Annotated in this window: 60 protein-coding genes (1 of these 60 only partly in view); 27 read left to right on the forward strand and 33 right to left on the reverse strand. The window is 70.1% G+C overall.

Annotation, left to right across the window (positions count from 1 at the left end; all coding sequences use genetic code 11):
• The first annotated feature begins 313 nt into the window (after positions 1–313).
• Positions 314–1198, forward strand: coding sequence for a GNAT family N-acetyltransferase (locus tag AB0C62_RS15280; RefSeq protein WP_362973207.1), 885 nt, complete (start codon positions 314–316; stop codon positions 1196–1198).
• Between the two features lie 75 nt (positions 1199–1273).
• Positions 1274–1654, forward strand: a complete 381-nt coding sequence (locus AB0C62_RS15285) for a VOC family protein (RefSeq protein ID WP_362973209.1) — start codon at positions 1274–1276, stop codon at positions 1652–1654.
• A 261-nt stretch (positions 1655–1915) separates the two neighbouring features.
• Here AB0C62_RS15285 and AB0C62_RS15290 read toward each other — a convergent pair whose 3' ends face one another.
• A complete protein-coding gene (locus AB0C62_RS15290) occupies positions 1916–2512 on the reverse strand; it encodes an MBL fold metallo-hydrolase (protein WP_362973211.1) in 597 nt (198 codons plus the stop codon).
• An 81-nt stretch (positions 2513–2593) separates the two neighbouring features.
• Positions 2594–3364, reverse strand: a complete 771-nt coding sequence (gene map, locus AB0C62_RS15295) for a type I methionyl aminopeptidase (protein ID WP_362973213.1) — start codon at positions 3362–3364, stop codon at positions 2594–2596.
• A 65-nt stretch (positions 3365–3429) separates the two neighbouring features.
• Here map and AB0C62_RS15300 point away from each other — a divergent pair, with 65 nt between their 5' ends.
• Positions 3430–3729 (forward strand): helix-turn-helix transcriptional regulator, encoded by a 300-nt coding sequence (locus AB0C62_RS15300; protein ID WP_362973215.1) that lies wholly within the window; start codon positions 3430–3432, stop codon positions 3727–3729.
• Positions 3730–3906: 177 nt separating this feature from the next.
• On the opposite strand, the gene ltaE is transcribed toward AB0C62_RS15300, so the two are convergent.
• Both ltaE and AB0C62_RS15310 read right to left on the reverse strand, forming a co-directional pair.
• Positions 3907–5028: a low-specificity L-threonine aldolase gene (ltaE, locus tag AB0C62_RS15305; RefSeq protein ID WP_362973217.1), complete on the reverse strand. Its 1122-nt coding sequence runs from the start codon at positions 5026–5028 to the stop codon at positions 3907–3909.
• A gap of 117 nt (positions 5029–5145) precedes the next feature.
• Entirely contained in the window at positions 5146–6024 is an 879-nt protein-coding gene (locus AB0C62_RS15310) for an SDR family oxidoreductase (RefSeq protein WP_362973219.1), read from the reverse strand.
• 341 nt (positions 6025–6365) lie between these two features.
• Between AB0C62_RS15310 and AB0C62_RS15315 the strand changes: the two genes are divergently transcribed.
• Entirely contained in the window at positions 6366–6869 is a 504-nt protein-coding gene (locus AB0C62_RS15315; protein ID WP_362973221.1) for a hypothetical protein, read from the forward strand.
• Positions 6870–6941: 72 nt separating this feature from the next.
• On the opposite strand, the gene AB0C62_RS15320 is transcribed toward AB0C62_RS15315, so the two are convergent.
• Entirely contained in the window at positions 6942–8114 is a 1173-nt protein-coding gene (locus AB0C62_RS15320; RefSeq protein WP_362973223.1) for an epoxide hydrolase family protein, read from the reverse strand.
• Positions 8115–8196: 82 nt separating this feature from the next.
• On the opposite strand from AB0C62_RS15320, the gene AB0C62_RS15325 reads away from it, so the two are divergent.
• A complete protein-coding gene (locus AB0C62_RS15325; RefSeq protein WP_362973225.1) occupies positions 8197–8775 on the forward strand; it encodes a CGNR zinc finger domain-containing protein in 579 nt (192 codons plus the stop codon).
• Between the two features lie 52 nt (positions 8776–8827).
• Here AB0C62_RS15325 and AB0C62_RS15330 read toward each other — a convergent pair whose 3' ends face one another.
• Positions 8828–9406 carry a CGNR zinc finger domain-containing protein gene (locus AB0C62_RS15330; protein ID WP_362973227.1) on the reverse strand — a complete coding sequence of 193 codons (579 nt, stop codon included), beginning with the start codon at positions 9404–9406 and terminating at the stop codon, positions 8828–8830.
• Between the two features lie 83 nt (positions 9407–9489).
• On the opposite strand from AB0C62_RS15330, the gene AB0C62_RS15335 reads away from it, so the two are divergent.
• Positions 9490–10383, forward strand: coding sequence for an alpha/beta hydrolase (locus AB0C62_RS15335; RefSeq protein ID WP_362973229.1), 894 nt, complete (start codon positions 9490–9492; stop codon positions 10381–10383).
• Positions 10384–10470: 87 nt separating this feature from the next.
• On the opposite strand, the gene AB0C62_RS15340 is transcribed toward AB0C62_RS15335, so the two are convergent.
• Together AB0C62_RS15340 and AB0C62_RS15345 are read right to left on the reverse strand one after the other, a co-directional pair.
• Positions 10471–10761, reverse strand: a complete 291-nt coding sequence (locus AB0C62_RS15340) for a cupin domain-containing protein (RefSeq protein WP_362973231.1) — start codon at positions 10759–10761, stop codon at positions 10471–10473.
• A 170-nt stretch (positions 10762–10931) separates the two neighbouring features.
• Positions 10932–11588 carry an NAD(P)-binding domain-containing protein gene (locus AB0C62_RS15345; protein WP_362973233.1) on the reverse strand — a complete coding sequence of 219 codons (657 nt, stop codon included), beginning with the start codon at positions 11586–11588 and terminating at the stop codon, positions 10932–10934.
• A 72-nt stretch (positions 11589–11660) separates the two neighbouring features.
• Here AB0C62_RS15345 and AB0C62_RS15350 point away from each other — a divergent pair, with 72 nt between their 5' ends.
• Positions 11661–12056 (forward strand): helix-turn-helix domain-containing protein, encoded by a 396-nt coding sequence (locus AB0C62_RS15350; RefSeq protein WP_362973235.1) that lies wholly within the window; start codon positions 11661–11663, stop codon positions 12054–12056.
• A gap of 309 nt (positions 12057–12365) precedes the next feature.
• Here AB0C62_RS15350 and AB0C62_RS15355 read toward each other — a convergent pair whose 3' ends face one another.
• A complete protein-coding gene (locus AB0C62_RS15355; protein ID WP_362973237.1) occupies positions 12366–12674 on the reverse strand; it encodes a hypothetical protein in 309 nt (102 codons plus the stop codon).
• A 250-nt stretch (positions 12675–12924) separates the two neighbouring features.
• Between AB0C62_RS15355 and AB0C62_RS15360 the strand changes: the two genes are divergently transcribed.
• Positions 12925–13539: a dihydrofolate reductase family protein gene (locus AB0C62_RS15360; protein WP_362973239.1), complete on the forward strand. Its 615-nt coding sequence runs from the start codon at positions 12925–12927 to the stop codon at positions 13537–13539.
• Positions 13540–13587: 48 nt separating this feature from the next.
• On the opposite strand, the gene AB0C62_RS15365 is transcribed toward AB0C62_RS15360, so the two are convergent.
• From AB0C62_RS15365 to AB0C62_RS15385, 5 genes are all read right to left on the reverse strand, one after another.
• Positions 13588–14577 carry a CehA/McbA family metallohydrolase gene (locus tag AB0C62_RS15365; RefSeq protein WP_362973551.1) on the reverse strand — a complete coding sequence of 330 codons (990 nt, stop codon included), beginning with the start codon at positions 14575–14577 and terminating at the stop codon, positions 13588–13590.
• A gap of 14 nt (positions 14578–14591) precedes the next feature.
• The gene (locus AB0C62_RS15370) at positions 14592–14738 is read right to left on the reverse strand and encodes a hypothetical protein (RefSeq protein WP_362973241.1); all 147 of its coding nucleotides are present in this window, start codon (positions 14736–14738) and stop codon (positions 14592–14594) included.
• Between the two features lie 176 nt (positions 14739–14914).
• Positions 14915–15433, reverse strand: a complete 519-nt coding sequence (locus tag AB0C62_RS15375; RefSeq protein ID WP_362973243.1) for a hypothetical protein — start codon at positions 15431–15433, stop codon at positions 14915–14917.
• 188 nt (positions 15434–15621) lie between these two features.
• Positions 15622–16638, reverse strand: a complete 1017-nt coding sequence (locus AB0C62_RS15380) for a DUF6745 domain-containing protein (protein WP_362973245.1) — start codon at positions 16636–16638, stop codon at positions 15622–15624.
• A 117-nt stretch (positions 16639–16755) separates the two neighbouring features.
• Positions 16756–17082: a hypothetical protein gene (locus tag AB0C62_RS15385; RefSeq protein WP_362973247.1), complete on the reverse strand. Its 327-nt coding sequence runs from the start codon at positions 17080–17082 to the stop codon at positions 16756–16758.
• Positions 17083–17383: 301 nt separating this feature from the next.
• Here AB0C62_RS15385 and AB0C62_RS15390 point away from each other — a divergent pair, with 301 nt between their 5' ends.
• From AB0C62_RS15390 to AB0C62_RS15410, 5 genes are all read left to right on the forward strand, one after another.
• Positions 17384–18349, forward strand: coding sequence for an STM4015 family protein (locus AB0C62_RS15390; RefSeq protein ID WP_362973249.1), 966 nt, complete (start codon positions 17384–17386; stop codon positions 18347–18349).
• Between the two features lie 34 nt (positions 18350–18383).
• Complete coding sequence (locus AB0C62_RS15395) at positions 18384–19541, forward strand: STM4014 family protein (RefSeq protein WP_362973251.1); 1158 nt, start codon at positions 18384–18386, stop codon at positions 19539–19541.
• A gap of 64 nt (positions 19542–19605) precedes the next feature.
• Positions 19606–20412: an STM4013/SEN3800 family hydrolase gene (locus AB0C62_RS15400; RefSeq protein WP_362973553.1), complete on the forward strand. Its 807-nt coding sequence runs from the start codon at positions 19606–19608 to the stop codon at positions 20410–20412.
• Positions 20409–21764: an STM4012 family radical SAM protein gene (locus tag AB0C62_RS15405; RefSeq protein WP_362973253.1), complete on the forward strand. Its 1356-nt coding sequence runs from the start codon at positions 20409–20411 to the stop codon at positions 21762–21764. Before AB0C62_RS15400 ends, AB0C62_RS15405 begins: the two co-directional genes overlap by 4 nt.
• A gap of 7 nt (positions 21765–21771) precedes the next feature.
• The gene (locus tag AB0C62_RS15410; protein ID WP_362973255.1) at positions 21772–22662 is read left to right on the forward strand and encodes an STM4011 family radical SAM protein; all 891 of its coding nucleotides are present in this window, start codon (positions 21772–21774) and stop codon (positions 22660–22662) included.
• A gap of 77 nt (positions 22663–22739) precedes the next feature.
• Here AB0C62_RS15410 and AB0C62_RS15415 read toward each other — a convergent pair whose 3' ends face one another.
• Together AB0C62_RS15415 and AB0C62_RS15420 are read right to left on the reverse strand one after the other, a co-directional pair.
• Positions 22740–23927, reverse strand: coding sequence for a serine hydrolase domain-containing protein (locus tag AB0C62_RS15415; protein WP_362973257.1), 1188 nt, complete (start codon positions 23925–23927; stop codon positions 22740–22742).
• A gap of 127 nt (positions 23928–24054) precedes the next feature.
• The gene (locus AB0C62_RS15420; RefSeq protein WP_362973555.1) at positions 24055–25572 is read right to left on the reverse strand and encodes an alpha-L-arabinofuranosidase B; all 1518 of its coding nucleotides are present in this window, start codon (positions 25570–25572) and stop codon (positions 24055–24057) included.
• Between the two features lie 959 nt (positions 25573–26531).
• Here AB0C62_RS15420 and AB0C62_RS15425 point away from each other — a divergent pair.
• Positions 26532–27791: a TDT family transporter gene (locus AB0C62_RS15425; RefSeq protein ID WP_362973259.1), complete on the forward strand. Its 1260-nt coding sequence runs from the start codon at positions 26532–26534 to the stop codon at positions 27789–27791.
• A 232-nt stretch (positions 27792–28023) separates the two neighbouring features.
• A complete protein-coding gene (locus tag AB0C62_RS15430; RefSeq protein ID WP_362973261.1) occupies positions 28024–28437 on the forward strand; it encodes a hypothetical protein in 414 nt (137 codons plus the stop codon).
• Here AB0C62_RS15430 and AB0C62_RS15435 read toward each other — a convergent pair.
• From AB0C62_RS15435 to AB0C62_RS15450, 4 genes are all read right to left on the reverse strand, one after another.
• Complete coding sequence (locus tag AB0C62_RS15435; RefSeq protein ID WP_362973263.1) at positions 28386–28889, reverse strand: DUF6884 domain-containing protein; 504 nt, start codon at positions 28887–28889, stop codon at positions 28386–28388. The two genes, AB0C62_RS15430 and AB0C62_RS15435, sit on opposite strands and share 52 nt — an antisense overlap.
• Positions 28890–28945: 56 nt before the next feature.
• Positions 28946–29314, reverse strand: a complete 369-nt coding sequence (locus tag AB0C62_RS15440) for a nuclear transport factor 2 family protein (RefSeq protein ID WP_362973557.1) — start codon at positions 29312–29314, stop codon at positions 28946–28948.
• Positions 29315–29426: 112 nt separating this feature from the next.
• Positions 29427–30140 (reverse strand): SDR family oxidoreductase, encoded by a 714-nt coding sequence (locus tag AB0C62_RS15445; protein WP_362973265.1) that lies wholly within the window; start codon positions 30138–30140, stop codon positions 29427–29429.
• Positions 30141–30386: 246 nt separating this feature from the next.
• The gene (locus AB0C62_RS15450; protein ID WP_362973267.1) at positions 30387–31310 is read right to left on the reverse strand and encodes a LysR family transcriptional regulator; all 924 of its coding nucleotides are present in this window, start codon (positions 31308–31310) and stop codon (positions 30387–30389) included.
• 199 nt (positions 31311–31509) lie between these two features.
• On the opposite strand from AB0C62_RS15450, the gene AB0C62_RS15455 reads away from it, so the two are divergent.
• Complete coding sequence (locus AB0C62_RS15455; protein WP_362973269.1) at positions 31510–31812, forward strand: muconolactone Delta-isomerase family protein; 303 nt, start codon at positions 31510–31512, stop codon at positions 31810–31812.
• A gap of 374 nt (positions 31813–32186) precedes the next feature.
• Complete coding sequence (locus AB0C62_RS15460; protein WP_362973559.1) at positions 32187–33353, forward strand: YbfB/YjiJ family MFS transporter; 1167 nt, start codon at positions 32187–32189, stop codon at positions 33351–33353.
• 80 nt (positions 33354–33433) lie between these two features.
• Here the strand turns inward: AB0C62_RS15460 and AB0C62_RS15465 are convergent, their stop codons facing one another.
• Entirely contained in the window at positions 33434–34054 is a 621-nt protein-coding gene (locus AB0C62_RS15465; protein WP_362973271.1) for a TetR/AcrR family transcriptional regulator, read from the reverse strand.
• Between the two features lie 57 nt (positions 34055–34111).
• Here AB0C62_RS15465 and AB0C62_RS15470 point away from each other — a divergent pair, with 57 nt between their 5' ends.
• On the forward strand, positions 34112–34849 hold the full coding sequence (locus AB0C62_RS15470) for a transporter substrate-binding domain-containing protein (protein WP_362973273.1): 738 nt from the start codon (positions 34112–34114) through the stop codon (positions 34847–34849).
• A gap of 39 nt (positions 34850–34888) precedes the next feature.
• Here the strand turns inward: AB0C62_RS15470 and AB0C62_RS15475 are convergent, their stop codons facing one another.
• Entirely contained in the window at positions 34889–35611 is a 723-nt protein-coding gene (locus AB0C62_RS15475) for a TetR/AcrR family transcriptional regulator (protein ID WP_362973275.1), read from the reverse strand.
• A 117-nt stretch (positions 35612–35728) separates the two neighbouring features.
• Here AB0C62_RS15475 and AB0C62_RS15480 point away from each other — a divergent pair, with 117 nt between their 5' ends.
• The 4 genes from AB0C62_RS15480 to AB0C62_RS15495 all read left to right on the forward strand — a co-directional run bounded on the left by AB0C62_RS15480 (position 35729) and on the right by AB0C62_RS15495 (position 39365).
• Positions 35729–36946, forward strand: a complete 1218-nt coding sequence (locus AB0C62_RS15480; protein ID WP_362973277.1) for a saccharopine dehydrogenase C-terminal domain-containing protein — start codon at positions 35729–35731, stop codon at positions 36944–36946.
• 294 nt (positions 36947–37240) lie between these two features.
• A complete protein-coding gene (locus AB0C62_RS15485) occupies positions 37241–37987 on the forward strand; it encodes a DUF1838 family protein (RefSeq protein WP_362973279.1) in 747 nt (248 codons plus the stop codon).
• 128 nt (positions 37988–38115) lie between these two features.
• Positions 38116–38670 (forward strand): dihydrofolate reductase family protein, encoded by a 555-nt coding sequence (locus tag AB0C62_RS15490; protein WP_362973281.1) that lies wholly within the window; start codon positions 38116–38118, stop codon positions 38668–38670.
• 95 nt (positions 38671–38765) lie between these two features.
• The gene (locus AB0C62_RS15495; RefSeq protein WP_362973283.1) at positions 38766–39365 is read left to right on the forward strand and encodes a VOC family protein; all 600 of its coding nucleotides are present in this window, start codon (positions 38766–38768) and stop codon (positions 39363–39365) included.
• Positions 39366–39494: 129 nt separating this feature from the next.
• Here AB0C62_RS15495 and AB0C62_RS15500 read toward each other — a convergent pair whose 3' ends face one another.
• From AB0C62_RS15500 to AB0C62_RS15515, 4 genes are all read right to left on the reverse strand, one after another.
• Positions 39495–41072 carry an N-acetylmuramoyl-L-alanine amidase gene (locus AB0C62_RS15500; protein ID WP_362973285.1) on the reverse strand — a complete coding sequence of 526 codons (1578 nt, stop codon included), beginning with the start codon at positions 41070–41072 and terminating at the stop codon, positions 39495–39497.
• Between the two features lie 375 nt (positions 41073–41447).
• Positions 41448–42197 (reverse strand): D-Ala-D-Ala carboxypeptidase family metallohydrolase, encoded by a 750-nt coding sequence (locus AB0C62_RS15505; protein WP_362973287.1) that lies wholly within the window; start codon positions 42195–42197, stop codon positions 41448–41450.
• A 43-nt stretch (positions 42198–42240) separates the two neighbouring features.
• On the reverse strand, positions 42241–42666 hold the full coding sequence (locus AB0C62_RS15510; protein ID WP_362973289.1) for a hypothetical protein: 426 nt from the start codon (positions 42664–42666) through the stop codon (positions 42241–42243).
• Between the two features lie 69 nt (positions 42667–42735).
• Entirely contained in the window at positions 42736–43134 is a 399-nt protein-coding gene (locus tag AB0C62_RS15515; protein ID WP_362973291.1) for a hypothetical protein, read from the reverse strand.
• Between the two features lie 170 nt (positions 43135–43304).
• Here AB0C62_RS15515 and AB0C62_RS15520 point away from each other — a divergent pair, with 170 nt between their 5' ends.
• Positions 43305–44342, forward strand: coding sequence for an ArsR family transcriptional regulator (locus AB0C62_RS15520; RefSeq protein WP_362973561.1), 1038 nt, complete (start codon positions 43305–43307; stop codon positions 44340–44342).
• A gap of 108 nt (positions 44343–44450) precedes the next feature.
• The gene (locus tag AB0C62_RS15525) at positions 44451–45791 is read left to right on the forward strand and encodes a DUF1254 domain-containing protein (RefSeq protein ID WP_362973293.1); all 1341 of its coding nucleotides are present in this window, start codon (positions 44451–44453) and stop codon (positions 45789–45791) included.
• Positions 45792–45894: 103 nt separating this feature from the next.
• Here AB0C62_RS15525 and AB0C62_RS15530 read toward each other — a convergent pair whose 3' ends face one another.
• The 4 genes from AB0C62_RS15530 to AB0C62_RS15545 form a co-directional block, all read right to left on the reverse strand.
• Entirely contained in the window at positions 45895–46497 is a 603-nt protein-coding gene (locus AB0C62_RS15530; protein WP_362973295.1) for a GNAT family protein, read from the reverse strand.
• The gene (locus AB0C62_RS15535; RefSeq protein ID WP_362973297.1) at positions 46494–47576 is read right to left on the reverse strand and encodes a ThiF family adenylyltransferase; all 1083 of its coding nucleotides are present in this window, start codon (positions 47574–47576) and stop codon (positions 46494–46496) included. Before AB0C62_RS15535 ends, AB0C62_RS15530 begins: the two co-directional genes overlap by 4 nt.
• A gap of 239 nt (positions 47577–47815) precedes the next feature.
• On the reverse strand, positions 47816–48145 hold the full coding sequence (locus tag AB0C62_RS15540; protein WP_362973299.1) for an N-acetyltransferase: 330 nt from the start codon (positions 48143–48145) through the stop codon (positions 47816–47818).
• A gap of 210 nt (positions 48146–48355) precedes the next feature.
• On the reverse strand, positions 48356–49264 hold the full coding sequence (locus AB0C62_RS15545) for a helix-turn-helix transcriptional regulator (RefSeq protein WP_362973301.1): 909 nt from the start codon (positions 49262–49264) through the stop codon (positions 48356–48358).
• A gap of 232 nt (positions 49265–49496) precedes the next feature.
• On the opposite strand from AB0C62_RS15545, the gene AB0C62_RS15550 reads away from it, so the two are divergent.
• The 3 genes from AB0C62_RS15550 to AB0C62_RS15560 are packed head-to-tail and all read left to right on the forward strand — an operon-like array spanning position 49497 to position 51187.
• Positions 49497–49820 carry a carboxymuconolactone decarboxylase family protein gene (locus tag AB0C62_RS15550; protein WP_362973303.1) on the forward strand — a complete coding sequence of 108 codons (324 nt, stop codon included), beginning with the start codon at positions 49497–49499 and terminating at the stop codon, positions 49818–49820.
• 57 nt (positions 49821–49877) lie between these two features.
• Entirely contained in the window at positions 49878–50717 is an 840-nt protein-coding gene (locus AB0C62_RS15555) for an SDR family NAD(P)-dependent oxidoreductase (RefSeq protein WP_362973305.1), read from the forward strand.
• 59 nt (positions 50718–50776) lie between these two features.
• Positions 50777–51187 carry a cupin domain-containing protein gene (locus AB0C62_RS15560; protein ID WP_362973307.1) on the forward strand — a complete coding sequence of 137 codons (411 nt, stop codon included), beginning with the start codon at positions 50777–50779 and terminating at the stop codon, positions 51185–51187.
• A 29-nt stretch (positions 51188–51216) separates the two neighbouring features.
• Here AB0C62_RS15560 and AB0C62_RS15565 read toward each other — a convergent pair whose 3' ends face one another.
• The 3 genes from AB0C62_RS15565 to AB0C62_RS15575 all read right to left on the reverse strand — a co-directional run.
• Positions 51217–51777: a TetR family transcriptional regulator gene (locus AB0C62_RS15565; protein ID WP_362973309.1), complete on the reverse strand. Its 561-nt coding sequence runs from the start codon at positions 51775–51777 to the stop codon at positions 51217–51219.
• Positions 51774–53267, reverse strand: a complete 1494-nt coding sequence (locus AB0C62_RS15570; protein ID WP_362973311.1) for an MFS transporter — start codon at positions 53265–53267, stop codon at positions 51774–51776. Before AB0C62_RS15570 ends, AB0C62_RS15565 begins: the two co-directional genes overlap by 4 nt.
• 167 nt (positions 53268–53434) lie before the next feature.
• Positions 53435–53721: the 3' portion of an ABC transporter permease gene (locus AB0C62_RS15575; RefSeq protein WP_362973313.1), read on the reverse strand. Its footprint extends 772 nt past the window's final position; 287 of the gene's 1059 nt are visible here — the last part of the coding sequence; its start codon lies off the right edge, out of view; its stop codon occupies positions 53435–53437.

Genomic DNA, 53721 nt, shown 5'->3' on the forward strand with positions numbered 1-53721 from the left:
GGACCTGAATCCGCGACGCTCCGCGTCGCCACCATCAGATTCGCTTCACCACCGGCCTGAAGGCCGATGCACTGCGAATGGATTCCGGTAGCGGGCTCATAAGGGCGGTGGGTGCCCGGATCCTGGGTGCGTCTGGTCCGGCGAGAGCCGGACCAGACGTCCCGCCCGGCGTCCTCTCGTCGGTGCCCGGGCGCGCAGCGGGGGCCGCGGAACGGTCTCGTCGCATGGCGTGAAGACGGGGCTCCCGTGATGGTGAGAATGCGTCTCCGAGCAAGGGCTTCCCCCGAGTCGGACAGCTCCGAGATCATGAAGCATGCTCCCGGATGACTGGCAACTCAGCGTAGAAATAGATGACTTCCTCGCACGAGCCGGCGCCTTCCTGCGCTCGCGTGCGGACATGCACAACACAGCGCTCACGGACATCGAGAAGCTGCGAACCCACGGGCCGGACGCCCGCGGTACCGAGTTCGCCCCGGTCTTCGGGCGACTGATGTCAGGAGGGGAGGTCCGCGCCGTCTTCTACTACACCCCGCGCGGCCGCCTGGGCCTCACGCCACTCTCTGTCCAGCAGGCTGACAGCCTTGCCGCGCATCTGGCCGTCCTCGGACACTCCCCTGCCACCGTCATCGCGGACCACGACACCGCCACCGCTTTCGCCGAGGCATGGCAACGGCACACGGGTGCCGTCCCGACGCCCTTCTGGCGGACACACCTCTACCGTCTCGGCTCACCCACTCCCCCGCAGCCACTCCCGGAGGGCCGGGGCCGTGTCGCGGGGCCGGTGGACCACGAACAAGTCGTGCGCTGGTGCCGGGATTTCTGCGTCGCCGTCGAGGAGCAAGCCTCCCTTGACGCCATTGACGCCGGCTCCTGGGGCGACACTCGTTTCGCGGACAAGCACTTCACGTTCTGGGAGACGCCGAACGGCACGCCCGTTTCCCTGGCCGGCGCGACCTCGATGATCGGCGGGATGGTCCGGGTCGACCCCGTCTCCACCCCGGCCCACTTCCGAGGCCGCGGTTACGCGGGCGCGGTGACGGTCGAGGTGAGCAGCGCGGCGTTGGCAGCCGGAGCGACGGACGTCGTGCTGTTCGCGGACCCCCGCAATCCGACCAGCAACGCGCTTTACCAGCGCATCGGTTACGTCCATCTCGCCGACTTCACGGGGTACAGGTTTTCCTCCCGGGGAAAGGGCTGAAATCCCTTCGCCCGTGCTCGTCCCGTCCGGTACGGTCGCGGGATTGTCTTCGCTGCTGAGAGTGGGTTTTCTTCCATGGCATGTCGTATCAGTGAGCTCGTGCTCGGTTGCCGCGACCCTGAGGTGCTGGCGCGGTTCTGGTGCGAGGTCCTGGACTTCGTCGTCCTCGACCGCGAGGAGGACGGCTCGATGGAGATCGGTCCCCGCGAGGGGTTCGGCGGTGCGCAGCCGACGCTCTTCCTCAGTCGCAGGGACGAGCCCGAGAAGGGGAAGTCCCGGCTGCACATCGACGTTAATGCCACCGACCGCGATCAGGACGCCGAGCTCGAACGCCTCCTCAAGCTAGGCGCTCGCCCGGCCGACATCGGCCAGACCGGCGAAGAGCAGTGGCACGTCCTCGCCGACCCCGAGGGCAACGAGTTCTGCCTCCTCAAGGCCCGCCTCAATCCGCTCTGACGCCGGACCACGGCTCGATCACGCCCAGTCGGAACGCAGTTGACGACGTCGATGAGAGCCGGCTGCCGCAGATCATGGACGGGCTTCGGCCGGGCATCGCCCGGATGGCCGGCCCTCGCGTCTTCGACCTCAGGTGGATGAACGGTGATCCGTTCATCCACCTGGGCGGCCACTCCAACGATCGCTCGTCCCTCGCCGTGGCACCTACGGACGCTTCGGCCGGGCGCCCTAGAGCAGCGCCCTCTTGGCTCTGCGTACCCCTCAGAGTGATTCGCCCGGCCTCAGATAGCGGTAGCCGTTGGAGGTCTCCTCCGCGAGCCAGCCGTTGATGCTGCTGAGGCCTCGGTCGTTGATCTGGGCGTCGTGGATCGCGAACGATCTCCGAGGATTGACCGCTTTGACGAAGTCGATCACCTCGGCCGTCTTCACCCACGATCCCTGCGCCGGGACGAGGAGCGTCTCGACCGGCCGATCCGGCACGTGCAACGAGTCACCGGGGTGGTAGATCGCCTCGTCGAGGATGTAGCCGAGGTTCGCGCAGTCCGGCTGCCCGGCGTAGACGAACGCGTGGCGTCCGCCGACCGCCCGCACGGGGAGGTCCGCGACGGTGAAGTCTTCACCCGCGGTCACTCCCACAACGTCCAGCCCCGCGATGTTCGCGTCGGCAGGGGCGTAGACCGGGACACCCAGGCCGGCCAGGCGCAGGACGTCGATGTGATCGGCGTGCTCGTGCGTCACCAGCACGGCTTCCGCGCCGGCCAAGGCGGCCGGCTCGCTCCACACACCCGGATCGATGACCACGACCCGGCCCTCGTGTTCCAGCCGTACACAAGCGTGGGTGTACTTCGTGATCCGCATGGCAGCCCAACCTAGTGCGATTGCGCCGCACAGTGTCCTTCGCTCACCGCGTCCGCCACCGCGATCCCGTCGCGGCTTCGCCTACCTCGGCAGGGTGAGGATCTCGGCCCCGTCGTCGGTGATGGCGATCGTGTGCTCACTGTGTGCCGTGCGACAGCCCGTCGCGCTGCGGAGCGTCCATCCGTCGTCGTCGGTGACGAGTTCGGCGGTGTCCGCCATGACCCACGGCTCCAGTGCCAGCAGCAGCCCCGGGCGCAGCTTGTATCCCCGGCCGGGCCGGCCGGTGTTCGCGACATGCGGGTCCTGGTGCATCGTCGACCCGATGCCGTGACCGCCGAACTCCGTGTTGATCGGGTATCCCGCCTCGCTCAGCACCGTGCCGATCGCGTGGGAAAGGTCGCCGATACGAGCCCCGGGGCGGGCAGCGGCGATCCCGGCGGCCAGCGCGCGTTCGGTTGCATCGATCATCGCGACGCTCTCCGGGGGCCTCACGTCCCCCACGAGGAAGCTGATGGCAGCGTCCGCTGCGACACCGCTCTGGGAGACGGCGAGGTCGAGCGTCAGCAGATCACCGTCGGCGAGCGTGTAGTCGTACGGCCGGCCGTGGAGCACGGCGTCGTTGACGGCGGTGCAGATGTAGTGGCCGAACGGGCCGCGGCCGAAGGACGGTTCGTAGTCGACGTAGCAGGACTGCGCCCCGGCGTCGAGGATCATGGCCTTGGCCCACCGGTCGACGTCCAGAAGGTTCGTGCCGACCACGCAACGGCTCTTCAGCGTCTGCAGGATGTCGGCGACCAGGGCGCCGGTGACTTTCGCCCGGGTCAGCAGGGTGGGGTTCAGGATCTCGATCATGCGACGCCCTTCTCATGTAACCAATAACAATACCGGTTGAACTATACCGGTACTAGAATCGCCTCATGGTCAGGACGCCGCTCACCCCCGCAGAGGTCGCACGCGGACAGCGCCTGGGCGCACTCCTGCGCCGGGCGAGAGGAAACCGCTCGATGCTCGCCACCGCGCTCGACGCCCGCGTCTCGCCGGAGACCCTCCGGAAGATCGAGACGGGCCGCGTGGCGACTCCCGCCTTCTCGACCATCGCGGCGATCGCCGAGGTCCTCGGCCTCTCCCTCGACGCGGTGTGGGCCGAGATCAGCGAGCCGGAATGCGGCGTCAGCGCGCGCATCGGCCACAGCGCGCGCGAGCAACTGACCTCGTAGACCTCACGCCGGTCGGCGGAGTCCGGGGCCTCGACGAGGGAGGGCGCGGGCGGCAGGGGCGTACCGACCAGCCGAGGGCCCTCGCCGACGGCAGACCGGGGCCCGCCCCCGTCAACGCCCCAGCGGGCAGCGGGCAGCGGGCAGCGATAGGAACGTAGGGCCAACCGCCCTACGGAATCAGCGAGTTACCGTCTCGGTCACGGTCTCGCGGACGATGCGCACAGCGCGTTCCGCATCGGCGCGTGTCACGTCGAGGTGGAACACGAAACGCAGCTGGTCCGGGTATCCCGCGCACAGCAGGCCACGACGTGCCAGTCGGTCGCACAGGTCGTCGATGTCAAGCCCTGGAGCGGACTTCGCGAAGACCATGTTGGTCCCGCTGGGCTCCACGGTCAGGCCTTCCAGGTCCTTCAGACCATCGGCGAACAGTGCGGCGTGCGCATGGTCGTCCGCGAGTCGTGTCACGTGGTGGTCGAGCGCGTGGAGTGCCCCGGCCGCCAGCACGCCCGCCTGCCGCATCGCGCCACCCAGGACCTTGCGCCAGCGCCGTGCCCCGTTCACGAACTCGCGGGATCCCACGAGCGCCGAGCCGACCGGCGCGCCCAGGCCCTTGCTGAAGCAGACGGAGACACTGTCGAAGTGGCCGGCGATCAGTCGTGCCTGCTCGTACGGGTCGTCTCCGCCGGCCACCGCGGCGTTGAAGAGCCGCGCCCCGTCGAGGTGCGTGGCGAGTCCGTGATCGCGGGCGAGCTGCGTGGCGGTCTTCAGGTAGTCCGGGGACACCACTCGGCCACCGATGGTGTTCTCCAGGCAGAGAAGCCGGGTGCGGGCGAAGTGCGGGTCGTCCGGCTTCACGGCGGCCGCGATGTCCTGCGGGTCCAACGTCCCGTCCGCCCGGTGCGGGAGGGGCTGGGGCTGGATGCCTCCGAGCACCGCGGCGCCGCCACCCTCCCACCGGTACAGGTGGGCCATCTGACCGGCGATGTACTCGTCCCCGCGGCCGCAGTGGGTCAGCAGAGCGCACAGGTTGCTCTGCGTCCCCGAGGAGACGAACAGCGCGTCCTCGAATCCGAGGAGTCCGGCGATGCGCTCCTGCAGCGCGTTGACGGTCGGATCGTCGCCGAAGACGTCGTCTCCCACCTCGGCCTCCGCCATGGCCCGCCGCATCGCGTCGCTGGGCCGGGTGACGGTGTCGCTGCGCAGATCGATGGGGTGACCGGACGCGTCGTGGACCGCACCTGTCTCGTTCGCGGCGGGGGAGACGGCGTCGGTCGCGCGGGCGGAATCTGTGGTCGGCACACGCACACTCTGCCACGCCGGAAGGGGCCTTGACCGACGGGGTGGCCGACGGCCCGGAGAGCATGGATCAGCTCCGGACCCCGGCCAGAAGGTGCCCGTTTCCGAGCTACGGGAGTCTCAGGCGGCGCGCTCCGTCGACGGAGCCTCTTCCGACTCCGGTACGGGCTGTACCGATGCTCCCTGCACGAGCACGCGAGCGGCGGCCAATTCCTCTCGGGACGCCTGCTCCGCCGCTTCCAGGTACGCGTAGGCGTCGTCGCCGATCGGGATGCGCAAGGGACTCGGGCCCACGCCGGTGACGATGTCCAGTACGCGGGCCGCGTAGTCCTCCGGGCGTCCGGTGGCGGGGTCGTCCGCCATCGCGCGCAGGCCGTCGAGCGTCGCGGAGGTCGTGTCCGTGTAGGCGGACACGCGGCGCTCCGACTCGCAGACGGTCGTCCCGTAGTGGGTGGCGAAGCATCCGGGTTCGACGACCGTGACCCGAATGCCCTCCGGGGCCACCTCCGCGGCCAGCGCCTGGCTCATGCCCTCCAAGGCGTACTTTCCCGCCGCGTAGGCGCCCAGCCCGGGAAACGCGATCCGTCCGGTCAGGGACGAGACGTTGACGATGTGTCCGTGACCCTGGGCCCGCATGAGCGGGAGGACCAGCCGGACGAGACGCCAGGGTGCGACGACCAGCGTCTCCAACTGATCGCGCACTTCGGCGTCCGAGACCTCCTCGACCGCGCCGAAGAGGCCGGCCCCAGCATTGTTCACGAGTACGTCGATGCCGCCCAGCCAGTCGGCTGCCGCCCGAACCGCCTCCTCGCACTGGCCGGCGTCACGCAGTTCCAGGGGGATCGGGACGATCTGCTCCGGCCAGGCGCCGCGCAGTTTCTCCAGCCTGGCGACGCTACGAGCGGTCACCGCCACCATGTCTCCGGCCTGCGCCGCCGCTTCGGCCAACGCCTCGCCCAATCCCGACGAGCACCCCGTCACCAGCCACCGTCGCACCATCGATCCCCCCGTCGCGTTCGTGACGCTCCAGTCCTGCCCCCGGCACCGGGCTCGGCCCGATGCCTCATGATCGGTCACCGACCGGTCACCGGTCATCACGCGACAAGGGGCGCCATGGGGCACACCCGGCGCACATCCGGCTCACGCTTCACTCCCCCGGCTCCTTTTTGCAGTTCCTTTCCTTACGCGCCTACAACCTTTTCCGAATTCCCTGCCGTGCGAAAACGGCACCGCCAGTGCGCAACCGTTCCATCGCTTCAGCGCTCTTACAGGGTGACCAAACACCCGCAGTAATGTCGCGGGATTCATCGGGATTCAAAAACGGGGAAGGTTTTCCTTCAATGCGCACTCGTGCCCGCACCACACTGTTCGCCGCCGTCGGTATCGCCGCCGCCCTTTCGCTCGGCGCGATCACCCCCGCCCTTGCCGGTACCAGTCAGCAGACGGGCACGCAGAGCGCGGCGACGGCCGCGACCGCCCAGGGTGACCCTCGCTCGGCCACCACGCGCGTCTCCAACTTCTACGGCGCCTACATCGACTCCGTCTGGGACAACGAGGACCCGGCGGCGTCCGCGAACGCCAAGGCCCTGCGGAAGTTCTACCTGAGCGCCGCGGAACAGAAGTCCGTCGCCGCCTTCGAAGCGAAGGAGCACGCCGACGGGATCGTGTTCGCCCAGAACGTGCCGGTGAAGTGGAGCGTCGCCTACACGGGTTCCGGCGCCGGTCAGGCCACTTCGCTGGTCACGCTGACCTGGAGCGACGGCCAGAACCCGGAAGTCACCAAGATCAAGGTCCAGACGGACCTCCAGACGCGCAAGATCACCGACCTTCAGCCGGCCGGCTGACGGAGCCGCAAACACGGGCGGAGAGCCCGGAGCGCCGGAATTCAACGGCGGTCCGGGCACTCGTCCTCGCATTCACCGATGCGCGGCCAGTACTGCCGCGAGGCCCTCCCGCAGATCGCTGACGAAATACTCGGGAACCTCCAGCGACGGGAAATGTCCCCCGCGTTCGGGTGACCTCCATCGGACGATCTGCCGGTATCGCTGCTGCGCCCAGGGGCGCGGACACTTCTCGATGTCGCGGGGATACATACTGATTGCCGACGGGACGTCGACCCGAAGTTCGGGATCCAGCGAGTTATGGCTTTCGTAGTAGATGCGGGCCGCCGATGCGCCGGTCCGCGTCAGCCAGTACAGGGTGACGTCGTCAAGAATCCTGTCCATGGAAATCGTCTCGAACGGGCTGTCCTCGGTATCCGTCCACTCGGCGAACTTGTCGAGTATCCAGGCGAGAAGCCCGACCGGTGAGTCGACGAGCGAGTAGCCGATGGTCTGCGGTCGGGTCGCCTGCTGCTTCGCGTACGCCGCTCGGTGGCGCCAGAAATCGCGGGTTTCCTCGGTCCACCGACGCTCGGCCGCCGTCAGCCCGTCCGTGGTCAACCCGGGCGGCGCCTCCGCGAACGTCGTGTGGATGCCGAGGACGTGCGCCGGGAACCTGCCGCCGAGAACCGTGGTGACGTTCCCTCCCCAGTCGCCGCCGTGGGCTGCGAACTTGCTGTAGCCGAGCCGGCCCATCAGTTCGACCCACGCGGCCGCGATCTTCTCGGTTCCCCACCCGGTGGTGGCCGGCTTGTCGCTGTACCCGAAGCCCGGTAGCGACGGGACCACGACGTGGAACGCCGGCGCGTCCGCATCGTCCGGGTCCGCCAGCTCGTCCACTACATCGATGAACTCGGCAATGCTGCCCGGCCAGCCGTGCGTCAAGATCAGCGGAACGGCGTCCGCGCGCGCGGACCGGCGGTGCAGGAAGTGGATTCCCAGACCATCAATGGTCGTGCGGAACTGGCCGATACGGTCGAGGCGCTCTTCGAACGACCGCCAGTCGTACCCGGTCCGCCAGTAGTTCACGACATCGACGAGGTCGGCGAGAGGAACACCCTGTTCCCATCGGCGGGGACCGGGCGCGGCGCGATGGACCGTCTCGGCCTCCGGCAGCCGCGCCGCGGCCAGCCGTGCGCGCAGATCGTCGAGGTCGGCGTCAGGTGCGTGGGCTTCAAATGCTCGGACGTCGCTGCTTGGACGGGGCATGAGACCTCCTGGCCATCGCGGAACCGACTAAGGCGGTTCTAGCAGTTCTCGGAGCCACGCCGCAACCGGCTAAGGTGGTTCCATGCCTGCTGAGTTCCCTGACTTCCGCCTCGGTAGCGTGCTGGCGACCAGCTTCACGGGGACGCTGTCGGAGCGTCACGGCACTGCGGTGGAGCGCATTCCCACGCCGCACCGACTCGTCGACTGGCTGGTGGTGAACGGCCTCGCCGTGGACTCCTGCACCCCTGCCCAGTTGGACCTCGCTCGGGAGCTGAGGGAGTCGATTCACGCCGCCGCGACAGCGGCGGCGTGCCAGGACACTCTTCCTTCGCCTGCTGTGGAGGTCATCAATGACCGCAGCGCTCGGGGGCGGGCCGCGGCGATCCTGACGCCCGAGGGCCAGCGGCGGTGGCAACTCGGCTCGGCTTCCTGCGTGGAAGATGCCCTCGGCGTGATCGCTGCCGACGCGATCAGCATCATCTCAGGCGAACGGGACGGAAAATTGGCCCTGTGTGCGTCACCCAGCTGCCGAGCCGCCTTCTTCGACACCAGCCAGAGCCGCACCCGCAAATGGTGCGACATGAACACATGCGGGAATCGCCAGAAAAAGGCACGCTTCCATGCCAACCAGCGCAAAACCCCTGGCCCGGAGCTTGCTTGAAACCGGTGGGTTCAGACCCCACCTCCGCCCTGAGGTGCGATGAGCCCCGGAACTATCCGACCGGGGGCTTGTGCCGCTGGTAGTAGCGCGCCACCCGGGCGCGGTTGCCGCAGCGGGTCGGGGAGCACCAGCGGCGCCGTGGGTGGGCCGGCTGGAAGAGCATCACGCAGTCGGCGGCCTCGCACTCCCGGACCTTCTCCATGCCGGAGCCGGTGAGGAGGTCGGCCGCAGCCTCGGCGAAGACCGCGGCCAGGACCGCCCCGGGAGGGCCGGTGCGGCACGGCTCGGCCGTCACGAGGCTTCCGTCCCAGGCGAGTTCGCGGATGGACGGCGCCGCACGCTGGGCAGCGGTCAGATCACGCAGCGCCGACCGTGGCGGTTCGTCGTTGTCCAGGAGCGCTCGTACGACTGCTTCGGCGGCGGCACGCACCGCGTGGAGCGCGGCAAGGTCGGCCGGACCCGGCGTGAGACCGCGGGCCGCGGCCGGCATTCGGTCGTCCTGCAGCGCCAGCCATGCGGCCAGTCGTTGCGGGGTGTCGATCAGGTCGGTGCGCCCGCCCGGATCGATCGGGCGGGTGTTGATCAGGTCGAGGGCGAGCGGTTCGCCGACCAGCGGTCCGTGATCATCCATGGACTAATGCTACATGAGGCCATTGACGCATTAGAAGGATACGGCTAGAACTAATGCATCATCCCGCCAAGGAGGCATGTGACGTGACGTCCCGAAGCTCGTTCTCGCCGGCCCTCCCCGCCCAGACCGCGCACCGCCGCATCACTGTCGAAGATGTGGACCTCTTCTACCGGGAGTCACTCCCCGAGAGCGCCGATGCTCCCGTTCTGTTGCTCCTGCACGGCTTCCCGTCCGGCTCGCACCAGTTCCGTCGCCTCATGGACACCCTGGGCCGGCACTACCGGCTCATCGCCCCCGACCACCCCGGCTTCGGCCACACCGACGCCCCCGAGGACTTCACCTACACCTTCGACCGCCTCGCCGACGTTCTCGACGGTTTCACCGACGCCCTCGGCCTGAACCGTTACGCGCTCTACGTGTTCGACTTCGGCGCCCCCATCGGGCTTCGCCACGCACTGCGCCATCCGGAGCGGATCACCGGGCTGATCGCGCAGAACGGAAACGCCTACGAGGAGGGCCTGTCGGACATGGCCCGCGCCTTCACCGCGCTCACCCCGGACACCCCCGGCGCCGAACGGACGATCCTTGATCTGTTCACCGTGGGGGCCACCCGGGCGCAGTACGAGACCGGGACCGCGCACCCCGAGCTGATCGCGCCCGACGGCTGGCTGCTGGACCAGCACTTCCTCGATCAGCCGGGGCGCAAGCGAGCCCAACTCGCCCTGGCCTACGACTACAAGAGCAACGTCGCCGCCTACCCGGCCTGGCAGGCGTGGCTGCGCGAACACCAGCCCCCGATGCTGGTCACCTGGGGCACGGGTGACCAGTTCTTCGTCGAGGCCGGTGCCCGCGCCTACACACGAGACGTGCCCGATGCCGAGGTACACCTGTTCCCCACCGGGCACTTCGCCCTGGAGGACCACCTGCCCGAGATCGCCCCGCTGATCGCCGACTTCCTCGACAAGCTCCCTGCATGAGAGCTGTCGCAAGCCCAGGCCCTTGTCACGGTGATCGTGGTGGACGCCGAGAGCGTGGGACAGAAGCACGGCTGCGTCACTCGGTGGCTACTTCAGCTTGAGTTCGATCTCGACGAAAGCCAGGGCCGAACTGCCGCCGTTGACCACCTCGTGTTCCCCGCCCGCCCGGCGCGCGTAGGACTCTCCTGCCCGCAGCTCCGAGGAGGTGGTCGTACCGTCGGCGGTGATGACGTCGGTCCGGCCGTCGGTCACGGGGACCACGACGTAGTCGTACGCGTGGACGTGCCGGCCCGTGCTCTCCCCGGGCTCGAAGTCCCAGCGGGTGACCCGCACCTGCTCGTCCTCGTGCTGCACACTGGCGCGGGCGGTGGTCCTCATCGCACATCTCCTCGTCATCGGCGGCCGCACCCGGCGGTCGCGGCAGGCGGGCACAACATCCCAGGTGGCAGGCTAACTGCCATCGGCTTCCGCAAGCGTCGACCAGTACGCATATACGCGGTGGCGAGGGCCTGCGACGGCACGAGTGAAGGCGGAAGCCGGTCTACGCCTTACGTCTGGCGGCTCGGTCCGGCCGCGTAGGTCAGGGGAGGTGCGATGGCTTGAGCGTCCGCTCCCTGACCGACCCAGAGGCCGATGAACAGCGCGGCGGTCGCTTCCAGGAGGCCCGCTCGTTCGAGGCCGCCGCCGGACACGGGCTCGCAGCCCACGTCCTGGACCAACTCGTGCACGCGGGCGAGAGCCGCCTCATCGTCTCCGCAGACCGGTACCGCCAGTGGTCGCCCGTCGAAGACGGGCGCTCGCATGCGCCACACGTCCTCGTGGCACAGGTTGAATGCCTTGACCACGTGCGCTCCTGGCGCCGCCGCGGCCAGTTGCTGTGCGGCGGAGGCGCCTCCTTCCGTCAGCAGCCGAAAGCCCGGACCGACCGGGTTCGAGCAGTCGACCAACACCTTGTCCTCCAGGGTCGCATGGAGGTCCCGAACCACCTCGGTTCCCGTTCCGTAGGGCAGCGCGGCCAGCACCACCCGACCGGCGTCGGCCGCCGCGCGCAGACCGGCAGACCTGGCCCCGCCGCCGATCCGCGTCGCAAGCCGCTCCGCCTTCTGTGCGTCCCGCCCCCCGATGGTCACCTGGTGTCCGGCCCGTACCCAGTGGGAGGCGAGCGCGTCGGCCATGTTGCCCGTTCCCAGTACGCCGATTCTCATCACGACTCCTCTCTCTGGCCGGTTCGACCGTTCACACCGACGCTAGAGGGCCGTTCGGGCACCATTTGGTACGTGACGACCGACGCCTTCCTCGCCGACTGCCGCGCCCGCCTCGCCTTCGACCTGCTGTCCAACACCTGGAACGCCGTGGTGCTCTGGGCACTGCGCGACGAACCCCGGCGCCCGGTCGAACTACGGGAGCGGATCGGCGGTATCAGCTCCAAGGTCCTGAACGAGACGCTGCGCCGGCTGCAGTTCAACGGACTGGTCGACCGGCGTTCGCCCCCTGACGCGCCATCGCGAGTCGAGTACGAACTCACCGCCCTGGGTCGTACCTTGCTGCAGCCCATCGACGCCGTCGGTGCGTGGGCTTTCGAGTACGGCGACGAGGTCATGGCCGCACAGGAGGCGGCGTGCACTCCCGCACCGCAGGCCTCTCCTCCCTCGTCGGACCAGTCGACAGCGTGAGACCAGGGCTCATCGACATACGGGGCTCAGGCAGGATCCCCCGGCCCCCGTGCCGCCCACGGTGTCGCCTGCTCGAACGCGGCTGCCACTGCGAGGACTTCGGCGTCGGCCCGTCGGTGCCCGGGTCGCGTCGGGGGCCGACTCGGCGATGGCCGGGGGTGAGCCACGGGGGCTGGGGCTGCGCTGGGGCGGAACCCTTTCGCCCCCGGTCCCGATCCCAGGGCAGGACAGGCCTACGGGCCGCCGGTGCCGAGCGGGGTTCGGGCACAGGTCCGTCGCGTCGCCGTCACCTCTGTACGCGGAAGGCCGTCAAGCACCCGGGATGAGTCCCCCGTTCAGGGCACGGGCGTAGAGCCGCTTGTGCCACTCGTTGCCGTGCGGTCCGGGGTCGGTCGTCAGCACGGGGTTCGGGCCGGTCTCGATGAGGTGGAGAAGGGTCCAGGCGACGCCGTAGCAGTCGTCCGGCCCGAAACAGGCGACAAGCGCCTTCGCCTCCTCCCGCGTGACCGGCCCGGCGATCACTTCGAGCTGGCCGACGCGCCTGTCGATCTCCTCTTCGGCCGCGTCCCAGTCGGGGAGTGGGCCGTCGGCCACGAATGCCTGCACCTCGGATCGCATGGGTGAATGATCGACGGCAGACCTCCGGGCGCGCAAGGCATGTCAGCAGGTCAAGCGACTGCCATGCGACGCGCCCACGCTCTGTGAGTTGTGGCGGCCAGGCGTGAGCGCGGCGGCCGGGCGTCGCCCCCGCACGCGGAAAGCGCGGGTCGGGATCAAGGGGGCAGAAGGGCGGCCGCCGCCCCAGCTCCCCTCCTTCCCCTCGACGCGTGAGCGATGAGTTCGGCCCACGGATCGGGTCTGCACTGGTATGACGCGCATCATTGCTGACATCTCGGTCTCCCTCGACGGCTTCGTCACCGGACCCGACCCCGGTGCGGACAACGGACTCGGCACCGGCGGCGAGGCACTCCACACGTGGGCGTTCTCCGACGACCCCGACGACCGCCGGGTGCTGCGCGAGGCGACTGCCCGCTCGGGCGCCGTCATACTCGGCCGTACCCTCTTCGACATCGTCGACGGACCGCACGGCTGGGACGACGCGACCGGCTACGGCGCCGGCGAGGTCGGCAAGCCCGCGTTCGTCGTCGTGACCAGCTCACCGCCGGAGTCGGTGAGACTCGGCGACCTCGACTGGACGTTCGTCACGACAGGTCTCCCCGACGCCGTCAGCGCAGCACGCGAGCGGGCCGAGGCCGCCTCGAAGGAACGCGGCCGGGACCTGGACGTCGTCCTCATGGGAGGCGGCGCCACGATCGGCTCGGCACTCGACACCGGTCTGGTCGACGAGCTGACGCTCCACCTCTCCCCGGTCGCCCTTGGCACCGGGACACCCCTGTTCACGGGCGGAACACCACTGACACTGGCGCAGCGCAACGTGACCGTGACGTCGACCGCAACGCACCTGACGTACGACATCGGCTGACACCCCTGTACGGGTGATCCCGCGCGGTCGCGCAGCATGCGTACGCGGTCAGGTCAGCACGATCGGGTTGGTGAGAGCGGCCATGTCGCCGTGGGGACGGCGTACCTCGATACGGACGAACGCCGAGTCTGCCGACGTCGTCTGCCATTCCAGGGTGCCCGTGCCGGAGCCTGACAGCGCTGCATGGTGCACCTCCCCACGGTCGGTGTGGAAACTGACAGTCGCCCGCGGGACACCGCGCACGTCGGCACGCACCATGACGGATTCCCCCTGGGTGGAAAGGTGTTCGCCGATTCCCGCGACGCGCCCGGCCGCGACGGCCGTGAGTGACAAGTCGACGGTCGATGCCTCTGCGATCCAGCTGCGGCCTGCACGGAGGCCGTCGAGTATGGACCCTGTGGTGAGTTCCTCGGCGAGCACGACCGTGTGCGGAATGCCGATCTGGCCCTCAAGGTGAGTGTCGCTGTTACCGATGGCGGGCCGCCAGCGACCCGTACGGACGCCCTCCGCGAGAGCCTGACCCCATTCGGCGAGTGCGGCTTCGTTGTCCGCGTTCCACGGTAGGTCCGACACCCACAGACCGTTCCACACCTCGACCGCGTCGAGACCCTCGTACGAGTACATGAAGCTGCCTGACGCATACGGTGCGTGCGGGTGCGCGGCCACACAGAGTCCACCGGACTCGCGGACCTGCCTCAAGCCTCGGCCGATGAGGTTGTCGCCCACGCCGTAGTCCCATTCGATCAACTCCCCTGGCTCGATGCCGAGTGCCAGCCAGTGCCCGGTCCTGGTGGTCACCTCCTCGCCCATGAGGATCAGCAAGTCAGCCGAGGCAAGGGGCCCCCAGACACTGTGCGCGCTTGCGGTGTTGTGCTCCGTCGTGGCAATGAAGTCGAGCCCCACGGCGCGAGCGTCGGCAACCAACCGCTCAGGAGCGAGTTCGCCGTCCGAGTACACGGAGTGGACGTGACAGTCCCCTCGATACCAGCTTGCGCCGCGCCCACATGCTCCCGACTGCGAGGCCCCTGAGTGCGACATAGCTGCCGCTGGCGTCACATCCACCGCACGCCGTCCTCCTCGTGTTCGCGGATGCGGTACGCGATCATGCGGCGCAGGAGGTCCGTCGGTACCGGGGTGCCGGACGGGAGCTTGACCGTGCCCAGGATCGTCCCCGACGGTTGGCCCCACTTGATCGCCACGTTCGCATCCGGCGCGGTCTCAGGGCCGGCGCGTGCAGTTGGTCGAGCGTCTCGTGGGCCTGGCCGACGTGGCGTTCGACGTACTCGTCCATCGTCTGAGGCCTGCTCATGCCGTCGGTTCGGCAGGCGGTGTTCCGGTCGACATGGCGTACTGCCTCGGAGGACCAGTCGCGTACTCACGGGAAGTAGAGAGCGGCCTTCTCCAGGACGTGGCTCGTGAACATGCCTCCCCACGCGGTCCGACCTCGGTACATCGTGGTGCGTATGCCGGCCGGGGCGGTCTCGATCGTGATGGGGCGGCTGATCAGTGTCGTGTCGAGGATTCGGGCGTCCTGAGCGGCCCACCGGACCGCCTCGGGCCGGACGTGCCCACTGATGAGAGCGGGGAGCACCAGTGCCGCGTTGCGGGCACCGGGTATGCCGCCGCGCAGGCTCTTGGCGTACTCCATGGCCCATACGGTGAAGTCGCCCAGAGTGGCCGCGTCGATCGCGGGGACGGCGGCCGCGAAGACGAACAGCTCGGCCTTCGTCCCGAACCAGCGGACCTTGCGGTCGGCCCGGCTGCCAGTCACCACGCGATGGTCTCTCCAGTGGGGCGAGGTCACCGTGCAACCGTCGGCCGTGAGCCGTTCCTGGAGCGCTGCGAGGTACAGGGCCGCCGCATCGGCGGTCTGTCCGGCTGCTTGCGGGTTCATGCGCGAATCCTCCAACAACAGTGGCTGGTAAGGGAAGAGGCGGAAATGCGGCCTGGATCCGAGTGCAGGGCGCGACGTCAAAGGGCTGATGATGAGGGCCGGTGAACGGCCGGGCCTGGGCGGACAGCCGCGTACATCCGCTTCTGTCAGCACGTCGGCGGCGACACCGGCGCGCCCGCTTCTCGACCTCACGTCTCCTGCGCCGGTTCATACACCTCGGCACCGAGTCCGAACGTCCATGCCACGCCCTCGCGAGCCGTGCGGGTCGAGGGTGGGACGCGGAGCCAGTAGGTGCGGCTCGTGCCGTCCGGCTCCGGGGTGGAGTTGACGACCTCCACCATCACCACGTCCTCGTCGCCGCTCAGTTCGACGCGCCACAGTACGCCCGTTTCGTCGCGGTGCACCGGGACGGCGCCCGACTCCTCGAGGTAGCGGTCGTAGCCGTAGTGCTCCAGCATGACGCGGCGCAGTTCGGCGTTCTCCTCCTCGCGGATCCGCTCAGGTGTCAGCGCGGTGAGTTCGTCGAGGAAGGTGCTGGGGACGGGCATTCCACGCCATGCGTACAGCTCGAAGCCGTCGCCGTAGCGCAGTGCCGGGCCGTCTCCTCTGTCCAGGCGGCCGGCCTCGTCGCGGTGCAGGCTCAGCGGTCGTTCGCTGATGACCGCCACCTTCTCGTAGGGCCACCACCAACCGGCCTCACGGGCCACCGCGGCGATTCCTGCAAGGGAGTCGGGATCGAAGGCGCTGAGCCATGGCGCGTCGTGCTGGCCCAGGGTCGCGTCCAGGAGCAGCAGCCGGATCCTGCTCTCCTCCCGCCGGTCGGTCGCGAGGTCCTCGACGATCGCCGACCGCACACGCTCGGTCAGGGTGCGGGTCGATTCCCACAGGGCCGCCCCGGTGGCCCGCCAGTGGCCGCTCCACCCCTCGGGGCCGAGCTGTCGGTTGGCGCGCTGGCGTGCCGCCGCCCAGGGCCTGCCGACGACCGTCTCGCGCACGCCGGGGCCCGTGTCACCCAGGCCCGTGCCCTCGGCGGACGCGGCCCCCATGAGGATGCGTACGGCCTCGTGGGGCGAGCGCGCCCAGACGATGCGCGCGGGCGCGTCCAGCCCGGCTTGCCGGTAGGCGAGCCGGACCCCTTCCTCGGCAACGGTCCGGTCCCCCGCTCCCGTCCGCACCGCCGCGGCCCGCCAACTGCCCTGCTCCATAACGTCGTTCCTCTCCGATACTTCCACTGTGTCCGCCCTGCGGGAAGAACTGATGAGTTCCGCCGCCGACGGAGATGTCCACGCGCCCCTACGAGCCGATCCCCGCCCGCCGACGTGTCAGTCGGCGACGATCCGTACCGAGCCCGGCACGTACTCCCGCTGGCGGATCACCCGGTACCAGCCCTTGTGCAACGAGATCGGCCCGTGTTCCTCGTGGACGACCCGGGCGCCGTCGGGAACGTGCAACAACATCGGACCGAACACTCCGGCCTCCCGGATCAGCCGTCCCGGTCCGACCACCGCGTGGGCGTGGCCGGTGACCTCACCGAGTGCCAGGACGAGCCGTCCGCGGCCGTCACGTGGTTCGGACGGCGCCGCGAGGGCGTGCTCCGGCACCGCCTTCTCCTCCAACGGCACGATCAGCACGTCTCCTTGGCGGAACATGGGTCTCCCTCCCGTCGCGGCACGGGATGTGCCGGCCGTGAGAAGGACGGTAGGGGTGACCACTGACAATCGGCCTCAGCCGTGTGTGCGGTGCCGCCTGTGAACGGGCGTCGTGGCGGCCCCGGTACGCCGTCGAGTCGCCGCGCACGGTCTGCGTCTCCCCCTCCGTCCCCGAGTGGCGACCCCTGTCGGCCACGATGTCAGTGGGTCTTGGTAGAACTCCTTTACCTGGGTGCGGTCCGCGGGCGGGACTCACCTCGATCGTCGATCCACCGGAAGCAGTACGAAGGAGCGGGTCCGCATGACCATCGGTAGCCACCTCAAGGAGTTCCACGGCCTGCCGGCCTTCACCTTCCCCGGCACCGACGGCTCGTCGTCGGGCGCGGCGCCGCTTCCCGCTCCCGAATCCGTGGCCTGGCGCATCGCCGTGGACGCCTATGACAGTCAGGAGGAGTGGCAGGACGCGTTCGCGCGCTTCCTGGCGGCCGTGGACACGCGGCAGGTGCGGGCGCTGATCGTCGGCGCGTGGAGCGAGGTGTACGACACGGCTCCGGACGCGGTGATCGAGGCCCTGGTGGCCGCGCGTGACCAACTGCCCGCTCTGCGGGGTCTGTTCCTAGGCGACATCGTCATGGAGGAGTGCGAGATCTCCTGGATCGTCCAGGGCGACGTCACGCCCCTCCTCCAGGCCTTCCCCGCCCTGGAGCAGTTCGGCGTCCGGGGTGGCAATCAGCTGGTCTTCCCTGCCGTCCGGCACGAGCGGCTGCGCAGTCTGATCGTCGAGACCGGCGGTATGCCCGTCGAGGCGGTGCGCGGCATCGCCGGCAGCGACCTGCCGGCCCTGGTGGCGCTCGACCTGTGGCTGGGCACGTCGGAGTACGGCGGCGACGCCGCTGTCTCCGACCTGGAGCCGATCTTCGCGGGTGACCGGCTGCCCAGCCTGATCCGTCTGGGCCTGCGCAACAGCGAGATCCAGGACGACGTGTGCCGTGCCCTGGCCTCGGCCCCCGTCGTGGCGCGCCTGGAGGATCTCGACGTCTCCATGGGCGTGCTCACGGACGACGGCGCGACAGCACTGCTGTCGGGCCAGCCGCTGACGCACCTCAAGAAGCTCGATCTCCACCACAACTACCTCAGCTCGGCGCTTCGCACCCGTCTCCTCGAGACGCTGGAGCCCGCCGGCGTGCAGGTCGACGCCGGGCAGGGCGACGCGGAATCCGACGAGGAGGACGGGACCGTCTGGCGTTTCGTCGCGGTGGGTGAGTGACACCGACCACCGCGACGCGCGACGAGGACGAGCGATGGGTGAGAAGCCGGGAGTACCGGTGAAGTGGGCGGTCGTCGCGAACGGGGAGAACCGTCGGGTGGACCTGTTCGCGGCCGCGGCCGAGGAGGCGGGCTGCGGAACGCCCCGGGTCGTCGAGTGGCTGGACGTCCTGCGGGACGGTGGGCACGACTTCGCCGACGACGAGATGGTCCGCCTGGACTCCCCCGGCGAGAACGCGGAGGTGGACCGCCTGCTGCGTGGGACCGACGAGCCGACCCGCGTGGAGGGTTCCGCGCGCTGGTACGCGGGTTTCCTGGACGGTGTGCGGTCGCTGCGCGGCGGCAGGCGTCTGGACGACCCCGCGGATCTGGCGGTGCTCTTCGACAAGCGGCTGTGTCACGCCCGTCTCGATACGGCGGGCGTGCCGGTGCCCCCGTCGCCCACCTCCGGTGTCCGGCGGCCCGTCGAGAGCTGGAGCGACGTGCGGATCCTGATGGAGGAGGCGGGACTGCGGCGGGCGTTCGTCAAGCTCGCTCACGGTTCGTCCGCCTCGGGGGTGCTGGCGGTCGAGACGAGCGCCACCGGCCGCGTCCGGGCGACCACCTCGGTGGAGCGCACGGCGGACGGCGGGCTCCACAACTCCCTGCGGATCCGCCGCTACACGGACGAGGCGGAGATCGCCGCGATCGTGGACACGCTCGCACCGGACGGGCTGCACATCGAGCGCTGGCTGCCGAAGGCCTCACTCGGCGACCGGTCCGCCGATCTGCGGGTCGTGGTCGTGGCCGGGCGTGCCACCCACGCCGTGGTGAGGACGAGCCGCTCTCCTCTCACCAATCTGCATCTGGGCGGGGCTCGCGGTGATCTCGCGGCCGTCCGCGCGCTGGCGGGCGACCGGTGGGCACAGGCTCTCGACATCAGTGAGCGGGCCGCCGCCTGCTTCCCCGACACCCTGTGTGTGGGTGTCGATCTGCTCCCCGCGATCGGCTGGCGCCGTTTCACCGTCGGGGAGGTCAACGCCTTCGGTGACCTGCTCCCCCGCCTGACCGGCCTGCCCGGTAGCGGCGCCGAGGGCCTGGACACGTACGCGGCGCAGGTCGCGGCGGTCCGGTCCGTCCCACCCGACCGCTTCCCCGCACGCCCCGTTCCCCCGCTCGACGCACCGCCGAGGACAGCACATGATCCCGCCTGACACCGACCGGGCCGCCGCTCACGCGACGCCCTCCGACCCCGCCGGTCCGGCCGACACACCGGACATGAACGCGGTGGTGGGCCGCGACGACCTGCTCCTGCTCACGCTCGACACCCTGCGCTACGACGTGGCCGTCGAACTCGTCGCCGACGGCCGCCTACCGAACCTCGCGGCGCATCTGCCCGGGGGTGCCTGGGAGCGGCGCCACGCGCCGGGCAACTTCACCTACGCCTCCCACCAGGCGATGTTCGCGGGATTCCTCCCCACTCCGGCCTCCCCGGGACACCATCCGCGGCTGTTCGCGGCACGCTTCGCGGGAAGCGAGACGACAGCGGGTCGCACGTACGTCTTCGACACCCCGGACCTGGTGTCCGGCCTCGCAGCCCGCGGCTACCGCACGGTGTGCATCGGCGGCGTCGGCTTCTTCAACAAGCAGGGCGCGCTCGGCGACGTACTGCCCGGCCTCTTCCAGGAGAGCCACTGGGAGCCGGAGTTCTCGGTGGCCTCTCCGACCTCGTTCGAGGCCCAGGTCGCCCGGGCCGAGAAGACGGTCGCCGAACTTCCGCCACAGCAGCGGCTGTTCCTGTTCCTGAACGCGTCGGCACTGCACCAGCCGAACTGGTTCCACCTGCCCGGCGCCACCAGCGAGACCGGCGACAGCCGCGCCACCCACGCGGCAGCCCTGGAGTACATCGACCGGCACGTCGGCCGACTGTTCGCCGCCATGAGTTCCAGGCGCCGTTGCTTCGCCATCGTCTGCTCCGATCACGGCACCGCCTACGGAGACGACGGCTACACGGGCCACCGCCTCGGCCACGACTGCGTGTGGACCGTGCCCTACAGCCACTTCTTCCTGGAGCCGACCGTATGACCCTCACTCCTGTGGCCGCCCCGACCGGGACACCGCGTCCCTACCAGAGCTACACCTACGCCTACCCGCACAAGACCGCCTACCGTCCCCTGACGCCCCGCCCCGCGCTGAAGGACCTGTGGGCGGGCGAGTCCCGGAACTCGCTCTCGCTGTACGTGCACATACCGTTCTGCGAGGTCCGCTGCGGGTTCTGCAACCTGTTCACCCGGATCGGAGCCCCCGACGACCTGACCGGACGCTACCTGGACGCGGTGCGACGCCAGGCCGCGGCTGTGCGCGAGGCACTCGGCGACGACGAGGCTCCGCGGTTCGCCAACGCCGCGTTCGGCGGCGGAACACCCACGTTCCTCGACGCCGGCGAACTGGACCGGCTGTGCGACATCGCCGAACAGGAGATGGGAGCCGACCTCCGCTCGATCCCGCTGTCCGTCGAAGCCTCTCCCTCCACCGCCACCGCCGACCGGCTGGCCGTGCTGGTCGCGCGCGGCACCACGCGCCTCAGCCTGGGCGTGCAGAGTTTCGTCGAGGAGGAGTCACGCGCCGCAGTACGGCCGCAGCGCCGCTCCGAGGTCGAAGGGGCCCTGGCGCGCATCCGCGAGGCGGCGGTACCGGTCCTCAACATCGACCTGATCTACGGCATCGACGGACAGACGGCCGCCAGTTGGCGTCACTCCCTGGACGCCGCCCTGGCCTGGCGGCCGGAGGAGATCTACCTCTACCCGCTCTACATCCGCCCTCTCACCGGCCTCGGTCGGCACACCGACCCGCACAGGGCCGACCGGGAGTGGGACGAGCAGCGACTGCGCCGGTACCGCGAAGGGCGCGACCATCTGCTGGCCCACGGCTACGAACAGGTGTCGATGCGCATGTTCCGCCGCGCGGACGCACCACCCCAGGGGCCGGACGACTACGCCTGCCAGACCGACGGCATGATCGGCCTGGGCTGCGGCGCCCGTTCGTACACCTCGACGCTGCACTACTCCTTCGACTACGCCGTGTCGATGAGGGAGATCCGCGGCATCATCGACGACTACACCGCCACCGCGGACTTCTCCCGTGTCCTGCACGGCCGCCGCGTCGACGAGGACGAGGCCCGGCGCAGGCACCTCCTGCAGTCCCTTCTCCAGGCCGAGGGCCTGCCCGTGGCGGACTACCGTCGCCGCTTCGGCTCCGAACCCCGGGACGACTTCCGTTCCGAACTGGACACCCTCACCGCACGGGGATGGCTCACGCACCCCGACGACGGTCAACTGCGCCTGTCCCCCGAAGGACTCGCCCACTCGGACGCGATCGGCCCCGAGTTCTTCTCTCCGGCCGTGCGGGACGCCATGGCCGCCTACGAACTGAAGTGAGACCGCCGTGGACCTGACGATTCTGTACCGCGGCCCGCTCGCCTCCTGCGACTACGACTGCCCGTACTGCCCGTTCGCCAAGCGCCGGGACACCAGCGCCCAACTGCGCGCCGACCGAGCGGCGTTGCAGCGTTTCACCACGTGGGCGGGCGAGCAGCGGGAGGACCGGTTGTCGGTGCTCTTCACCCCGTGGGGCGAGGGCCTGGTCCGCTCCTGGTACCGCCGCGCCCTCGTGGAGCTCTCCCACCAACCCCACGTCCGGCGCGTCGCGATCCAGACCAACCTGAGCTGCCGCACCGACTGGCTCGAGGAAGCGGACCGGGACACGGTGGCGCTGTGGTGCACGTACCACCCCGGGCAGACGCCGCACGAACGCTTCCTCGCCAAGGCACGTCAACTCACCTCCCTCGGCGTGCGTTTCAGCGTCGGCGTCGTCGGCCTGCCCGAGCATCTGGAACCGGCACGGCGGCTGCGCGAGCAGCTCCCGGAACACGTGTACCTGTGGGTGAACGCCGCGGAAGGACACACCTACACGGACGAGGGGGCCGCCGAGTGGACGGCCCTCGACCCGCTCTTCCCCTTCAGCCGTCACCCGCACCTCTCGGCCGGCCTGCCCTGTCGCACCGGGGAGTCGGTCATATCGGTGGACGGCGACGGAGCGGTCCGCCGCTGTCACTTCGTACGCGGCGAACTGGGCAACCTGTACGACGGTTCCTACCGGGCCGCGCTCGCCCCGCGCCCCTGCCCCCTGACCGTGTGCGACTGCCACATCGGCTACGTGCATCTGGAGACGCTTCCGCTGTACGACGTCTTCGCGGGCGGTGTACTGGAACGCGTGCCCCGGACGCTGCCGGACCGGGACCTTCTGCCGGTGATCCCGGCGAGTCGGCCGGTCTGACCGGCCACCACCGCGCCCCGGCTTCAGATGTTTCCGGATCCCCGCGATCTAGATCTTGATGAGCGCGTACCAGTCGATCACCTCGTCACGTTGTCGACGCGACCGGCGCACAGTGCGTGATCCACCAGGGCACTGGCGGCCCCCTCCTGTTCCAGGATGTGCTCCAGGGTGTCACCGCGTGCCTCGGACATGGAGACCACGACGCTTCGTGTTCCGCTCGCGGTGACGCCGTTGAGTGTGATGTAGCCGCCGTCCCCACCCTCATGGCTCCAGTAGGTCCCCCCACAGCTCAGTGGGCGTTCGACGAGACCGAGTCCGTATCGGCCGCCGGGCCACAGGTGTTGGACCTCCGCGTTCACGGGGACGGTCCGCCTCATCTCGGCCAACTGCCGGCGTGGCAGGAGGCGGCCCCCCAGCAGCGCCCGGAGGAAGCGGTTCTCGTCCCGTGTGGTCGTGACGAACGAGAGGTTCTCGTGGTCCACGGGGATCTGGTCCGTCACGTCCACCCGTGACCCGGGGCCGAACAGTTGGTACGCCTTCGCGTGCGGCTGGGGCAGGGAGGACGCGGTGCCGCCCCACCGGGTCCGGGTGAGGGCGAGCGGGCGCAGGATGCGGTCTTCGATCTCCCGGTGGGCGGCGTGGCCTGTGGCCTGGTGGATGATCGTGGCGAGCAGGATGTACCCGGTGTTGGAGTACTGCCAGCCCTCGCCCGGTGGAAAGTCCGGCGCGTGATCCATGGCTCGGGCGATCAACTGCTCCGAGGTGTACACGTCGTGGCGCTGCTCGTGGTACTCCTGCGGTGTGGTGTAGCCGGGCAGGTCGTCGTGCAGGCCGCTGGTGTGTTGGAGGAGCTGCCGGAGGGTGATCCGACTGCCGTCGTTGCCGTTGCCCCGCACCACCCCTGGCAGCCAGTGGTCAACGGTGTCTTCCAGGGACAGCCTGCCCTCGGCCTCCAGTTGGAGGATGACTGTGGCGATCAACGTCTTGGACGTGCTGGCCATGCGGAAGTAGCCGTCGGACGGGACCCGGTGGCCGGTGTTCAGGTCGGCGGTGCCGCTGACCGCGACCGCCTGCCGGCCGTCGGGGCCGATCATGCGGGCCTGGACACCGCTGACGCCGAGTGTGTGGATCGCCTGGGTGTCCTGACGTAACTGCCTTACGGAGGAGGAACTTTGGGGCTGCGCGACGGCGGTGCCCACCCCGGCGGTGAGCAACGCGGCGATGCCGAGCGCCAGGGCGAGGTGCTTGCGCGGAGTCGAGGTCATGGCCGAACGCTAGGTTCACCCGGCGGGGAGGGGGATCCGGCGCACCCCCCTATCCGAAGGGGGGTATCCCCCACGTGATGGGTCATGGGGTGGCCGCCCCGAGGAGAGGCGGCCACCCGCTCGAGGATCAGGGGGTCCAGGGAGCGGCGACCGCCCAGCTGACGTCGTCGGGCCAGAGTGCCGCGGCGTCGAAGGTGTTGGAGCCGCCGTTGGAGGCGACGTATCCGGTGGTGGCGTAGTGGCGGATGTAGCGGTCGGCGAAGTTGTAGGAGACGAGGGAGTTGCCCTGCCCGTTCACGCCTGCCTGCGAGCAGAAGGTGGCGTCGTTGGCGAACAGGGCGCTGCCGTCGTTGGGGTGAAGGTAGAGCTGGAAGTTCTGGTGCCGCAGATAGGTGCCCGGTGTGTTCTTCGACTCGAAGGAGCGGCAGGCGCTGTTGGCCAGGCCGGGCCGGACGATCCAGGAGGCGTTGGCCTTGTCGGTCGCCGCGCTTGTGGAGGTGACCACCGCGGTGGCGACGCTCGTGCCGGAGTGACTGAGGAAGCTGGTGGTGCAGCAGGCGGTGGTCGCGCGGAGCGAGATCGTCGAACCGGAGTTGAGGGCGGTCCCGCCGCCTGAGCCCGGTGCGTATCCGGCTGCGACGATATTGGCCTGGACGGCGTTCTCGGTGGCGTCGGAGGGATAGCCGGAGGTCATGACACCTTCGTAGAAGGTGCCGGCGGAGCTGTTGCTGTTGTCGCCGCCGATGCCGAGGATGATCGCACCCTCCTTCTTCATCGGGTTGTAGCCGGAGGCGTTGGGCCGGACTCCGTTGTAGTAGGTGGACAGTCCGCCCGACTGGGCGTTTCCGGCGCGGATGGACCAGTGGTTCGGCTCGCCCTTGACGATCGCGGTGAGGAAGCGGTGGTTCACGGTCGGGTCGTTCGGGTTGTTGCCGGGATTGACGCCGGAGAACAGGCCGTTCTCCAGGTCGGCCATGACCCAGGGGCCGTTGCCGGCTCCGGAGCCCCACCCTCGGCTGTCGCCGAAGTAGACGGCCTCCATGGTGCCGTTGCCGTTGTCGCGGCTGTTGGTCTCGGCGTTGCCGTAGTCGAAGCAGCAGCCGTCGTTGTAGTGCGTGCCGTCGAAGAGCGCGTACATGCCTTCGGGTCGGTCACCTGTGGCGATGCCGTTGGTCGCGTTGTTGCGGTAGCCGGTTCCGGGCGAGACGAAGACGGCGTAGGCGCGGTTGCCGTTGAGGGTGACCGGCGCCATCGTGGCGTTGGCCAGCTTGTCGTAGCCACCGGCTGCGGGGCCGTTGAACCCACCCGGGGGTGCCTGGGTGAGACGGTTGTTCCGGCCGGACTGGTCGTAGATGACGGTGATGACGCAGCTCGTTCCGGCGCAGAACGAGTCCTGTGCGGCGGCGTTGGCGTATCCACCCGCGCTGAGGACCCCGATGTCGCGCGTGGCGTTGTCGGAGGCGCGGCGCACCTGGTAGAGCGCCCCGTTGTAGGCGCCGTACAGGGCGCGGGTGGTGCTGTGGGCGGCCACGCACGGGGTGCCCCCCGCGGCGTACAGGTCGCAGGGCTGGGACGTCGCGGCCTGGGAGACCGCCGTTCCCGAGAGGGCCCCCGCGACGAGCACGGCGGCAAGGGCTGCCGTCAGAGTGGCGGCACGGCGTCGAAGAACGGACCGAAGTGCTCTCACCTGTGTCCTCGATTCCTGGGTGGTTTCCGGAGATTCCCGTGCGCCGGATGGCTCGGAACGGGCCACCGTCCGGGCACGCCGATGGTCCTGACCGCGCAGTTCGGGGTCAGGGCCTGCCGCTCACCGGAAACGGTCGACGGTGGTGGTCGACCTGGGTGAGGTGCGCCCGGCCCTTCCGGCTCTCGGGGGCTGTTCCGCGCTTGTGTCTGCGTCGCGCTCCCGGAGGGCGCGAGTGACGACCGGCCGTGGATACGGTCCGGCAGCGTGCGTGGTACGCCGTCAGGTGGGTGGGGCCCATCAGGCGTCTGGGGGGAGGCAGCCGTGCTGGTGATGGCGCTACGGCGACATGGTCGTGCCGCATGTGTTCATGGGTCGGCCCGCGCGCGGCAGGCATCTGCCGAGAACGGGGAGAGCACCCCGGCGGAGCCCCTGGTCGAACAGGGAGCGGTCGTCGGGCTCTGCCACGCGGAGCGGAGCCTCGCGTCGTCCCACGCCAGGCATCCGAACCGTTTTGTTAGCGCTAACAATCTGATGCGGTGTCGAGCAGGAGGGGTGGGTGCTCGAGTGGCACAGACGGTAAACCGCGTCCGTGGAGCGCGCAAGAGTTTCTTCCAACTCCCCCGAAGTGCGTCTGAAATCAGAGCCGTTCAGCGCCTTCGGCACTGTCGGGGGTTCCAGCACGGGCCTCCGGATTCCGCGCTCGCTCCGGCTCGGCACGGAGTGCCGGAACGCCCCGGGGCGGCCATGGGAGCCCCTTCCCCACGCCATCGACCGACGTGACGATCGAACACCCGGACCGGCCACCGAGGTGTTCAAGCGTGGACGAGGTCCATGCCGGCCGTCAGTGTGTGCCGTACACCGCTCACATCAGGACATGCGCGACTGACCTGCCCCAACCCGACCATAGGGTTCGAGGAATGAATTCCTCCCCGTCCGCCCCTCCTACGGCGCCTACGGCAAACAGGACGACGCGTCCACCCCTCGGTCCCACCTGGTTCGCTGCCGTGATGGGCACCGGCATCGTCGCCAACGCGGCCGTCACGCTGCCCTGGACCTTCCCCGGGCTGCGGACCGGCGCCATGGTCGTCTGGCTGGGCGCCGCGCTCCTCCTCGTCCTCCTGGCCACCGGATACCTCCGGCAGCGAGCCCTGCGGCTTCACGCCGGTGATCCGGTGATGGCGCAGTTCTTGGGCGCGCCCCCGGTGGCACTGCTCACGGTCGGCGCCGGGGCACTGCTGCTCGGCCGCCCGCTGATCGGAAGCGAGGCGGCGCTGGATGTGGACTGGGTGCTGTGGTCACTCGGTACCGTGCTCGGTCTGGTCACGGCCTGCACCGTCCCGTACCTGATGGTCACACGGCATCGCTTCGCGCCGGACGCGGCATTCGGGGGCTGGCTGATGCCCGTGGTGCCGCCGATCGTCTCGGCCGCGACGGGCGCGCTGCTCATCCCGCACGCACCGGCGGGACAGCTACGCCTAGCCCTGGTGCTCGGCTGCTACGCGATGCTCGGACTCGGCCTCATCGCGGCCCTGCTGGTGATAGCCCTGATCTACGGCCGCCTCATCCATCACGAGGCACCCTCCGGAGCGGTGGTGCCCACGGTGTGGATCGGCGCGGGCGCCCTGGGGCAGGCCGTGGCAGCGCTCGGCGCGCTGGCCGCGGCGGCGCCGAGCGTCCTGCCCGCCCCCTACGCGCGGGGGACCGCGGTATGCGCCCTGTTGGGCGGGCTCGGGGTGTGGGGCTTCGCCATGCTGTGGCTCACGCTCGCCGCCGGGCTGACGGTACGGACGATCCGGACCGGACTGCCCTTCGCGGCCACCTGGTGGTCCTTCATCTTCCCGGTCGGCGCCTGCGTCACGGCCACCAACACCCTTGCCGCGCAAACAGGTTCGGACGCGTTCAAGTGGCTCGCCGTGGCGTCGTACGGGCTTCTCGTCCTCGCCTGGATCGTCGTGGCCGGGCGCTCCGCACTCCACGCCGCCGGGCACATGGGCCGCGGGATGACGGAAGGGCATGGGCACCATCCTGCCGTCGGGGCGGCGACTCGCGTCGCCGGGACCGCCCCACTCAGGGGATCCGTCCGCGCCGACGAGCCTCCGGTCGCCGAGGCCCGGGCGACCCGCCTAGACCCCGCGGGCGAGGTCGTCGGCGCCGGCCTGACCGTCGACGAGGAATGACCGACCCCGATCATGATGATGGGCCTGCTCCGAGCATCGGGAGCAGGCCCATCATGACTGTCGCGTGATCCCCTGCTGAGCTCCGCGTGAGCTCGGTTCTGAGATCGGCGACGGGAACCGAAATGATCGTTTCCTGGTCCGTGTGACTGAACCGGCTCGATCGGCGTGGGGCGGCCGGCATGCGCGTCGGCGCGGGCGCTGAGCGGCGTGGTCGACAGGGGAGGCACGGGGAATGGACGCCTTGGGAGCGGAGAGCCGCGCACCGGCGGGTGGGCCGGGGTGCGCCTGGTACCTGCTGCTCTCCGCCCTCGGCGTGTACGGCGGCACGGCGTGGACCGTCCGGTCGTGGGCGGACTGCCCGCTGGGCAATGACAAGAGCAACAACATCGGGCTGCGGATGATGACGCCCCTGGTGTGGCTCTGCCTGACGTCCCTGGTGTTTCTGCTCCAACTACCGCTGCGTACCAGGCGTGTTCGGGGCGGGTGGGCAGCGCTGTGGCTCTCGCCGGTGGTGACGGTCGTCGTGCTGACGCTGGTGTACCGCCTCGGGATGGGTTGGCCCCGTCGTCCGACGGACGGCCCGTGCACGGAGGGCTATCCGATCTTCCCGTTCACTGGCGTGACCGGCCCGCGTTCCGCCGAGTAGGTCGGGTTGCCCGGCCGCCCCGTGCGTATCGCCGCGAGCCGAGCCATCTGCTCGCCCATGCCGCGCGTCCCGGCCAGGGGATTCGAGGCGTCTGGCCAGACGGTGCGGACGAGGCTCACATGACGGGCGCCTCCGAGGGCCACCACCGGACCCCCGAGGACGACGCCCCGTTGGCGCGCCTGCTCCAGTAGGGCATCGGCCGTGATGGAGTCGGCAGCGCCGTGGGGAGTGTCGTACGGCTCGATGACGTCGTCGAGGTCGAGCAGCCCGTAGCGCGCGGACAGGATGAGCAGCCGGCCGGGCTCCAGTGCCTCCGCCGCCCTTCGGCACGCACGGTGGTACGACCCCACGTACAGGTCCCCCGCCGGTGCACGCCGGTCCAGCTTGCGGCTGCCGCACGGGATGACGACCAGTTCAGGTCCGAAGCAGTCGAGATGGTCGTTCGCTGTCATGCCTGTGGTCCTGTTCCGGTGCGTGTGACGTGGCGGTCGGCAGGAGCCGACGATCCCTAGGGGAGCCGGGACACGTGATAGTGGGCGATCTGCCAGTCCTCGGCCGTCCGGCGTACGAGGACGCTGAGGTTGACGCCGATGGTGGGGCGGTCGGTGAAGGAGAAGTCGACGGCCAGGTAGCCCAGCACGAGGTCCTCGGACAGCCGTCTGGTCTCGAGCACCTGGTAGGCGGCCTCCATTCCCAGCGGCTGCGAGTCGTAGTAGGCGGCGACACCTCGTCTCCCGGTGCTGTAGGGATGCAGGCCCTGGAAGATGGCGTCCTCGGTGAACTGGGCGGCGACCTGTTGAGGCTCGTGGGCGTCGACACCGGCCTTCCACCGGTCCAGGACGTCACGCAGGATCGCTTCGTCGTCCTTGGTCTTCATGGTGTCCATCAGGATGCTCCTGGTGTTCGGGGCGCGAGGCCTGCCGGTGGGGTGGACGGTGTGGGGTGCGCGACCAGGAACACCCCACACCTCCAAGGGTGGACCCGCCGGGTCAGTGACCGGCGCTCATCCCGCCGTCCACATGGAGGATCTCGCCCGTGACGAACGGCGCGTGCTGCAGATACAGCACCGCGTCGACGATGTCGGAGGACTCGCCCATACGGCGGACCGGGTGCAGCCCCGCGAGGGCCTCATGCGTGTCCTCGGGGTGCATGGGGGTCTTGATGGTGCCCGGCGAGACCGCGTTGACCCGGATGCCGCGCGTGGCGTACTCGATGGCGAGGGACTTGGTGGCGGACTGCAGGCCGCCCTTGGTCAGAGAGGCCAGGGCGGACGGAACCCGGGCGTCGGCGTTGTCGACCAGGCTGGTGGTGATGTTGACGATGTGGCCGCCGCCCTGCGCGAGCATCTGCTCGATGGCGAGCTGGGTGATGCGGAAGAAGCCGGTGAGGTTGATGCCTGTCACGTCCGCGAAGTCGTCCTCGGTGTAGTCCGTGAACGGCTTGGCGACGAAGATGCCCGCGTTGTTGACGAGTGTGTCGATGCGGCCGAACCGGTCGATGGCGGCGGCGACGACGCGTTCCGCCGTCGCGGGGTCGGCGATGTCGCCCTGGACGGTCAGGACGTCGAGGTCGTCGACGGGAGCGATGCTGCGGGACGTGCCGACGACGGCGTAGCCGTGCTTGCGGTAGGCGGTGAGAAGGTCCGCGCCGATGCCCTGCGAGGCGCCGGTGATGATCGCGACCTTCTGGTCCTGAGTGGTCATGGTGTCGTTCTCCGTGTGATCGAGGGGGCCCGTCCGCGATGTCCGGGACGGTTGCCGACCGATTTACTAGCCGACCGGTCGACTAATGCGAAGGTAAGCGGTCGCGACACGTCCGTCCACGGTCGACGGGCCTCTCCCCGGGACCGAGTTCCTCCCAGGTGGTAGGCGCATGCTTCCAGCGCAGCTCAGGAGGTCCCAGCCCAGCTGAGCGGGGTTGGTGACGGTCGGGAGACCTGACGCGGCGGGCTACTGCCGGTAGGGATCGCAGTCCGGCAACCAGGCACCGGCGGCCTGGACACCGAGGTCACCGACGCCCTCGCACAGTGCGTCCACCGCCGAGAGGACCGATGAGCGGACCTCGCTCCCGCGCCGGACCAAGGACCAGGTCCAGTGGATCTCGGGCCCTACGACGGCACGTCGGACCAGGTCGGACGGCAGCGGAGTGGTCTGCCCCTTGGGCGAGTTGATCACGGGTCCGCCGATGCGTCGGACGTGATCGAAGAAGGCGGGACCGGTGATGCCGCCGTCGGAGATGCGGACGGCGCGCGCGCCGGTGTCCTTGGCGAGCGCCTCGGCATAGGCGTTCCACGACGACCAGGAGGTGGTGTCGTCGTCGAGGAGCACGGCGGTGTCCGAGGCGGGCACCTCTCCTGTGGCGTCTCCGGGGGCGACCGCGTAGAGCCGGTCCGCGCCGATCAGGCGGGCCCGCAGGCCGAGCTCGTCCAGTGAGCCGGTGGGCACCCAGCAGATCGCCAGGTCCAGGCTTCCGTCGGCGACCCGTGCGGCCTGGGCGTGCGAGGGCGCCACCCAGGCGTCGACGTGGACCTGGGCCACGGCGGCGGTGCGCGCCGTCAGGTCCGGCGGAAGCCAGTTGACGTAGCCGAGGCGGACCGGTTCCGAGCCGGACAGCCTGCGGGCGCGGATCTGGAGCTCGTCGGCCCCTTCCAGGAGGGCGCGAGTGGGGGGCAGCAGAGCCGAGCCGGCGGGAGTGAGGGAAACCGAACGGCGATCCCGGTCGAACAGGCGCACGCCCAGGTCGCGTTCGAGGGCCTTGATCTGCTGGGACAGGGAGGGCCCGGCGATCAGCAGACGCTCGGCGGCCCGGCCGAAGTTCAGTTCCTCGGCGACGGCGACGAAGTACCGCAGCTGGCGCAGTTCCACACGGGTCATGCTACGTCGGTGGGAGGCCGCGCCTACCAGCAGGGAGACGACCGGTCGTGGCGCTCCTCCGGGAGCGGGCGGACGATGGACACATGCGTACCCGCGGGCGCGTGAACGCGGAGGTCCCCTGGTGGCGGCTGCTCGCTCACGTCCGCTCCACGGGGCGCGTCACCGACCGCGCCGCCTCAGCACCGAACGGAGAACGACCATGCGTGAGTTCCTTGTCGAGATCACCACGACCGTCCCCGAAGGGACCCCGCAGGAGGAGGTGGACCGGCGGCGGGCCGCCGAAGCCGTCCACGCGGGCGAGCTGGCCGCCACCGGCCACCTGGCACGCCTGTGGCGGCCAGTCGGGGAGCTGCGCAGCATCGGCATCTGGCGCGGCGACGACGAGGAGGACCTCCGGGAGAAGGTGCTGGGCACCCTTCCGCTGAGCCCGTGGATGACCTTCGAGGTCACACCGCTGGAATCCCACCCGAACGACCCGGGGCGGGCCGACACGACGGCCTGAGCGGTCCCCTGGATCAGCTCCCTCGCGTGCTTCCGCTCTCTCGGGCGTGATCTCCGCGCTCGGGGGAACGCGGCGACGCCCGGGACCCGGCGGACGCCGAGGTGCGTCGGACCCCACCCACGGGGCGACCCGCGAGCGCACGCTCCACCCCGGTCGCGGCCCGGCCCGGAGGGTGCCTCCACCTCACCGGCAGCCCAGCCGCCCCGGCCGCCGCCGGGCAGACCACTCCCTGCCCACTGGTCGCGCCTTCCAAAGGATCGCCAAGGACGCCCATGCCGCCGAGCCGCCCCCTGCCCACCACCGCCACGGAGCCCGTCTCGCGGCACGCAGCGTGGACCCACGTCCTCCAGGCTGCCGCCGCACTCGCGGCGGGCATGGGGGTCGGCCGGTTCGTCTTCACCCCGATCGTTCCCCTGATGCACACCCAGGCGAGGCTGTCCCCGGGCGCGGGCGCCCATCTGGCCACCGCCAACTACGTCGGCTACCTCGTCGGGGCGCTCGCCGGCATCCTGGCTCCCTCCCTGGCCCGCTCCTCCGCCCTCCTGCGCGCAAGCCTGGTCGTGCTGATCGCCGGTCTGGCGGCCATGCCACTGACCCACAGCACGGCCCTGTGGATGGCACTACGGCTGCTGGCCGGGGTGGCCAGTGCGCTGGTCTTCGTCATCGCGGTCAGCCCACTCCTCAGCCGCCTGCGTGAGCATCCCGCCCACCTGCCCGGCTGGGCGTTCGGCGGAGTCGGCGCCGGCATCGCTCTGTCCGGTCTGCTGGTCCTCGCCGTGCTTTCCTTCGCCGACTGGCGGGCCGCCTGGTGGGCCTCGGCCGCACTCGCCGCGCTCCTCACCGTCCTGGCGTGGAACCTTCGCCCCGAGGCCGCGCCGGAGCAATCGGGGGCAACGGCGAGGCCCGAGCCCGCCGACGGCCTCGTACGGAGGGCACGCACCGGGCGCTGGTTCTCCGCCCTGTTCGCCTCCTACACCCTGGAAGGCGTCGGCTACATCGTCGCCGGCACCTTCCTGGTCGCCGCGATCGAACAGGGCTCACCGGGTTGGATCGGCAGCGGCGCCTGGGTGGTGGTCGGTCTGGCCGCTCTGCCGTCGTCCGCAGTGTGGGCCTGGCTGGGGCGCCGTTGGTCACGGCCCGGTCTGCTGTGCGCCGCACTCGTGATCCAGGCGGTGGGCATCGCGCTGCCCGCTCTGTTCGACAGCGTGCCGGCCGCTCTCGTCTCGGCCGTGCTGTTCGGCGCGACGTTCATCGGCATCAGCACCCTCGCTCTCGCCACGGGCGCCCATCTGCGGTTCCCTCGGTCCGTCGCCCTGCTGACCGCCGGTTACTCCGTCGGTCAGATCCTCGGTCCTCTTCTCGTCGCGCCCCTGCTCCAGCACGGATACCGACAGGCGCTGCTGTCGGCGTCCGGAGTGGTTCTCGTGGCGGCCGTCTCAGCGGCCGTCCTCCGGAGCGGGTTCCCGCACCAGATCGTCATGGCGCACTCCGGCACGCCGACCGTCAGGCGGTGTGCGGCTCCGAAGGGGCGTGTCGGCTGAGGGAGGCGGCGCCGAGGCGCGGGCCGGTGCTCCGCGGTCGCCGGGCCTGAGCCGGTCGGTCGCCGTGGAGCCAACGGGCCTCAGATCCCCGCGACGGGCTCCTTCGGCACGGATGCGCCGAGCAGCGCCAGGCAGTTCGACCACAGGGGGCCGAGTCGCCGGGTGTTGTTGTAGAGCTTGGCGAACAGGACCTGGCCCTCCAACTGGGCAACGACCGCTCGTGCGGCTTCCCGACTGTCGGTCACCGTGACGTCGTGGCGAGCGAGCGCCTCGGAGACGACCGACTCGACCATGCCGACCTGCTCCTCGAAGATCGCCTGCAGCCGTTCCCGTACGGATTCGGTCTGGTTGCTCATCTCCAGCGTGAGGTTCCCGAACATGCAGCCCGACACCGTGCCGCAGCTCTGCTGACCGGCGAGCTGGGTGGCTTCCGTCTCCTCGAACAGCCGGCGGAGCCGGATCAAGGGCTCCTCGTCGCCGCCGAGGGCTCTCGTCCACGCACTTTTCTGCCCGGTCCACTGCTCGTCGATCACAGCGAGGGCAAGGGCTTCCTTGGACTCGAAGAAGTAGTAGAAGCTCCCCTTCGGAACACCGGCCGCCTTGCAGATCTCGGCCACCCCCAGCGCCGAGTAGCCACGCAGCTCGATGAGTGACTGCGCGGCGCCGAGGATCTTCTCTCTCGCGTCGCTGGTACGTCCCATGAGGGAAGTGTACGACCGGTCGTCTATCAAGGACCTGTCTGACCTAGACTCCGCCTCATGGAGACCGCCACCGCTTCCGTCGTCGAGGACCTGGCGCCCGCCGGTGTGCTGAGGGCCTCGATCAACCTGGGCAATCCCGTGCTCGCGCAGGGCACGCCCGCCGAGCCCGGTGGGGTCACGGTGGACCTCGCCCGGGAGATCGGCCGGCGGCTGAGAGTGCCGGTGGAACTGCTGTGCTTCGACGCGGCGCGCAAGTCGTTCGAGGCGATGGCGTCGGGCCGGGCGGACCTCTGCTTTCTCGCGGTCGAGCCCGTACGGGAGGCGGAGGTCGCCTTCACCGCCCCCTACGTGGTGATCGAGGGTGTGTACGCGGTGCCGGTCGACTCCGCGCTCGTCTCCGCCGCCGACGTCGACCGGCCCGGCGTCCGGATCGGGGTGAAGCACGGCTCCGCGTACGACCTCTTCCTGAGCCGGACCCTCCAGCACGCGACCGTGGTGCGCGGCGACGAAGGCGTGGACGTCTTCCGTACGCGCGGCTTGGACGTCGCGGCCGGGATCCGCCAGCCGTTGACCGAGTTCGTGGCGGCGAACGCGAGCGAAGTCCGGCTGGTCGAGGACCGTTTCATGGAGATCCAGCAGGCGGTCGGAACGTCCCGGAAGCGCACGCCCGAGACCGTACGGTTCCTGCACGACGTGGTCGAGGAACTGAAGGCCAACGGCTTCGTGGCCGACTCGCTACGCCGCTCACACCAGTCGGAAACGCTGGTGGCACCCCCCGCCCGCACGGAGCGCTGAGGCACGGGCACGCGATCGACCCTGGCGGGGTGCAGCGGGTCAGGCGGCCCTGTCTGGGGACGGCGAACGCGGCAGTTGCGCTTCAGCGCTGTCCAGCAGCATGTCCAGGGCTGTCGGGTAGGCGCTGGTGACCATCCGGGTGGCGAGCAAGGGGGCCGCCTCGGCGATACGGGGATGCGTCGCGGCGGGCAGTCGGGCGTAGGTGGAACGCCACATGGCCTCGTCGGCGCGCAGCGCGGCGCTGGGCAGGGCGAGGGAGGCCGCGTCGAGGGCGGCGAAGGCGAGCGTCTGGTCGATGAAGGCGTGGTAGATCCGCACGGTGTCGTGCAGTGGGAAGCCCGCCGTGCGCAGCAGTTCCAGGACCGCCTCGTCGGCCGCCAGTTCGTTGGCCCGGCCGCTGACACGGCTGGTGGTGAGCTGGGCGGCCTGCGGGTGGGCGACGTAGGCGGCGTGGATGCGCAGTCCCATGGCCCGTAGGTCGGCCCGCCACTCCCCCGTCGGCTCCCAGCCCCGCAGGGCCTGGCCTATGAGCGCGTCGGCGATGGCGAGGGTCAGGTCGTCCATGCCTCGGAAGTAGCGGTAGAGCGTGCTCGGGTCGCAGTCGAGCGCCACGCCCAGGCGGCGCGCGGTGAAGCCGGCGCTCCCGTGCTCACGCAGCATGCGCAGCGCGGTCTCGACGATCAGTTGCTCGGAGAGCACGGTGCCGCTCCGGGTGGGTCGGCGGCGTCGCCGTTTCTCCTCGGGCACCACGGGTTTCGCCACGGTAACCTCCGGGGTGGACGCTTATGCCAACGCCATTGACCTTACGTGACGCCGAGGCGTTGTATCTCCCCGAGGGGCGCGCCTCGTTCTCCGTAGGACCGACAGGGAGTTCTTGCCATGCGTGTACTGCTCGTAGGAGCCGGTGGTGTGGGTACCGCGATCACCCGGATCGCGGCGCGACGTACGTTCTTCGAGGCGATGGTGGTCGCCGACTACGACCCGGCCCGGGCGGAGGCCGCCGTCACGGCCGTGGGCGACGACCGGCGGTTCGTAGCGGCCCGCGTCGACGCGAGTGACACCGCGGCTGTGGCGGAGCTGCTGGCCCTGCACCGCTGTGACGTTCTGCTGAACGCGACCGACCCGCGCTTCGTCATGCCGCTGTTCCAGGCGGCGCGTGCGAGCGGCGTGAACTACCTCGACATGGCGATGTCGCTGTCCCGGCCGCACCCGGAGCGGCCGTACGAGGAGTGCGGGGTCAAGCTCGGCGACGGCCAGTTCGCGGAGGCGGAGGACTGGGAGAAGGCGGGCGCGCTCGCGCTCGTCGGCATGGGCGTGGAGCCGGGCCTGTCCGATGTGTTCGCGCGGTTCGCGGCCGACGAACTCTTCGACGAGATCCAGGAGATCGGTATCCGTGACGGCGCGAACCTCACCGTCGACGGCTACGACTTCGCGCCGTCCTTCAGCATCTGGACCACCATCGAGGAGTGCCTGAACCCGCCGGTCGTGTACGAGGCGGAGCGCGGCTGGTTCACCACGGAGCCGTTCAGCGAACCCGAGGTGTTCGACTTCCCCGAGGGCATCGGTGAGGTCGAGTGCGTGAACGTGGAGCACGAGGAGGTGCTACTGGTGCCCCGCTGGGTCGACACCCGGCGCGTCACCTTCAAGTACGGCCTCGGCAACGAGTTCATCGAGACGCTCAAGACGCTCCACCTGCTCGGACTCGACCGCACGGAGCCGGTGACGGTCGCGGGAACCGACGGTCCGGTCGCGGTGTCGCCCCGGGACGTCGTCGCGGCCTGTCTGCCCGACCCGGCGACGCTGGGCGAGCGCATGCACGGCAAGACCTGTGCCGGCACCTGGGTGCGTGGCAGCAAGGACGGCGCACCGCGCGAGGTGTACCTCTACCACGTGGTCGACAACCAGTGGTCCATGGCGGAGTACGGCAGTCAGGCGGTGGTCTGGCAGACGGCGATCAATCCGGTCGTCGCCCTCGAACTCGTCGCGACCGGCGCGTGGACCGGTGCCGGCGTCCTCGGACCGGAGGCCTTCCCGGCGCGCCCCTTCCTGGACCTGCTGACGGCGTACGGCTCCCCGTGGGGCATGCGCGAGCAGTGACCCGGCGTGCGGGCGGTGACGGTCCGCGGCTGGTGCGAGGGCCGGTCGTCACAGTGACGCGGCGTGGACGCGAACCGGCAGACGCGACCGGGCGATGGCCTCACGCTCGAACGGCAGACCGGTCTTCACTGCGACCTGACGCGACCTGCTGCGACCTGCTGCGATGGCAGGTCGTCCGGTCGGATGATCGCGATGAGACGCGTCGCGCGGTAGAGCGGCCTGTTCCGGTCGCTTCCGGGCCTGATTGCGGTGAACGTCGTCCGGTCGGGGCGGCGGTCGCGCAGAGTACTCCGTATGACGACACCGGCTGAGCTGCTCCGTTCCCTCGCCCGCACCCGAGCGTCGCTCGACGGCGAGGAGGTCACGTACTGGTGGACCGGTGACGTGTACTCCTGGTCGCCGGACGAGCCGTACCAGCGTGTGTTCGGCTTCGAAGGCATCAATGTCGGCCGCCTGATCCAGGAGCCCGAGGACGGCCCGGACGCGTACCGCCTGCTCACCCGGGAGGCCGCCTTCTACCTGGATCCCGTCACCCGCGAGATCCTGGAGACCTGGCAGGACCTTCCGGTGGTGCACGTCTGGAACGATCCCGCGAACCAGAAATGGCGCCCTTTCCCGGTGCCGGCCACCGACCTCGGCGACCAGGTCTGCTTCAGTCTGGAGATCCCGCTCTCCTACCCGTCTCCACTGCCGGTCGCCCAGTACCCGGTCCATTCGGCCGGCGACACGTACAAGGCGCTGGAACTCTTCCAGTTCTTCGCCGACCGCGCCGACCTGGCCGGCCCCGCGCCCAGCGTCCCGGCGACAATGTCGTGGACCCGGATGTCCCCCTGGCTCCCGTGGATGGCACGCGGCCAGCGTCCCGGCGGCCTCACCTACCACTGCCGCGGCCGCAAGCTCAGTACCTACGCCGACGTCCCCGAACGCACCCGCGCCTACATCGCGGACCGTCACCCGGAGTTCGCCCAGGCCCCGGAGAAGTGGACCGAGCCGAACGAGACGAGCTGGACGTACTTCCGCAGGCTCAACCCGCCGGCGTAGGCGCTCCTGGTCCGGGGCGGGCGCTCTTCGGCGACCGCCCCCACCACTCCGCCCGATTCCTTTCGGAGCCGGCCAGGGTCTCTCCATCCAAAGGGCCGGATTCGCCGGCCCCGAGGACGGAGACCGTCATGCGCAAGCTGATCGCTGGATCATTCGTCACACTCGACAACGTCGTCCAGGATCCGGGTGGGTTCGGCGAGATCGATGGCGGCGGCTGGGCACTGGAGTACTTCGACGAGGCCTCACGCGGGCGCGCCACCGACGCGCTGCTGGCGAGCGACACCCTTCTCCTGGGGCGAGCGACCTACGAGACCCTGGAGAAGGCCTGGTCGAACAACACCGGCCCGTACGCCGAGGCGATGAACGACCTTCCCAAGGTCGTCGCCACGAACACGCTCAGGGGCCCGTTGCCCTGGAACGCGACCGCTCTCCCCGGTGACGCGGCGCAGACGGTCGCCGAGCTCAAGCAGCGGCCCGGCGGCGACATCATCATGTACGGCAGCTTCAGCCTGATGCGAACGCTGCTGCGGCACGACCTGATCGACGAGCTCAACCTCAGCGTCCACCCCGTCGTCATCGGCGAGGGACAACGCCTCTTCGACACCGCGCCACCGCACGCGCTGCGGTTCGTGACCGCGACACCGAGTGCGACGGGTGTGGTCACGCTGACTTATGCCCCGTAGCTGTCTGTCCCTGAGGTACGAGTGCGCCGTGGACAGCCACGGCGCCCGCCCGCAGTGGGGACAATGGGCAGCACCTGGGTTCGACGGAGTGAAGGATGCGGATGCTCACCGGGATCGTGATCGACGCGCTTGATGTGGGGCGCATGAGTCGCTTCTGGCTGGATGCAACTCGGGCGCGGACGGGCGGTCTTGAGGTGCGGTGTGTGCCGGCCTCGGGGCCGAGGACGGCGCACAAGAACCGGCTTCACCTCGACCTCGCGGGTGGCGTGGAATGGGAGGCCGAGGTGGCGCGCCTGCTCGGGCTCGGTGCGAGGCGGGTGGACATCGGGCAGGGAGACGTCCCGTGGGACGTGCTGGCCGATCCGGAGGGCAACGAGTTCTGTGTGCTGCGTCCCGGTCACCCCGGCGTGCACGCCGACTCCGGGCTCGTGGCGATCTGCCTCGACGTCGCCGAGCAGGATCGCTACGCGCAGTCGGCCTTCTGGCAGTCCCAGGCCGACTGGCACGCGGTCGAATACCACGACTGGGGCGTACGACTACGCAACGAACCCACCAGCACGGTCTCGCTGGTGATGGGACCGCCCGCCGCACCGAAGGCCGGCCGCAACAGACTGCGCTTGGAGATCAGCCAACCCGACTGGGAGGCGGGCGAGTTCCGCGACGCGGGTGGCAACGAGTTCCACGTCACGGGCTGAACACCGAAATCCACGCCGGCGCATCCTCCGTGTTCCCGGTCGCCCGGTTCGACGCCTGCGCCCGCCCGAGCCGAGGAACAGGGCCGCGGCGCGGGAGCGGTGCGCCGCGGCCCTGGTGGCGGCCTTCGCTCAGCGGCCCGCCTGGAGCGCGCCCCACGTTGCCGGGCCGACCTGGCCGTCGACGCTGAGGGAGCGGCTGCTCTGGTAGTCGCGGACCGCCTGTTCCGTTCCTGAGCCGAAGTCGCCGTCCGCGGAGACGGTGCGGCCCAGGGCGGCCGTGAGGGACCTCTGGAGGCGTTGGACGTCGGCGCCCGTGCTGCCCTGGCGCAGTGCCGGCACGGTGCCCGCGGAGAGGAGTGCGGTCCAGGTGCGGGCGCCGACGACCCCGTCGGCTCCTAGTCCGCGGGCCCGCTGGAAGGACGTGACGGCCGCGGTGGTCTTCGAGCCGAAGCTGCCGTCCACGGTGCCCACGCTGAAGCCCTGCGCGTTGAGGAGCGACTGCGCCGCCGAGACCTGGGCTCCGGAGGAACCGGCGCGCAGGGTGTCGTACGACGGGAAGTTCAGCTGGACGCCGCCTCCACCGCCTCCCCCCGTGCTGCCGCCCACCAGTTGCATGTAGTAGGTCCAGTTCCAGTTCGGCCCCGGGTCGGTGTGGTCGTTGCCGGGGACCTCGGAGTGGCCGACGATGTGGGCGCGGTCCTTGGGGATGCCGTAACGGTTGCAGAGGTAGGCCGTCAGTGCCGCCGATGAGCGGTACATCGCGTCCGTGAACCACGTCGGGTCGTCGATGTATCCCTCGTGTTCGATGCCGATGCCCGTCGCGTTGCCCGAACGGGCGTGCCAGGCCGTGTCCTTGTCACGGACCATCTGGGTGATCTGGCCGTCGGACGACCGCACGACGTAGTGGGCACTGACCTCGGCCGTCGGATTCTGGAACCAGCTGATCGTCCCGGCGTAGGAACCCTGTGTGACGTGGATGACGACCTTGCTGATCGAGGCCGTACGGCCCACCGCGTAGTTGGACGTGCTGGCCGGGACCCACAGTGCCGAGGGGTAGTCCGGGCTCTGCGCCGCCGGCGCCACGGCCGCTTCGTACTGGCCGCGTTCGGGTGCGACAGGGCGGGCGGGAACGGTCAGTTCCTCGCCGCCGGGCGTGCGGGCTTGCACGCCGTCGGCCAGGAAGGAGTAGACGGTGTCCGCGTAGAGCCGGGCGGAGGAGGGCTCGGTGGCGCCGCCGTACCGGGCGACGATCGGGTACCAGGCGTCCGCGTCGTGCCGTTGGGCTCGGCCGAGACCCGCGTCGTCGGCGTAGGCGCGCAGCACCGCCGCTCCGCCGCGGATGTTCGCCTCGGTGTTCTTGCGCAGGTCGCGCGGTGTCTCACCGGTGATCCGGGACGCCAGTTCCAGGGTGTGCTGGTCGGGGTTGCTCACCAGGTGCATCACCCCGTAGCCGCCGGCCTGGCTCGGCAGGCCGGCGTGGTCGTCGAGGTGGGTCTCGCCGTATCCGAGGGCGATGAGGACATCGCGCGGTACGTCGAACTCGGCCGCTGCCCGGGTGAAGTCGCGGCTCACCGGCCCGGGGGTGGACGCGCCCTCGGGGCGGGGCCCGGCCAGGGCGGGCTGTACGGCGGTGACGAGCACGGTCAGAGTGCCCAGAACGGCCAGGGCCGCGCGCAGTTGGAGAGGGCGGGGCGTTCTGCGGTTCATGCGTGTGCCTCCGGTGGGGGCTGTGGCTTCGGGCGCGCGCAGTCGCAGAGCCCGTGGCTTCGGGAGGGAGGAGCGGACAACTGGTCGTGGGGACGCGGTGCACAGGGCAACGTGCACATGGCAGGCGACGGGCGGCAGGTCGTGGGCTGTCGGCCCGGTGGGCCCTGGCGATGACGGGCCGCCCGGCGCCGGTGAGGTCCACGGGCTTCTGCCTGATACGACGGGCGCCGCTCGGCACGACTCCAGCCCGGCGTCACGGCCCCGCCCCGGCCCGAACCGACCTGCCGTGACCCGAGCCGGCCCGACCTGACCGAGTCGACCGGGTCAGGTCGGCTCGGTCGGGCCCTGGGCCGACGAACTCATCGGCAGGGAGCCTCAGATGGTGCCGTTCTCCCACCACCAGGCCCGGCCGAGGTCCGCGCGGCTGTCGACGTGCTGGTGGTCGACCGTGTACGTCTCCAGGCCGGAGAATCCGCAGGTCTCCGCCTTCTGGTACACCGTGCGGTTGGCCACGCCGGGGACGTCGAGGTCGGCCGCGGTGCCGTACAGGTGCATGCTGTCGCTGGCCCCTCCGATCTCGGCGTTGTGCGCGATGCTGCGGAAGCCGGAGTTGACGGTGATGGCCGTGTTGCCGAGCTTCTTGCGCAGGGCCTCCAGCTTGTACATGGCGCGGCGCGCGTTCTCCTTCGCGCTGGCCGCGCTCACCTTGCCGCCGTTGAAGGTGCCGCTCGAACGGTCCGTGAACTCACTCCAGTTGAAGTGGACGGTCGAACCGTCCGACTGCTCCAGGGCGTTGAGCTGCGCCTGGGTGGCGGGTCCGGCGCTGCCGTCGGCGGAGAGGCCGTAGGCGGCCTGGAAGCGGCGGACCGCGGCGGCCGTGCCCGGGCCGAAGTCACCGTCGATGCTGACCCGGGAGTGACCGGCCGAGTCCGCGGCCCAGCCGGCGACCCGGATCTGCAGTTCCGTCACGTCCGCTCCGGTCGCGCCCTGGTTCATGGTGCGCGTCCAGTTGTAGGCCTGCGCGGTGCCCGACAGGAGGAGGGGGCCGGCGAAGACGCCGAGGGTCGCGGCGAAGGTTCCGCGCAGGACGGCGCGGCGGTTCGGGATGCGCTGGGGGGAGGTCATCGTGATTCCTTCGGGGACGTGGCGGGTTGGTGAGCAGGTTTCGTCAGTACGCGAGTTGGAACGGCACGACCTGTGCGTCGGTGTCGTAGGCGTGCACGCGCAACTTGAAGCGGGTGCCGTCCTTGACGTCGGTCGCGACGGTGGCCCACTGCGGGCCGAAGGTCGAGTAGGTGTTGTCGTGGTTGCACAGCGAGGTGTGGTCGACGAAGACGATGCAGGCGTCCAGGTACACGCCGGACGCCGTGGTGTTGAGCTTGATGTTGATGTCGGAGCACCGTGAACTGGTCGTGTAGGTGCCGAACTCCACCGCGGAGGCCGCGTAGTGGTAGGTGAGCGACTTGGCGCCGCCGTAGCAGGAGGTCGCCGCGGCGGCAGCGGCGGGCCGCGCGACGGCGGGTGTCGCGGCACCGCCGGCCAGGAGCGCGACGGCGGCCGCGAGGACGGCGGTGGTTCGCCGGGTGTGAGTCATCTGAACTCTCCGTTCACTGGGTGACATCGGGAGTGGCCGGGGCCCTGAAGCAGGCCGGGCCGGTGGCTCTCAGTAGGCGATCTCGACGCGGGCGGTGGCGCCTTCCAGGTCGACGCCGAGGGGAACGGTGAACCGGCTGCCGTCGAGGACGTCGGTGGCGATGGTCTTCCAACTCCGGCCGATGTTGGTCCAGTGGTTGCACGTGCCGTAGCGGACGAACTTCACGCAGGCGTTCACCGAGTCGGCGTCGCCGCCCACGATGCGGACGTTGATGTCCTTGCACCGGGCGGAGGAGGTGTAGGGCCCGAACTCGAGGGAGTCGTCGGTGGACACGGTGACCGCGCCGCCGTAGCAACTGCCGGCTGCCGCCCGAGGGGGCGCCGCCGACGCATGCGCGGTTCCGGGAACGATGACGGCGAGAAGGGTGAACAGTGCCGCCGCGGCCGGGCGGGCAGGAGTCTTCGCCATCGGATTCCTTCTCAGTTCGGGGGCAGACGAGGAAGCGGGAGGGACGTGGGGAACCGCGAGTCGTTCTGTGGGACCGGTGTGACGAAGCGAGTTCATGCTCCGGTCTGCGCCCCGAACTGTCATGCTCATTCGAACGTGCTGAAATGACGCAGGCGGAAAGGGTGTTGGCCGTGCTTCGCTTCCACTTCTCTGCTGAGGATCTGGCCCGGACGCGGGTCGCCGCCGCCCCGCACCCGCTGTGGGAGATCGCCGCCAGCCTTCACCGCTTCCAGACTCCCGCGGGCCGCTGGGCGTACGCGCACTGGTACCGCCTCGCCCGGGAGCGGCTGCGCGAGGCCGGGCTGGAGGATGTGGTGCGGCGGGTCCTCCTGCCCCTCTTCCCACGCGCTTCCTACTTCCCCGACTTCTTGACCCCGTTGGAGGGCACGGCCGGTCTCGAGGCGGGCCTCGAGGCGATCCTCGGCACGCCGACGGACCAGGTCGCGACGGAACTCGCGGCGCTCTCCCGGGTCACCCGGATGCCCGCCTGGCTCGGCCGCCTCACGGAGCAGGAGACCCGACGCGAGCTGGCGGAGATCCTGCGCGCCTACCACCGGACCGTCATCGCCCCGCACGAGGAGTGGATGTACGAGAGCCTGCACACCGAGCGGATCCGGCTGGCCCGTCACCTGCTCGACGGAGGCACCGAAGGCCTGCTCGGCGGGCTCGGGCCGACGGTCCGGTGGAAGCACCCGCGGCTGGAGATCACCACCTATCCGACGGAGCACGACATCCGGCTGGAGGGCCGCGGGCTGCTCCTCATTCCGTCGTACTTCTGCTGGAAGGGACCGATCTCGCTCGCGGACCCGGGGTTACCCCCGGTCCTCATGTACTCCACTCACCACGAAGCACTCGCCGGGCCGGCCAGGACCGCGTCCGAGAGCCCGGGGTCGCCGCCTCTGCAGGTACTGCTGGGCCGGTCCCGCGCCGCGGTACTGCAGGCCGCGGCAGCCGGGGCGACCACCACCGAAGCCGCTCATCGAGCCGGCGTCACACCGGCCACCGCGACCCATCACACGACAGCGCTCCGCGACGCCGGACTCATCACCAGCCACCGCCACGGCAACACGGTGATCCACACGCTGACCCTGATGGGAGCGACCATGCTCAGCAAGAACCAGACGGGTCCCCTCCAGGAATCCTCGTCGGCCCGTCGTCCCCGCGTCTGATCCGCACCGGTCGGCAGCCTTGCGGGTGGCTTTTCGATCTCCGTGTGGCGGGCTCTCCCGGGCCGGGGAACGATGGCGGAGGGACTGGTCACGAGAGGGCGGTACGGAGTGTCGGATCTTGCGGAGCTGGCGGCGGAGGCGTACGTCTACGGCTTTCCGATGGTGGTCGACCTGGACGAGGTGGGCCGCTTCACCCGCGACGGCATGGGATCGGTGGAGCCGGCTCCCTTCAACCGGTTCAGCCACGCGGCTGCCCTGGCCGGTCCGAAGGACACCTTCGTCAGCATCAACAACGACACCGTCTACTCGGCAGCGCAGCTGGACCTGAGCGGCGGACCACTGCTGCTGCGGGTGCCCGACACCGGTGGCCGCTACTACGTGTTGCAGTTCGTCGACGCGTGGACCGACAACTTCGCCTACGTGGGCCGACGCGCCACCGGCACCGCGGCGGGCGAGTTCCTGCTGGTCCCGCCGGACTGGAGCGGCGAGGTGCCGCAGGGCGTGAAGAGGATCACGGCGCCGACGACGGTGGCCTCGATCGTGGGCCGGTGGGCCTGCGACGGCGCCCATGACCTGCCTGCCGTCCGCGCTCTCCAGCAGGCGACCACGCTGGAGCCGTTGGGTGACAGCGCGCCCTGCGACGGGCTGCCCGCGCCTGAAAGTGCCGTCGCCGAGGCCGAGTTGCTGTTCTTCGAGAAGTTGCGCACATGGATGCGCGCCTTCCCGCCCGCTCCCGCCGACCAGGCCTACCAGCAGAAGTTCGCCCCGCTCGGGCTCCTGGACGGCAGCAGCCCGTACGTCGCACCTTCCGCCGAACTGGAGCGGGCCCTTCGAACGGGGTACCGGCGAGGCAAGGACCGCGTGGAGTACGCCACCACGCACGGTGCCGGACCCGAGCAGAACGGCTGGAGGCTCACCTACGACGCCTTCAACTACAACCTCGACTTCTTCGAGGTAGGCAGCGTCAACTCCCCCCGGTGGGTCGAGCAGGACCGCGACGCCGCCCGGACCGTACGGGCCGCGGCCGCCCGTGCCGGACTGTGGGGCAACCACGGATACGAGGCCGCCTACGCGATGGCCTGGGACGACGGGGACGGCAGGCCTCTCGACGGCGCCCAGGCCTACACGATCCGTTTCGAGACGACCCCGCCGGTGGACGCCTTCTGGTCGATCACCATGTACGACATGCCGCAGTACTACCTGGTCGACAATCCCATCGCCCGCTACTCCATCGGCGACCGGACCGCGGATCTCCACTACGACCGCGACGACTCCCTGACCCTCCACCTCCAACCCGAACGACCCGCCGACCGGGCGGCGGCGGCCAACTGGCTCCCCACCCCGCCCGGCCCGTTCCGGCCCGTCCTGCGCATGTACCAGCCGCACCCCGCCGTTCTCGACGGCAGGTACACGATCCCCGCCATCACTCGGCAGGAACACCCCGCCTAGAACCGTTCAGGGCCCGAATACCGTTTGCTGTCGACGGGGCAGCCGGCCGGCTCACGGCGCCGGCTGCCCCGTGCCGCCCGCTGCGGGCCGGACGGTCGAACGCTCACGCGGGAAGCAGTGCGTCACCCTCGAGGATCAGGCGTTCGGCAGCGCTGGCCTGCGGAATCCATTCGGGCGCCACGGCCGCGTACGTCGCCACGTCGTGCCACTCACCCTGGGTGTGGAACAGCTGGCGCAACGTGGCCTCGGGGCGTAGGCCCGCCGCGAACATCACCTCACTCATACGTGCGTGGTCCGCCCGGTGCCCGGCCCAGATGCGGTGCAGGCCGAGCCGTCCGAAGCCGTACGCCATGAGGAGCCGGCCCGCCTCGTGCCCGTGACCACTCACCGGCGCACCCGGAAGCAGCACCAGGCTGGTCAGCATGGCGTTGCGCCCGTACTCCTCGACGAGGAGCCCCATGGTCCCGACCATGGCGTCCTCTCCAGGCGCGCACACGGCGAGGGTGTGCTTGCGGCGCGGCTGTACGTACGGCTGGGCGAGGCACTTGGCGAAGGCGTCCTGGGCCTGCCGGGCGTCCATGCGGTCGATGCCGAGGAAACGGGTCAGCAGGCGGTGGGTGTGGATGCGTTCGAAAGGAGCCAGGTCGGTGGCCCGCATCTCCCTCAGCCACAGGTGTTCGCCGTGCAGTTCGGGCAGGTGGCTCATGCGGAGGCCCCCGCGCCCACGAGGGCCGGGACGGCACCGATCAGCACTTCGAGGTCGACGTAATAGCGGCCGGAGGCAACCGGGCCGCCGAGCAGGATGCGCCGGGCGGTGTCGGTCACCAGGGCGCCGCCGAGCATGACGCCACTGGCCAGCTGGGGCCAGCTGGAAAGGGTGCTGCCGATCCGGGCGAGGGCGTCGGTCATCGCGGGGCTCAAGCGGCTCTCGTCGCAGATCTGGAGCAGGTACGCCAGGGTGCCCGCCGGGTCGAGTTCCCGTACGGCCTGTGCGGTGAGCCCCCCGCCGCGGCCGTGGAAGAGGGGACGGTCCGGCTCGTCGTCGAAGCGCTCCACGTCCAACAGCCCACGGTCGTTCGCGTCCATGAGAACCGGCACGCGACGGGCACGGGCGTGCTCGCGTGCGGCGACCTTGACCCAGGGGGTGTCGCACTCCTCGATCAGGAGGTCCAGTGGGTGCTCGGCATCACCGAAGAAGCCCTCGATGGTCTCCTCGGTGATTCCCTCGCTCCAGAGTTCGATGTCGAGGTAGGGGTCGATCTCGTACATCTGACGGGCGCAGAGAACGGTCTTGGGGAGTCCGAGGTCGTGGACTCCGGCTCGCAGTCGGTTCAGGTTGCTCAGCCCGAGCGCGTCGAAGTCCGCCAGGCGGAACGATCCTCCTACGCCTTCCATCGCACAGGTGAGCGCGGCGCTGTTCCCGACGGACAGACCGATGACTCCGATGCGGCGTTCCAGCAGCCGCCGCTGCTCGGCGTCCGTGATCTTGTCGCGGTTGCGGTCGGTGCGCACGCGCCGGAACTCCTGCTCCGGCAGCACGTGAACCAGTCGCCCCGACCACGGGTACCAGACCCAGCTGCCGAAGTGGTGGCGTTCGACTCCACCGCACAACGCGTCGACGGCCGCGGCGTGTTGACGGCCGGTCAGGCTCTCTCCGGGCCGCAGGCAGCCCACCAGTTCGGCGAGCTGGTCGTCGATGAGGTCATACGTCTCGCGTACGGCGCCGGTAGCGAGCAGTGCGTCGAGGCGGGCGCGGTCGTCGCCCTCGCCCAGGCGATACAACACAGGCCGAGAGGCGACTTCCGGCAGGTCTCGCGGCACGGAGTCGGGCCGTACATCTCGGGGAACGGGAACATGGGAATTGATCACGAGCAAAGAAGTTAGCAGCGCGTGATCTTGAAAAATTGCTGAATCGGGCGGAACGCAAACTCGAATTCATGCACGAACTCTCACCTTTTCCGCACCCCTTTCGAGACCACGGTGCCGAAGCGCGACCAGTCGCGTGACCTGGGGTCGGAGCGTGGTCACGTGCCGGTCGGGGCGACGACGCCGGGCCTGCCGTGGGAGCAGCGTCCGCCGGTCGACTTGGGGATGCGCATCCGACGGAGCAGGGCCCGGGTGAGGCGGGCGTCGAGGGTCGTGCGCCAGGTGACGTCGGGGTGCAGGGAACGCAGGTGCGACAGCGCCCTCGTGCCGAGTCCGCAGTCGCGGAACGGTTCGTCCAGGACCACGTCGGTGATAACGCCCTCGGCGCACTCGTCGCACGCTCGATAGGTCACCAGCCCGATGACCCGGCGGATGTGCACCAGCAGCAGGCATTCCGCGCCGACGCCGTCGGGGGACGAGGACGGCATGAGCTCCACGCTGCGGTACGCCAGCACTCTTCGATGCCATCGGCCCCGACGTCGTCCGGTGCGCCGGTGCCTGCCGGGGGCCGACACCGGTGGAGCGCCCAATTGAGGTCCGGCCTCGTCAGGCGCATTGCTCGGGATGCTCAACTGGTTTGCCTGCATAGCCATGGCGAGTGCCCCCTCGCGCGGGACACATGCCCCCTCGACCCTGCATCACTTCTTTCGAGTCGCGGGGTCGACGTCGCCGGCGGACGCCTCGTTCTCGGTGGTGGCGTTCTCGGTCGCGGCCCAACTGGCGAGGAGCCGCAGGGCGTCGTGATCCGAGGTGCCGGGGGCGGCTGTGTAGGCGGTGAGGGTCAGACCGGGTTGTGCGGGCAGTTCCATGGCGTCGAAGTCGAGCGAGAGTTCGCCGATCTCGGGGTGGCGGAAGGACTTGCGGCCGGTGAGGTGCAGGCGCACGTTGTGCTTGCCCCAGGCGGTGCGGAACTCCTCACTGCGGGTGACCAGTTCACCGATGAGACCGGTGAGGTCGCTGTCGTAGGGGGCGCGTCCGGCCTCGGTGCGCAGCAGGGAGACGGTGGTGTTGAGGGACTCGTCCCAGTCGGGGAAGAAGTCGCGACCGCCGGGATGCAGGAACTGGAAGCGGGCGATGTTCACGGGGTGCGGGGCACCGTCCGCGTAGAGAGGCGCGTACAGGGCCCGGCCGAGGTCGTTCACGGCGAGGATGTCCAGGCGCCCGTTGCGGATGAACGCCGGTGAGTCGGTCATGGACCGGAGGACGCGCAGGACACTGTCCGGGAGCGGGCCCCGGGGGCGCTTGGCGCGGCGAGCCGGGCGTTTGGCGGCGGCGCGGGCCAGGTCGTGGAGGTGCGCGCGTTCGGCTTCGTCCAGATGGAGGGCGTTCGCGATCGAGCTGAGGACCTCCTCGGAGGCGCCGGCGATGTGGCCGCGTTCGAGGCGGATGTAGTAGTCGATGCTGACTCCGGCGAGCAGGGCGACCTCTTCGCGGCGCAGCCCGGGCACCCGGCGGTTGCCGCCGTAGGCGGGCAGGCCGGCCTGTTTCGGCGTGATCCTGGCGCGGCGGGAGGCCAGGAACTCGCGGATGTCGCTCTCGGTGCTCACGCGTTCCAGGCTAAGCCGGTCGCCGCGCCGGTGGGGGGTCCTGTCAGTACCTGTGATGCCAGGCCCTCCCCCATGCCATTGATCTGCGGTTTCCTCGATATCGGCAGCAAGTGCGGCCTGTGGCGCCGACCGGAGGCGCGACGTGGCAGCCGCCCGGAGCGCCGTCTCCACCCGAGACTGGCCCGTGCCGATCAATCCCGTTCCATCCCGTTTTCCTCCCGAAGGAGTCACCGTGCCGAAGCAGTCCGCGCCGCAGGAACTCGCCGCGATCGCACCCAAGCTCGTCGAGGTGACCGACGAGGTGCTGTTCGGCGACGTCTGGGAGCGCCCGGGCCTGTCCCCGCGCGACCGCAGCCTGGTCACCGTGAGCGTGCTGGCCGCCCTGTACCGCACCGAGCAGCTCGGCTACCACCTCGGCGTGGCCCTGGACAACGGGCTGAGCGTGGAGGAGCTGTCCGAGGCGATCACCCACCTCGCGTTCTACGCGGGCTGGCCGAACGCCATGACCGCCGTCAACCAGCTCAAGAAGATCGCAGACGAGCGCGACGCCGGCTGACGCCTGGCCACCCCCGGATTTCCGACCCTTCCATCACCCCGTTCGGAGCATTTCAGCATGAGCAAGGTCTTCCTCATCACCGGTGCCGGGCGTGGTCTCGGCACGGACATCGCCCGCCAGGCCCTCGCGGCAGGCCACCAGGTCGTGGCCACCGGCCGCCGGCCCGAGCACGTCCTGGAGGCACTCGGCGGCGAGCAGGACGACCTGCTGGCCACCTCCCTGGACATCACCGACGCCGCGGCGGCGCAGCGCGCGGTGAAGGCCGCGGTGGAGCGTTTCGGCCGGATCGACGTCCTGGTCAACAACGCGGCCAACTTCTACGCCGGCTATTTCGAGGAGGTCTCCGACGCGCAGATGCGACGGCAGATCGAGACGAACCTGTTCGGGCCGATGAACGTCACACGCGCCGTGCTTCCCGTCATGCGGGCCCAGCGCGACGGCCACGTCATGACCCTCTCCTCCCTCGCCGGAGCGGTCGGCCAGGAGTTCTGTGTCGCCTACTCCGCCGCCAAGTTCGGGGTGGAGGGGTTCATGGAGTCACTGCGCCACGACGTCGAACCGTTCAACATCCGCACCACCGTCGTCGAGCCGGGCTTCTTCCGCACCGAGCTGCTGGTGGACGCCTCCACCACGTGGCCGGAGCTATCGATCGACGACTACGCCGAGCGGACGGCGGCCACCAAGAAGGTGTGGCAGTCGATGAACGGGCAGCAGGCCGGCGACCCCGCCAAGCTCGCCGCCGCGCTGCTGGTGGTGGCGGGTCAGGAGCAGCCTCCGGTGCGCTTCGTCGCCGGAGCCGACGCGATCGACGCCGTCACCGCCAAGGGCCGGGAGTTGCTCGCCCAGGCCGAAGCCTCGCGCGCACTCGGGGGCGACCTCGCCCATGACGACGCCTGAGCGGCGTCCCGTTCTCGTCCCGTCTTCCCCTCACCACTGAACGATCAAGGAACAGAACGATGGAACACATCACCTCGACGCCCACCGTGAAGGCTCCCGCGGAGCGCTTCACCGGCGACGTCTACCTCAACATGATCGCGACGCCGACCGAGCCCGCCCGGCTCGCGGCCGCCCTGGTGCGCTTCACCCCGGGCGCCCGCACCAACTGGCACTCCCACGCCCTGGGTCAGGTCCTGTACATCACCGACGGCGTCGGCCTGGTCGGCACGCGGGACGGCGGTGTCGTGCGGGTCAGCGCCGGGGAGACCCTCATGTGCCCGCCCGGCGAGGAGCACTGGCACGGCGCCTCCGACACCACCCTCATGGCGCACATCGCCCTGGTGGTCGGCGACGGGAACGGCGACGGCACCACCTGGCTCGAGCCCGTCACCGACGAGCAGTACGAGAGTGCCCTCGCCGACTTCCGCTGACACTGCCGCGGCCCGTCCGACGGGGCCCTTCACTCCTCCCGCAGCAGGGTGCTCCGGAGCAGCTCGATCAGGTCGCCGGGATCGGCCTCCGCCAGTTCGTCGAAGGCTCCGGAGTGTCGGCCCAGCAGGATGCCGGTCACGGCCGCCGCGACCAACTCGGCGCGCAGCCGCGGCCGTTCGGCACCCTCACGGGTCAAGCGCTCCTGCAGCGGCTCGACCAGTCGGGCATGCAGCGCCGAACGTGCCGCATCCTGCGCCGCGGGGTCGCTCAACGGCTGCACGGCGACCTGGAGCAGCGGGACGGGGCCTCGCCGGTCGGCCCGGTCGAAGACCTGGCGCAGTCGCTGCTCGTCGAAGAGGTCGGCCAGGGCCGCGTCACCCTGTTCGGCGTTCAGCGCGGCGACGTACAGCAGTGTCTTGGAGCCGAAGTAGCGTGCGATCAGCGCCGGATCGACGCCCGCGCGCTCGCCGATGTCGCGAATGGTGGTGCGGTCGAAGCCCCGCTCGGCGAACAGTTCGCTCGCCGCCGTGAGCAGGAGTTCGCGGCTGCGGGCCGCGTCGCGACGGCGTCCGGGCGCCTCGGAGCTCATCGCCGGGTTCCGGTGTCCGCCACGACGCTCGCGCCGTCCGGTTCCGAGAGGCTGTCCGCCGGGCGGCCGATCCTGACCTGTGCGGAGGGGCCACGCGTGCCCGACCGGACCAGGGCGTACGCGACCACGGCGGTGGCAGCCCAGACCGCGCAGCCGACCAGGCCGGCGGTGCGGTAGCCGTTCTCCGGGGGGAGGTCGTGACCGGGGGCGGTGGCGGCCTGGAGGATGACGGCGCTCAGGGCGCTGCCTGCCGAGTATCCGATGTACTTCACCACCTGATTGAAACTCATGGCGCTCCCGGTCTCGTGGGCCGGGACGCTTCCGACGACGAGCCCCGGTGTGACGGCGAAGTTCACGCCGACACCCAGACCGGCCACGGCCATCGTCACGAACACCTCCCACAGGGCGCCGTGGGCGAACACGAAGCTGAGCAGCGCCGCCAGCGAGAGCAGGCAGCTGACAGGCAGCAGCCGCACCGGCGGCTGCGTACGGACCAGAAGCCGGACCACGCGCCCGGCCACCAGGCTGCCCGCCGAGAACGGCACCAGGATCAGACCGGTGACCACCACCGAGGCTCCGAAGCCGTATCCGATGCTCGGTGGCGTCTGGACGTAGCGCGTCACCAGCGAGATCAGCAGATACATGCCGATGCCGCCCATCATGGTGGTCAGGTGCGCGGCGAAGACCGTGCGGTCGCGCACGAGGCGCAGGTCCACCAGGGGGTGCGTGACGCGCAGTTGGTGCATCGCCCAGCCGATCAGCAGCAGCACGGACGTCCCGCCCAGCACGAGCAGTCGGAGCGATCCCCACCCCCAGTGTTCGGCCTGGGTGAGCGCGAACAAGAGGCCGCTCATGCCGAGCGTGAGAAGCAGTGCCCCGGTGACGTCCATCGGCCGGGCGGGGCGTCGTGGAGCCGTGGGGATGACGACGGCCGCGGCGATGAACGCCAGCGTGGTGGCGATCACGGCGAACCAGAACCCCGCGTACATGCCGAGACTCTCGGCCAGCAGTCCGGTGACGGGGTAGCCGATGCCGACACCGGCCGCGGTCGTCAGGGAGAGCGTCGCCAGGGCCGACCGGGCCCCCTCGGGCGGCAGCGCGTCGCGCGCGGTCGCGATGGCGAGGGGGACCAGGCCCAGCCCCACGCCCTGGAGCGCCCGTCCCGTGATGAGGCAGGCGAACCCGAGCGGCAGGGCCGCCAGCAGGCTCCCGACGAGCACCACGGCAAGCCCGGTGAGGATCACGATCCTGCGGTGCGGTCCGTCTCCCAGACGCCCCATGGCGGGGGTGGCGACGGCGCCGACCAGCATCGTGACGGTGAGGGACCACTGGGCGTCGGAGACCGAGACGTGGTCCACGGCGGCGATGGTGGGGATCAGCGGGGCGCCGAGGCTGCTGATGATCGCGACCAGCATGCCGAGGGACACCAGGACGGGGACGAGCGCCCGCTGCCGCCAGGACGACAGGGCGGGGCCGGATATCGGATGCACTGGCAGATCGTTCCTGTCGTCCGTCGTTGTCATCAGGTGATGTCTTCAAGCGATGACATCGAGTGTCTCACCTCTCCGCCGGTGGTTGCTCCGGGCCCCTTCCCGCCACAGGGACCCTCGCGCCGCACCGATACGGCGCCGGCCCCTTCCGCGCCGTCGGCGCCGTGTCAGGCCACGGCAGGATGCGGTTCACCGTCGACCGCCGAACGGGCCCGAGCACCGCGCCGGAACACGTCCTTCAGATAGAGGACCAGGGCTGCTCCGATCACCCAGAGGGGGAGGATCACCAGCGCGCGGGTCAGGCCGTCGTCCTGGAAGCGGGACAGCCCCTGCATGGCACGGACACCCACCCCGACGGGCAGGATCTCGGAGAGCGGGCGCAGCCAGGCGGGCAGGTAGGCCGGTGGCATGATGCCGCCGCTGGTGCTGTTCCCGAGGATCAGCATCAGGATCG

This window comes from Streptomyces sp. NPDC048643 (assembly GCF_040650615.1).
GTDB lineage: Bacteria > Actinomycetota > Actinomycetes > Streptomycetales > Streptomycetaceae > Streptomyces.

What these genes read in the sequence shown, in the direction of transcription:
- AB0C62_RS15280 (WP_362973207.1), top strand. Translation starts at nt 314, where the DNA reads ATGCTCCCGGATGACTGGCAACTCAGCGTAGAAATAGATGACTTCCTC.
- AB0C62_RS15285 (WP_362973209.1), top strand. Translation starts at nt 1,274, where the DNA reads ATGGCATGTCGTATCAGTGAGCTCGTGCTCGGTTGCCGCGACCCTGAG.
- AB0C62_RS15290 (WP_362973211.1), bottom strand. Translation starts at nt 2,512, where the DNA reads ATGCGGATCACGAAGTACACCCACGCTTGTGTACGGCTGGAACACGAG.
- map (WP_362973213.1), bottom strand. Translation starts at nt 3,364, where the DNA reads ATGATCGAGATCCTGAACCCCACCCTGCTGACCCGGGCGAAAGTCACC.
- AB0C62_RS15300 (WP_362973215.1), top strand. Translation starts at nt 3,430, where the DNA reads ATGGTCAGGACGCCGCTCACCCCCGCAGAGGTCGCACGCGGACAGCGC.
- AB0C62_RS15310 (WP_362973219.1), bottom strand. Translation starts at nt 6,024, where the DNA reads ATGGTGCGACGGTGGCTGGTGACGGGGTGCTCGTCGGGATTGGGCGAG.
- AB0C62_RS15315 (WP_362973221.1), top strand. Translation starts at nt 6,366, where the DNA reads ATGCGCACTCGTGCCCGCACCACACTGTTCGCCGCCGTCGGTATCGCC.
- AB0C62_RS15320 (WP_362973223.1), bottom strand. Translation starts at nt 8,114, where the DNA reads ATGCCCCGTCCAAGCAGCGACGTCCGAGCATTTGAAGCCCACGCACCT.
- AB0C62_RS15325 (WP_362973225.1), top strand. Translation starts at nt 8,197, where the DNA reads ATGCCTGCTGAGTTCCCTGACTTCCGCCTCGGTAGCGTGCTGGCGACC.
- AB0C62_RS15330 (WP_362973227.1), bottom strand. Translation starts at nt 9,406, where the DNA reads ATGGATGATCACGGACCGCTGGTCGGCGAACCGCTCGCCCTCGACCTG.
- AB0C62_RS15340 (WP_362973231.1), bottom strand. Translation starts at nt 10,761, where the DNA reads ATGAGGACCACCGCCCGCGCCAGTGTGCAGCACGAGGACGAGCAGGTG.
- AB0C62_RS15345 (WP_362973233.1), bottom strand. Translation starts at nt 11,588, where the DNA reads ATGAGAATCGGCGTACTGGGAACGGGCAACATGGCCGACGCGCTCGCC.
- AB0C62_RS15355 (WP_362973237.1), bottom strand. Translation starts at nt 12,674, where the DNA reads ATGCGATCCGAGGTGCAGGCATTCGTGGCCGACGGCCCACTCCCCGAC.
- AB0C62_RS15360 (WP_362973239.1), top strand. Translation starts at nt 12,925, where the DNA reads ATGACGCGCATCATTGCTGACATCTCGGTCTCCCTCGACGGCTTCGTC.
- AB0C62_RS15365 (WP_362973551.1), bottom strand. Translation starts at nt 14,577, where the DNA reads ATGTCGCACTCAGGGGCCTCGCAGTCGGGAGCATGTGGGCGCGGCGCA.
- AB0C62_RS15375 (WP_362973243.1), bottom strand. Translation starts at nt 15,433, where the DNA reads ATGAACCCGCAAGCAGCCGGACAGACCGCCGATGCGGCGGCCCTGTAC.
- AB0C62_RS15380 (WP_362973245.1), bottom strand. Translation starts at nt 16,638, where the DNA reads ATGGAGCAGGGCAGTTGGCGGGCCGCGGCGGTGCGGACGGGAGCGGGG.
- AB0C62_RS15385 (WP_362973247.1), bottom strand. Translation starts at nt 17,082, where the DNA reads ATGTTCCGCCAAGGAGACGTGCTGATCGTGCCGTTGGAGGAGAAGGCG.
- AB0C62_RS15390 (WP_362973249.1), top strand. Translation starts at nt 17,384, where the DNA reads ATGACCATCGGTAGCCACCTCAAGGAGTTCCACGGCCTGCCGGCCTTC.
- AB0C62_RS15395 (WP_362973251.1), top strand. Translation starts at nt 18,384, where the DNA reads ATGGGTGAGAAGCCGGGAGTACCGGTGAAGTGGGCGGTCGTCGCGAAC.
- AB0C62_RS15400 (WP_362973553.1), top strand. Translation starts at nt 19,606, where the DNA reads ATGAACGCGGTGGTGGGCCGCGACGACCTGCTCCTGCTCACGCTCGAC.
- AB0C62_RS15405 (WP_362973253.1), top strand. Translation starts at nt 20,409, where the DNA reads ATGACCCTCACTCCTGTGGCCGCCCCGACCGGGACACCGCGTCCCTAC.
- AB0C62_RS15415 (WP_362973257.1), bottom strand. Translation starts at nt 23,927, where the DNA reads ATGACCTCGACTCCGCGCAAGCACCTCGCCCTGGCGCTCGGCATCGCC.
- AB0C62_RS15425 (WP_362973259.1), top strand. Translation starts at nt 26,532, where the DNA reads ATGAATTCCTCCCCGTCCGCCCCTCCTACGGCGCCTACGGCAAACAGG.
- AB0C62_RS15430 (WP_362973261.1), top strand. Translation starts at nt 28,024, where the DNA reads ATGGACGCCTTGGGAGCGGAGAGCCGCGCACCGGCGGGTGGGCCGGGG.
- AB0C62_RS15435 (WP_362973263.1), bottom strand. Translation starts at nt 28,889, where the DNA reads ATGACAGCGAACGACCATCTCGACTGCTTCGGACCTGAACTGGTCGTC.
- AB0C62_RS15440 (WP_362973557.1), bottom strand. Translation starts at nt 29,314, where the DNA reads ATGAAGACCAAGGACGACGAAGCGATCCTGCGTGACGTCCTGGACCGG.
- AB0C62_RS15445 (WP_362973265.1), bottom strand. Translation starts at nt 30,140, where the DNA reads ATGACCACTCAGGACCAGAAGGTCGCGATCATCACCGGCGCCTCGCAG.
- AB0C62_RS15450 (WP_362973267.1), bottom strand. Translation starts at nt 31,310, where the DNA reads ATGACCCGTGTGGAACTGCGCCAGCTGCGGTACTTCGTCGCCGTCGCC.
- AB0C62_RS15455 (WP_362973269.1), top strand. Translation starts at nt 31,510, where the DNA reads ATGCGTGAGTTCCTTGTCGAGATCACCACGACCGTCCCCGAAGGGACC.
- AB0C62_RS15460 (WP_362973559.1), top strand. Translation starts at nt 32,187, where the DNA reads ATGGGGGTCGGCCGGTTCGTCTTCACCCCGATCGTTCCCCTGATGCAC.
- AB0C62_RS15465 (WP_362973271.1), bottom strand. Translation starts at nt 34,054, where the DNA reads ATGGGACGTACCAGCGACGCGAGAGAGAAGATCCTCGGCGCCGCGCAG.
- AB0C62_RS15470 (WP_362973273.1), top strand. Translation starts at nt 34,112, where the DNA reads ATGGAGACCGCCACCGCTTCCGTCGTCGAGGACCTGGCGCCCGCCGGT.
- AB0C62_RS15480 (WP_362973277.1), top strand. Translation starts at nt 35,729, where the DNA reads ATGCGTGTACTGCTCGTAGGAGCCGGTGGTGTGGGTACCGCGATCACC.
- AB0C62_RS15485 (WP_362973279.1), top strand. Translation starts at nt 37,241, where the DNA reads ATGACGACACCGGCTGAGCTGCTCCGTTCCCTCGCCCGCACCCGAGCG.
- AB0C62_RS15490 (WP_362973281.1), top strand. Translation starts at nt 38,116, where the DNA reads ATGCGCAAGCTGATCGCTGGATCATTCGTCACACTCGACAACGTCGTC.
- AB0C62_RS15495 (WP_362973283.1), top strand. Translation starts at nt 38,766, where the DNA reads ATGCGGATGCTCACCGGGATCGTGATCGACGCGCTTGATGTGGGGCGC.
- AB0C62_RS15500 (WP_362973285.1), bottom strand. Translation starts at nt 41,072, where the DNA reads ATGAACCGCAGAACGCCCCGCCCTCTCCAACTGCGCGCGGCCCTGGCC.
- AB0C62_RS15505 (WP_362973287.1), bottom strand. Translation starts at nt 42,197, where the DNA reads ATGACCTCCCCCCAGCGCATCCCGAACCGCCGCGCCGTCCTGCGCGGA.
- AB0C62_RS15510 (WP_362973289.1), bottom strand. Translation starts at nt 42,666, where the DNA reads ATGACTCACACCCGGCGAACCACCGCCGTCCTCGCGGCCGCCGTCGCG.
- AB0C62_RS15515 (WP_362973291.1), bottom strand. Translation starts at nt 43,134, where the DNA reads ATGGCGAAGACTCCTGCCCGCCCGGCCGCGGCGGCACTGTTCACCCTT.
- AB0C62_RS15530 (WP_362973295.1), bottom strand. Translation starts at nt 46,497, where the DNA reads ATGAGCCACCTGCCCGAACTGCACGGCGAACACCTGTGGCTGAGGGAG.
- AB0C62_RS15540 (WP_362973299.1), bottom strand. Translation starts at nt 48,145, where the DNA reads ATGCCGTCCTCGTCCCCCGACGGCGTCGGCGCGGAATGCCTGCTGCTG.
- AB0C62_RS15555 (WP_362973305.1), top strand. Translation starts at nt 49,878, where the DNA reads ATGAGCAAGGTCTTCCTCATCACCGGTGCCGGGCGTGGTCTCGGCACG.
- AB0C62_RS15560 (WP_362973307.1), top strand. Translation starts at nt 50,777, where the DNA reads ATGGAACACATCACCTCGACGCCCACCGTGAAGGCTCCCGCGGAGCGC.
- AB0C62_RS15565 (WP_362973309.1), bottom strand. Translation starts at nt 51,777, where the DNA reads ATGAGCTCCGAGGCGCCCGGACGCCGTCGCGACGCGGCCCGCAGCCGC.